General features: G+C 67.0%; 44 protein-coding genes, 1 tRNA gene and 1 pseudogene. 16 read left to right on the plus strand and 30 right to left on the minus strand.

Annotation, left to right across the window (positions count from 1 at the left end; genetic code table 11):
• Positions 1-170 precede the first annotated feature (170 nt).
• The 7 genes from ACT3S2_RS13690 to ACT3S2_RS13720 all read left to right on the plus strand — a co-directional run bounded on the left by ACT3S2_RS13690 (position 171) and on the right by ACT3S2_RS13720 (position 8,129).
• Positions 171-2,171: a M13 family metallopeptidase gene (locus tag ACT3S2_RS13690; protein WP_444555316.1), complete on the plus strand. Its 2,001-nt coding sequence runs from the start codon at positions 171-173 to the stop codon at positions 2,169-2,171.
• A gap of 173 nt (positions 2,172-2,344) precedes the next feature.
• On the plus strand, positions 2,345-3,829 hold the full coding sequence (gene lysS, locus ACT3S2_RS13695) for a lysine--tRNA ligase (protein ID WP_444555343.1): 1,485 nt from the start codon (positions 2,345-2,347) through the stop codon (positions 3,827-3,829).
• Positions 3,830-3,832: 3 nt separating this feature from the next.
• The gene (locus ACT3S2_RS13700; RefSeq protein WP_444555317.1) at positions 3,833-4,018 is read left to right on the plus strand and encodes a hypothetical protein; all 186 of its coding nucleotides are present in this window, start codon (positions 3,833-3,835) and stop codon (positions 4,016-4,018) included.
• Between the two features lie 134 nt (positions 4,019-4,152).
• On the plus strand, positions 4,153-4,455 hold the full coding sequence (locus ACT3S2_RS13705; protein ID WP_444555318.1) for a histone-like nucleoid-structuring protein Lsr2: 303 nt from the start codon (positions 4,153-4,155) through the stop codon (positions 4,453-4,455).
• Positions 4,456-4,613: 158 nt separating this feature from the next.
• Positions 4,614-7,139: an ATP-dependent Clp protease ATP-binding subunit gene (locus ACT3S2_RS13710; protein ID WP_444555319.1), complete on the plus strand. Its 2,526-nt coding sequence runs from the start codon at positions 4,614-4,616 to the stop codon at positions 7,137-7,139.
• Between the two features lie 101 nt (positions 7,140-7,240).
• On the plus strand, positions 7,241-7,744 hold the full coding sequence (locus ACT3S2_RS13715; RefSeq protein WP_444555320.1) for an amino-acid N-acetyltransferase: 504 nt from the start codon (positions 7,241-7,243) through the stop codon (positions 7,742-7,744).
• A 184-nt stretch (positions 7,745-7,928) separates the two neighbouring features.
• Complete coding sequence (locus ACT3S2_RS13720; protein WP_444555321.1) at positions 7,929-8,129, plus strand: Rv0909 family putative TA system antitoxin; 201 nt, start codon at positions 7,929-7,931, stop codon at positions 8,127-8,129.
• A 95-nt stretch (positions 8,130-8,224) separates the two neighbouring features.
• On the opposite strand, the gene ACT3S2_RS13725 is transcribed toward ACT3S2_RS13720, so the two are convergent.
• Complete coding sequence (locus ACT3S2_RS13725; protein ID WP_444555322.1) at positions 8,225-9,187, minus strand: A/G-specific adenine glycosylase; 963 nt, start codon at positions 9,185-9,187, stop codon at positions 8,225-8,227.
• Between the two features lie 86 nt (positions 9,188-9,273).
• On the opposite strand from ACT3S2_RS13725, the gene ACT3S2_RS13730 reads away from it, so the two are divergent.
• Entirely contained in the window at positions 9,274-9,981 is a 708-nt protein-coding gene (locus tag ACT3S2_RS13730; RefSeq protein WP_444555323.1) for a hypothetical protein, read from the plus strand.
• Between the two features lie 16 nt (positions 9,982-9,997).
• Here ACT3S2_RS13730 and disA read toward each other — a convergent pair whose 3' ends face one another.
• The 3 genes from disA to ACT3S2_RS13745 form a co-directional block, all read right to left on the minus strand.
• Positions 9,998-11,074 carry a DNA integrity scanning diadenylate cyclase DisA gene (gene disA / locus ACT3S2_RS13735; RefSeq protein ID WP_086997616.1) on the minus strand — a complete coding sequence of 359 codons (1,077 nt, stop codon included), beginning with the start codon at positions 11,072-11,074 and terminating at the stop codon, positions 9,998-10,000.
• Between the two features lie 86 nt (positions 11,075-11,160).
• Positions 11,161-12,537 carry a DNA repair protein RadA gene (gene radA / locus ACT3S2_RS13740; RefSeq protein ID WP_086997613.1) on the minus strand — a complete coding sequence of 459 codons (1,377 nt, stop codon included), beginning with the start codon at positions 12,535-12,537 and terminating at the stop codon, positions 11,161-11,163.
• A 42-nt stretch (positions 12,538-12,579) separates the two neighbouring features.
• Positions 12,580-13,707, minus strand: a complete 1,128-nt coding sequence (locus ACT3S2_RS13745; RefSeq protein ID WP_443411957.1) for an FUSC family protein — start codon at positions 13,705-13,707, stop codon at positions 12,580-12,582.
• A 240-nt stretch (positions 13,708-13,947) separates the two neighbouring features.
• Here ACT3S2_RS13745 and pstS point away from each other — a divergent pair, with 240 nt between their 5' ends.
• The 4 genes from pstS to pstB all read left to right on the plus strand — a co-directional run bounded on the left by pstS (position 13,948) and on the right by pstB (position 18,018).
• Positions 13,948-15,069, plus strand: a complete 1,122-nt coding sequence (pstS, locus tag ACT3S2_RS13750) for a phosphate ABC transporter substrate-binding protein PstS (protein WP_443411958.1) — start codon at positions 13,948-13,950, stop codon at positions 15,067-15,069.
• A gap of 85 nt (positions 15,070-15,154) precedes the next feature.
• Positions 15,155-16,087, plus strand: coding sequence for a phosphate ABC transporter permease subunit PstC (gene pstC, locus ACT3S2_RS13755; protein WP_086997605.1), 933 nt, complete (start codon positions 15,155-15,157; stop codon positions 16,085-16,087).
• Positions 16,087-17,211, plus strand: coding sequence for a phosphate ABC transporter permease PstA (pstA, locus tag ACT3S2_RS13760; RefSeq protein WP_441392249.1), 1,125 nt, complete (start codon positions 16,087-16,089; stop codon positions 17,209-17,211). Before pstC ends, pstA begins: the two co-directional genes overlap by 1 nt.
• Before the next feature lie 27 nt (positions 17,212-17,238).
• Positions 17,239-18,018: a phosphate ABC transporter ATP-binding protein PstB gene (gene pstB, locus ACT3S2_RS13765; RefSeq protein ID WP_086997601.1), complete on the plus strand. Its 780-nt coding sequence runs from the start codon at positions 17,239-17,241 to the stop codon at positions 18,016-18,018.
• A 170-nt stretch (positions 18,019-18,188) separates the two neighbouring features.
• Here pstB and ACT3S2_RS13770 read toward each other — a convergent pair whose 3' ends face one another.
• The 3 genes from ACT3S2_RS13770 to ACT3S2_RS13780 all read right to left on the minus strand — a co-directional run bounded on the left by ACT3S2_RS13770 (position 18,189) and on the right by ACT3S2_RS13780 (position 20,781).
• Positions 18,189-19,211 carry an inorganic phosphate transporter gene (locus tag ACT3S2_RS13770; protein ID WP_086997598.1) on the minus strand — a complete coding sequence of 341 codons (1,023 nt, stop codon included), beginning with the start codon at positions 19,209-19,211 and terminating at the stop codon, positions 18,189-18,191.
• 13 nt (positions 19,212-19,224) lie between these two features.
• The gene (locus ACT3S2_RS13775; protein WP_241895493.1) at positions 19,225-19,821 is read right to left on the minus strand and encodes a hypothetical protein; all 597 of its coding nucleotides are present in this window, start codon (positions 19,819-19,821) and stop codon (positions 19,225-19,227) included.
• Between the two features lie 300 nt (positions 19,822-20,121).
• Positions 20,122-20,781 carry a hypothetical protein gene (locus ACT3S2_RS13780; protein WP_444555330.1) on the minus strand — a complete coding sequence of 220 codons (660 nt, stop codon included), beginning with the start codon at positions 20,779-20,781 and terminating at the stop codon, positions 20,122-20,124.
• Between the two features lie 101 nt (positions 20,782-20,882).
• Here ACT3S2_RS13780 and ACT3S2_RS13785 point away from each other — a divergent pair.
• Positions 20,883-20,958 (plus strand) — tRNA-Lys (locus ACT3S2_RS13785).
• Between the two features lie 148 nt (positions 20,959-21,106).
• Positions 21,107-21,316 (plus strand): hypothetical protein, encoded by a 210-nt coding sequence (locus ACT3S2_RS13790; protein WP_444561806.1) that lies wholly within the window; start codon positions 21,107-21,109, stop codon positions 21,314-21,316.
• 192 nt (positions 21,317-21,508) lie between these two features.
• Here ACT3S2_RS13790 and ACT3S2_RS13795 read toward each other — a convergent pair.
• The 15 genes and pseudogenes from ACT3S2_RS13795 to ACT3S2_RS13865 form a co-directional block, all read right to left on the minus strand.
• A pseudogene (locus ACT3S2_RS13795) lies at positions 21,509-22,543 on the minus strand (recombinase family protein); the annotation flags it as partial.
• A gap of 229 nt (positions 22,544-22,772) precedes the next feature.
• Positions 22,773-23,015, minus strand: a complete 243-nt coding sequence (locus tag ACT3S2_RS13800) for a hypothetical protein (protein WP_101572327.1) — start codon at positions 23,013-23,015, stop codon at positions 22,773-22,775.
• Complete coding sequence (locus ACT3S2_RS13805) at positions 23,012-23,584, minus strand: hypothetical protein (RefSeq protein WP_444555331.1); 573 nt, start codon at positions 23,582-23,584, stop codon at positions 23,012-23,014. The genes ACT3S2_RS13800 and ACT3S2_RS13805 overlap by 4 nt, the downstream gene beginning before the upstream one ends.
• 18 nt (positions 23,585-23,602) lie before the next feature.
• The gene (locus tag ACT3S2_RS13810) at positions 23,603-24,049 is read right to left on the minus strand and encodes a single-stranded DNA-binding protein (protein WP_444555332.1); all 447 of its coding nucleotides are present in this window, start codon (positions 24,047-24,049) and stop codon (positions 23,603-23,605) included.
• Positions 24,050-24,137: 88 nt separating this feature from the next.
• Positions 24,138-25,922, minus strand: a complete 1,785-nt coding sequence (locus ACT3S2_RS13815) for a TraM recognition domain-containing protein (RefSeq protein ID WP_101569924.1) — start codon at positions 25,920-25,922, stop codon at positions 24,138-24,140.
• Positions 25,919-26,488 carry a hypothetical protein gene (locus ACT3S2_RS13820; protein ID WP_180958886.1) on the minus strand — a complete coding sequence of 190 codons (570 nt, stop codon included), beginning with the start codon at positions 26,486-26,488 and terminating at the stop codon, positions 25,919-25,921. Before ACT3S2_RS13820 ends, ACT3S2_RS13815 begins: the two co-directional genes overlap by 4 nt.
• Complete coding sequence (locus ACT3S2_RS13825) at positions 26,488-27,975, minus strand: ATP-binding protein (protein WP_101569926.1); 1,488 nt, start codon at positions 27,973-27,975, stop codon at positions 26,488-26,490. The genes ACT3S2_RS13820 and ACT3S2_RS13825 overlap by 1 nt, the downstream gene beginning before the upstream one ends.
• Positions 27,972-28,838 carry a hypothetical protein gene (locus ACT3S2_RS13830; protein ID WP_444555333.1) on the minus strand — a complete coding sequence of 289 codons (867 nt, stop codon included), beginning with the start codon at positions 28,836-28,838 and terminating at the stop codon, positions 27,972-27,974. Before ACT3S2_RS13830 ends, ACT3S2_RS13825 begins: the two co-directional genes overlap by 4 nt.
• A 171-nt stretch (positions 28,839-29,009) precedes the next feature.
• Positions 29,010-30,797 (minus strand): ABC transporter ATP-binding protein, encoded by a 1,788-nt coding sequence (locus tag ACT3S2_RS13835; RefSeq protein ID WP_101569928.1) that lies wholly within the window; start codon positions 30,795-30,797, stop codon positions 29,010-29,012.
• Positions 30,798-30,799: 2 nt separating this feature from the next.
• A complete protein-coding gene (locus ACT3S2_RS13840) occupies positions 30,800-31,735 on the minus strand; it encodes a Clp protease N-terminal domain-containing protein (RefSeq protein WP_444555334.1) in 936 nt (311 codons plus the stop codon).
• A complete protein-coding gene (locus tag ACT3S2_RS13845) occupies positions 31,732-31,980 on the minus strand; it encodes a hypothetical protein (RefSeq protein ID WP_101569930.1) in 249 nt (82 codons plus the stop codon). The genes ACT3S2_RS13840 and ACT3S2_RS13845 overlap by 4 nt, the downstream gene beginning before the upstream one ends.
• A 256-nt stretch (positions 31,981-32,236) precedes the next feature.
• Positions 32,237-33,700 carry an SCO6880 family protein gene (locus tag ACT3S2_RS13850; protein ID WP_444555335.1) on the minus strand — a complete coding sequence of 488 codons (1,464 nt, stop codon included), beginning with the start codon at positions 33,698-33,700 and terminating at the stop codon, positions 32,237-32,239.
• A gap of 7 nt (positions 33,701-33,707) precedes the next feature.
• Positions 33,708-35,159, minus strand: a complete 1,452-nt coding sequence (locus ACT3S2_RS13855; RefSeq protein ID WP_444555336.1) for a conjugal transfer protein TrbL — start codon at positions 35,157-35,159, stop codon at positions 33,708-33,710.
• Between the two features lie 38 nt (positions 35,160-35,197).
• Positions 35,198-35,509: a DUF6112 family protein gene (locus ACT3S2_RS13860; RefSeq protein WP_101569933.1), complete on the minus strand. Its 312-nt coding sequence runs from the start codon at positions 35,507-35,509 to the stop codon at positions 35,198-35,200.
• Between the two features lie 121 nt (positions 35,510-35,630).
• Positions 35,631-35,897: a DUF6112 family protein gene (locus ACT3S2_RS13865; protein ID WP_101569934.1), complete on the minus strand. Its 267-nt coding sequence runs from the start codon at positions 35,895-35,897 to the stop codon at positions 35,631-35,633.
• Between the two features lie 286 nt (positions 35,898-36,183).
• On the opposite strand from ACT3S2_RS13865, the gene ACT3S2_RS13870 reads away from it, so the two are divergent.
• Both ACT3S2_RS13870 and ACT3S2_RS13875 read left to right on the plus strand, forming a co-directional pair.
• The gene (locus ACT3S2_RS13870; RefSeq protein ID WP_180958887.1) at positions 36,184-36,549 is read left to right on the plus strand and encodes an ArsR/SmtB family transcription factor; all 366 of its coding nucleotides are present in this window, start codon (positions 36,184-36,186) and stop codon (positions 36,547-36,549) included.
• A complete protein-coding gene (locus tag ACT3S2_RS13875; protein ID WP_101569935.1) occupies positions 36,546-37,559 on the plus strand; it encodes a cation diffusion facilitator family transporter in 1,014 nt (337 codons plus the stop codon). The genes ACT3S2_RS13870 and ACT3S2_RS13875 overlap by 4 nt, the downstream gene beginning before the upstream one ends.
• A gap of 41 nt (positions 37,560-37,600) precedes the next feature.
• Here the strand turns inward: ACT3S2_RS13875 and ACT3S2_RS13880 are convergent, their stop codons facing one another.
• The 8 genes from ACT3S2_RS13880 to ACT3S2_RS13915 form a co-directional block, all read right to left on the minus strand.
• Positions 37,601-39,244, minus strand: a complete 1,644-nt coding sequence (locus tag ACT3S2_RS13880; RefSeq protein WP_444555337.1) for a M23 family metallopeptidase — start codon at positions 39,242-39,244, stop codon at positions 37,601-37,603.
• 20 nt (positions 39,245-39,264) lie between these two features.
• Positions 39,265-39,960: a hypothetical protein gene (locus tag ACT3S2_RS13885; protein ID WP_444555338.1), complete on the minus strand. Its 696-nt coding sequence runs from the start codon at positions 39,958-39,960 to the stop codon at positions 39,265-39,267.
• A 40-nt stretch (positions 39,961-40,000) separates the two neighbouring features.
• Positions 40,001-41,011, minus strand: a complete 1,011-nt coding sequence (locus ACT3S2_RS13890) for a ParB N-terminal domain-containing protein (protein WP_444555339.1) — start codon at positions 41,009-41,011, stop codon at positions 40,001-40,003.
• Positions 41,011-41,907, minus strand: coding sequence for a hypothetical protein (locus ACT3S2_RS13895; RefSeq protein WP_444555340.1), 897 nt, complete (start codon positions 41,905-41,907; stop codon positions 41,011-41,013). The genes ACT3S2_RS13890 and ACT3S2_RS13895 overlap by 1 nt, the downstream gene beginning before the upstream one ends.
• A 509-nt stretch (positions 41,908-42,416) precedes the next feature.
• Complete coding sequence (locus ACT3S2_RS13900; protein WP_444555341.1) at positions 42,417-43,223, minus strand: DUF2637 domain-containing protein; 807 nt, start codon at positions 43,221-43,223, stop codon at positions 42,417-42,419.
• A complete protein-coding gene (locus tag ACT3S2_RS13905) occupies positions 43,220-44,161 on the minus strand; it encodes a bifunctional DNA primase/polymerase (protein WP_180958889.1) in 942 nt (313 codons plus the stop codon). The genes ACT3S2_RS13900 and ACT3S2_RS13905 overlap by 4 nt, the downstream gene beginning before the upstream one ends.
• Positions 44,161-45,261 (minus strand): ArdC-like ssDNA-binding domain-containing protein, encoded by a 1,101-nt coding sequence (locus ACT3S2_RS13910; RefSeq protein WP_444555342.1) that lies wholly within the window; start codon positions 45,259-45,261, stop codon positions 44,161-44,163. The genes ACT3S2_RS13905 and ACT3S2_RS13910 overlap by 1 nt, the downstream gene beginning before the upstream one ends.
• A gap of 209 nt (positions 45,262-45,470) precedes the next feature.
• Entirely contained in the window at positions 45,471-46,400 is a 930-nt protein-coding gene (locus ACT3S2_RS13915; protein WP_101569943.1) for a helix-turn-helix transcriptional regulator, read from the minus strand.
• Positions 46,401-46,574 lie beyond the last annotated feature (174 nt).

Below are 46,574 nucleotides of genomic sequence, written 5' to 3' on the forward strand. Positions count from 1 at the left end.
TTACTGCATTTAAGGACCCCGTGCCGGCGTTCCGGCCGCCGGCTACCTGTTTTCGCGTTCAGGGGAACTTCGGCCGGCGCACAGCCAAAGCCCGAAGTCGATCAGTAGGGTGAGGGTCAGACCACCATCGACGCCACGGGAACTTCTGGCGTCCCGACCCCTGGGGAGCCATGACTGCAGATCCAGCTTCACGCACTATGCCCGAACCCGCGACCAGCGAGGACCACCGCGACCACGACGTGAGGATCCAGGACGACCTGTACCGACACGTCAACGGCCAATGGCTGGCCACCGCGCAGATCCCCGGGGACCAGGGCAGCTACGGGTCGTTCATGCAGTTGCGCGACGAGGCGGAAGCGGCCGTGCACGCCATCATCAAACAAGCACGGCACGATAGCGCCGAGCCGGCCGGGGTGGCCGACGCCCGCCAGGAACGGATCGCCGGGCTCTTCAGCAGTTTCATGGACGAGGACGCCATCGAAGCCCGCGGCATGGACCCCATCCGCGAGGATCTGGCATCCGTCTACGCCTGCACCAGCATCGAACAGTTGCTGACCCTCAGCGGGGCTCTTCAACGGCGAGGCGTCTCGGGGCTCTACCAGGCCGGAGCGAACTCCGACGCCGGCCAACCGGACCGCAACATCTTCTCCATCATCCAGTCCGGCCTCGGACTGCCGGACGAATCCTATTACCGGGACGAGAAGTTTGCTGAACTGTTGCAGGAATACCAGGAACACCTGGGCCGGTTGCTCGGCCTGGTGGAGGTACCCAACGCCGACCAGGCAGCTGCCGGAGTGGTCGAGTTGGAGAAGGCACTGGCCGCCCATCATTGGGATGCCGTCAAATGCCGCGACGCCCAGGCCCGCTACAACCTGATGTCAGCGGAGGGGCTCTTCTCCCTCCAGCCGACCTTCCGCCTCTGGCTGGAGGGCGCGGGCATCGACGAGAAGTACTACGACGAAGTCGATGTCTGGCAGCCCAGCTACCTCCAGGGGGTCGAGGGGCTGCTGCACTCCCAGCCGCTCCGGGCGTGGCGCGACTGGCTGGCCGTACAGGTCGTGCGCAGCAACGCCTCGTTCCTTTCCGCGGCCTTCGTGGAGGAGAACTTCTCGTTCTATTCGGCCAAACTGGCAGGGGTGACCGAAATGCGTCCGCGGTGGAAGCGCGGGGTGGCCTTCACCGAGGGGGCCGTTGGCGAGGACATCGGACAACTCTATGTCGACGGGCACTTCGGACAACGCAGCAAGGACCTCATGGAGGACCTGGTCGGCAACCTCATCGCCGCCTATCGGCTGTCCATCGACGCCTTGGGTTGGATGAGCGCGGAAACCCGGGTGAAGGCCCAGGAGAAGCTCTCCATGTTCCGCCCCAAGATCGGTTATCCCGTGAAGTGGATCGACTACAGCGACGTATCGGCGGACCCGGATGACCTGATCGGCAATGTCTCCAGCGCCAATGAATTCGAGTTCTCCCGTGAACTGGCCAAAATCGATGAGGGTGTGGACAGGGACCTGTGGTTCATGTATCCGCAGACGGTCAACGCCTACTATCATCCGCTGCTGAATGAAATCGGGTTCCCGGCTGCCATCCTGCGTAGCCCGTTCTTCGACCCCGACCGGGACCCGGCCTCGAACTACGGGGCCATAGGTGCGGTCATCGGCCATGAGATCGGCCACGGCTTCGACGACCAGGGCTCGCAGTTCGACGGGACGGGCCAACTACGCGACTGGTGGACCGCCGAGGATCGTGCGGCCTTCGAAGAACTCACGGCCCGGCTGGTGGCCCAATATGATGCCCTCGTCCCCGAGGAGGCGCCGGAGCACCACGTCAACGGCGAACTCACCCTGGGGGAGAACATCGGCGATCTGGGTGGCCTGGGCATCGCCTACCAGGCCTACCGCCTGGATCTGCAGGCCCGCGGGCTGTCGGTGGATGAAGAGATCGACGGTCTGAGCGGGGACCAGCGCTTCTTCCACAGTTGGGCCGAGTGCTGGAGGTCGCTGACCCGTCCCGAAACGATGGTCAACCGGATCACCACCGATCCCCATTCCCCCGGGGAGTTCCGCTGCAACCAGGTGGCGCGGAACATGGATGCCTTCCACCGGGCCTTCGACACGAAGCCCGGCGACGGGATGTGGCTGGATCCCCAGGAGCGCGTTGCCATCTGGTGACCGGTGCTCTACCGGCGTCCCCTCCTGGAGACGGCGGTGGAGCGCTTCCGTGCAGCAAACCGTGACCGTTGGCACACCCATGGAAGAGCGTGCCCGTGCCGCGGCCGAAGGACGTAGAATCGAGTACTGTGACTGCTGATCAGACCCCCACCGCCCCCACCCCTGCCGAGACCATCGACACGCATGACCTGCGCCAGGTGCGTCTGGCCAAACGCGCCGAGCTGCTCGAAGCCGGCCGCGAGGCGTATCCGGTCGGCGTCGAACGCAGCCACACCCTGTTGCAAATCCGTGAGAAGTACGGACACCTGGAAGCCGGCGAGGAGACCCAGGACATCGTCGGCGTGGCAGGGCGCATCGTGTTCGCCCGCAATACCGGAAAACTGTGCTTCGCCACGTTGCAGGAGTCGGGCCCGAAGGGCGAGGCCGTCCGCCTGCAGGCCATGCTCTCGCTGGCCAACATCGGCGAGGAGTCGCTGGCCGACTGGAAGCGACTCACCGACCTGGGGGACCACGTGTTCGTCAAGGGTGCCGTCATCAGTTCCCGCCGCGGCGAACTCTCCGTCATGGTCACCGAATGGCAGATGGCCTCCAAGGCATTGCGCCCCATGCCGGTGCTGCACGCCGACCTCAACGAGGAGACCCGGGTCCGCCAACGGTATGCCGACCTCATGGTCCGCGACGAGGCCCGCGAGATGATCTACAAGCGTGACGCCGTGACCCGTGCCGTACGGGACACCCTCTACGGCCACGGGTATGTGGAAGTCGAAACCCCGATGCTGCAACTGATCCATGGTGGGGCCTCGGCTCGGCCCTTCCACACGCATCTGAATGCCTTCGACCAGGACATGACCCTGAGGATCGCCACCGAGCTCTACCTCAAGCGCACCGTCGTCGGCGGCATTCCCCGCGTCTTCGAAGTAGGGCGCCTGTTCAGGAACGAAGGTGTGGACTCCACCCACTCCCCCGAGTTCACGACGCTGGAATGCTATGAGATCTACGCCGACCAGTTCGTGATGGCCGAACGGATCCAGGAGATCATCCTCAAGGCCGCCGACGCCGTCGGGGCCGGCCGCCGGATCGAGACCTCCCAGGGCACCATCAACCTCGACGGCGAATGGCGCTGGCTTAGCGTCTATCCCGCCCTCTCCGAAGCGGTGGGCACCGAAATCACCCCCGAAACCACGGCCGGGCTGCTTCAATCGATCGCCGAGAAGCACCGCGTGAAGGTCGACCCGAAATGGGGGGCCGAGAAGCTGGTCATCGAACTGTTCGGGGAGATCGTCGAACCGACCCTGATCGACCCGACCTTCGTCTACGACTACCCGCCGGCGGCCCAGCCGTTGGCCCGACCGCACCGCTCCCAACCCGGGGTCATCGAAGCCTGGGACCTGATCATCGGGGGCATGGAACGCGGCACGGCCTTCACCGAACTGATCGATCCGGTCATCCAGCGAGAACGCCTCACCGAACAATCCCGACTTGCCGCCGACGGTGACGACGAAGCCATGCAACTGGACGAGGACTTCCTGCGGGCGCTGGAGTACGGTGCCCCGCCCATGGGCGGCATCGGGTTGGGCATCGACCGGCTGGTCATGCTCTTCACCGACGCCGGCATCCGCGAGACCATCCTCTACCCGCTCCTGAAGCCCGAGGCCTAGACCATGGCCTACGTCGAGGTGCTGCTGCCCACGATCGTCGCGGCACTGGTCTTCTGGTTCGTGATGCGTGCCCTGTTCCGGGTGGATCGCAATGAGCGGCTGGCGGAATCCGCTGCCGATGCCCACCGGGAGGGGACGGCCCCTACCGAGGAACCCGACCCCGGGAGCGCCGACCGGCCCGGGGAGTAGGTTCCCGGACGCCGAGATCGGCCCATCCGCAGTACCATGGTCTCCGGAGGCACACCTCGACCCCCGGACCCCGAGGGCGAGATGCCCCGGGGCCCGCCTGGAAGCCCCGATACCTTCTAAGTGAGGAGCCGCCCGTGGCGCGCAAGGTCGAAATCACGCTCATCGACGACCTGGACGGGTCGACGGCGAACGAGACCGTGCACTTCGGTCTGGACGGCAGCCACTACGAGATCGACCTCGGCGAGGCCAATGCCGGGAAGCTGCGAGAGGCGCTGGCCCCCTTCGTCGCCGGGGCGAGGCGTTCCACCGCCTACTCCGCGTCCGAGGCCCCCGCCATCCGGGCGTGGGCTGCCGACCACGGCTTCAAGGTCAGCGAACGCGGCCGCCTGCACTCGGAGGTCATCGACGCCTACCGCGAAGTACATCCGGAGTCCTGAGCCCGCTTCGGCAACCCCCGGGACCTCCCGGGGACCGGCTCGGACACCCCGCCGGCGGGACGGTGGGGAAATCTGCTTTATCCCCACGGCGAACACGGGCCATCTGGCGCCATTTGATGCGTAGCATCGTGAGTACGCGTTAGCTAGGAGTGTGCCGCATGTTTGAGAGATTCACCGACCGTGCCCGTCGCGTTGTCGTGCTCGCCCAAGAAGAGGCGCGCATGCTCAACCACAACTACATCGGAACCGAGCACATCCTGCTCGGCCTGATCCACGAGGGGGAGGGTGTCGCCGCGAAGGCGCTGGAGTCACTGAACATCTCCCTCGGTGCCGTTCGGGAGCAGGTGCAGGAGATCATCGGCCAGGGCCAGCAGGCCCCGTCCGGACACATCCCCTTCACCCCCCGCGCCAAGAAGGTCCTGGAACTCTCCTTGCGTGAGGCACTCCAGCTCGGCCACAACTACATCGGTACGGAGCACATCCTGCTCGGTCTGATCCGTGAGGGCGAAGGAGTGGCCGCCCAGGTCCTGGTCAAGTTGGGCGCCGACCTGAACAGGGTCCGCCAGCAGGTCATCCAGCTGCTCTCGGGTTATCAGGGTGGCAAGGAAACCGCAGGCGCCGGAGTCGGCCAGGGCCAGGCCGAAGGACAGCCTGCCGGCTCGGTCGTGCTGGACCAGTTCGGGCGAAACCTCACCCAGGCGGCCCGCGACGGCAAACTCGACCCGGTCATCGGCCGCGAGTTCGAGAAGGAACGCGTGATGCAGGTGCTCTCGCGCCGGACCAAGAACAACCCGGTGCTGATCGGTGAGCCGGGCGTCGGCAAGACCGCAGTGGTCGAGGGCCTGGCCCTGTCCATCGTGCGCGGCGACGTCCCCGAGACCATCAAGGACAAGCAGCTCTACACCCTGGACCTGGGGTCCCTGGTGGCCGGCAGCCGCTACCGCGGCGACTTCGAGGAACGCCTGAAGAAGGTCCTCAAGGAAATCCGCACCCGCGGTGACATCATCCTGTTCATCGACGAGATCCACACCCTCGTCGGCGCCGGTGCCGCCGAAGGCGCCATCGATGCAGCGTCGATCCTCAAGCCCATGCTGGCTCGTGGCGAACTCCAGACGATCGGCGCGACCACGCTGGACGAGTACCGCAAGCACATCGAGAAGGATGCCGCCCTGGAGCGCCGCTTCCAGCCGATCCAGGTCAAGGAACCTTCCGTGGAACACACCACGGAGATCCTGCGTGGCCTGCGTGACCGCTACGAGGCGCACCACCGGGTGACCATCACCGATGGCGCATTGGCCGCTGCCGCTCAGCTGTCACACCGCTACGTCTCCGACCGCTTCCTGCCGGATAAGGCCATCGACCTCATCGACGAAGCCGGCGCCCGCCTGCGTATCCGTCGACTGACGGCCCCTCCGGCACTGAAGGAGATGGACGAGCAGATCGCCAAGGTCCGCCGGGAGAAGGAATCCGCGATCGATGCCCAGGACTTCGAAGGGGCCGCCTCGTTGCGCGACAACGAGCAGAAGCTCCAGGAGGAGCGTGCCGAGAAGGAGAAGTCCTGGAAGAACGGCGATATGGACGATATCGCCGAAGTCGACGAGGAACTGATCGCCGAAGTACTGGCGAACTCCACGGGCATCCCGGTCATCAAGCTGACCGAGGAGGAATCCGGCCGCCTGCTGAACATGGAGGCGGAGCTGCATAAGCGGGTCATCGGCCAGGACGAGGCGATCAAGTCGATCTCGCAGGCCATCCGCAGGACCCGTGCCGGGCTGAAGGACCCCAACCGCCCGGGCGGTTCGTTCATCTTCGCCGGCCCCACCGGCGTCGGCAAGACCGAACTGGCCAAGGCCCTGGCGGAGTTCCTCTTCGGCGAGGAAGACGCACTGATCACCCTGGACATGTCCGAGTACTCGGAGAAGCACACCGTGTCCCGGCTCTTCGGTGCCCCTCCGGGCTACGTCGGTTACGAGGAGGGCGGACAGCTGACCGAAAAGGTCCGTCGTCGCCCGTTCTCCGTCGTGCTGTTCGACGAAGTCGAAAAAGCCCACTCGGATCTGTTCAACTCGTTGCTGCAGATCCTGGAGGACGGCCGATTGACCGACTCCCAGGGCCGTGTGGTGGACTTCAAGAACACCGTGATCATCATGACGACCAACCTCGGCACCCGGGACATCTCCAAGGGCGTCATGACCGGCTTCCAGTCGACCAGCGACACGAAGACCAACTACGACCGGATGCAGGCCAAGGTCCAGGAGGAACTGCGCCAGCACTTCCGCCCGGAGTTCCTGAACCGTGTCGACGACACGCTTGTCTTCCCGCAGCTGTCGCAGGAGGAGATCGTGCAGATCGTCGATCTGTTCGTGGCCCGCCTGGAGTCCCGCATGGTCGAAAAGGGGATGCACGTCCTGCTGACCGACGAGGCGAAGTACTTGTTGGCCACGAAGGGCTACGACCCGGCGATGGGTGCCCGTCCACTGCGTCGGACCATCCAGCGCGAGGTCGAGGACCAGCTCTCCGAGAAGATCCTCTTCGGGGAGATCATGGCCGGCCAGACGGTCACCGTGGACGTCGAAGGCGAGGGCGAGGACGCCAAGTTCACCTTCACCGGCCGCGAGGAGACCCCGGAACTGGAAGGCAAGGACAGCCCCGCGGAGATCGAGGAAGGCCACCTGAGCACCTGAGCCTGATCCCCGCCTGCACCAGGGGCCCGGTCGTGGAGATCCACGACCGGGCCCCTGGTCATGTGCTGGGAGGGTGCCGCCGACGGGAATAGGATGGGTAGATGCCAGATTTCATACTTCGGCCTGCCCGCACATCGGATGTCGCAGGGATCCGCCAGCTCGTCAGGCCGCTGGCCGATGAGAGGGTCCTGCTGGAGAAGGAAGCCGTCGCCTATTTCGAGAGCCTGCAGGAATTCATCGTGGCCGAGGACCGGGGGGACCTGCTGGGATGCGGTGCCCTGCACGTGATGTGGGAGGACCTTGCCGAGGTGCGCACGCTGGCGACCGTGGACAGCCGCCGCGGCCAAGGAATCGGCAGGTCCCTGCTCATCGAGTTGATCGAGAACGCGCGCAGGATCGGGGTCAGCCGGTTGTTCTGCCTGACCTTCGAGGTCGATTTCTTCAGGACGATGGGCTTCGATGTCATGGAGAATCAGACCGCCGTGGACCCCGAGGTGTATTCGGAGTTGCTGCGTTCCACCGATGAAGGCGTCGCCGAGTTCCTGGACCTCGCGCGGGTCAAGCCGAACACGCTGGGCAACACCAGGATGATCATGAACCTCTGAGGCCCGGGATTTCGCGCTCGGATGAATCCCGGATTAATTGGTCCGTCATGGTGGACGAGCGGCCGTGCTCGTACCTACGCTGGCAGCACAGGTCCCTCGGGGGCCGACGAGCCGCACCCCGCAGCCAGTGGGGAGCCGTGGCACCGTAAGTACCAACTGGAAACCAACGAAAGTAGGTCAAGAAATGGGACTCGGAGATAGCTTGGGTGGACTCGGCGACAAGGCCAAGGACCTCAAGAACGAACACGGTGACAAGATCAACGAAGGCGTGGACGCCGCCCAGGACAAGTTCGGCGACCAGCTCGGCGACCACAAGGACGCCATCGACGGCGCCCAGGAGAAGTTCCTCGGTGGCGACGACGACAAGGACAAGAAGGACAAATAAGTCCGTTCATCCTTCATGAGGTAGGCGCCGCACGGCGCCACGGGGCCCCGCGGTATGCGGGGCCCCGTTGTCGTTGACGGGCCCCGTCCCCGCCGCTAGTGCGGCAGGGTGATTCCTGCCTCGGTTTCCACGGCCAACCCGTCCCGCAGCAGCCCCGCCAGGCATCGACGGCGCTGTTCAGCCCCCGCAGCCAGCGACCTCAGCCGTTGGAACGCAGAATCGGACTCGGCGTCGCCCCCCGACTCCGGCGGGGCGGTGTCCACCAGCAGGTCGGCGGGTTGGGGGTCGTCGCTGGCGCGCAGGACGGCCATCATGGCACCGCGGACCTGGCGATCGGTCCCCGCCCAGGGTTGGCCCTTGGGCGTGTAATGGGGTTCGGGCCTGCCCCGTGCGATCCAGGCGCAGGAGGCCGAAACCGGGCATTCGGCGCAACGCGGTGAGCGGGCCGTGCAGATCAGGGCCCCCAATTCCATCACCGCCGCATTCCAGGCGCAGGCCAGATCGCCCCCGTCGTCCCCGGTGGCCGGCATGAGATCGCCAGCCAATCGTGCTTCCGCAGCGGTCGGGCTGGGTTCGGCCAGGGCCTTGCCGCTGACCAGGCGGGCATGGACCCGCCTGATGTTGGTGTCCACGACGGTTTCGGGCTGCCCGAAGGCGAAGCAGGCAATGGCTGCTGCGGTGTAGCTGCCGACCCCGGGCAGGGCGAGCAGGTCAGCGGGGGAGGAGGGCACCTCTCCTTCGTGTTCCTCGACGATGCGTCGGGCGGCCTCGCTCAGGCGCAGGGCACGCCGCGGATAGCCGAGCCGGCCCCAGGCCCGCACTGCCTCTCCCGCGGGTTCGGCAGCCAGTGCCGCCGGTTCCGGCCAGCGGCGCATCCATTCTTCCCAGACAGGTAGGACGCGGGCCACGGGAGTCTGCTGGAGCATGAACTCGCTGACCATGATCCCCCAGGCGCCGCACTGCGGGCTCCGCCAGGGCAGGTTCCTGCCTTCGGTGGCGAACCATCCGGTGATGTCGTGATGGAGGGCATCGAGGTCCAGCGGCGGGGTGGGTGGCACGTGACTCCTTGGAAAGCGGGGCACCAATACCCTAGTGCACGGCGTGGGAACCGGGGGTGGCCGCGGCTGCTCCATACCCTAGGGGCATGGCACAACAGCAGTCCCGGTCTCCGGGCAGGGGCAAACCCAGTCCGGAAGTCTTCCGTCGTCGTCGAATCGTCGTTGGAGTGGCTCTGCTGGTCGTTCTCGCGTTGCTGGCCTGGGCCGTGATCGCCGTGGTGGGCTTCTTCACCAGGACCACCGACGGTGCCGGCCCGCCGCCGGCCGCCGCGTCCTCGAGCCCGGCGCCTTCCCCGTCGGCCAGTGCCGAGGCCACCCCATCGGCGAGCGGAAGTGCTGCCGCCACCGAAAGCGGCAGCGCCGAAGCATCGGCCTCCAGCACGGCCTCCTCCGCGGAGGCGGCGGGCGGAACCTGCGCCTCCGGAGACATCACGTTGGGCGCCGCTACGGATCAAGGCAGCTATGACCCTGCGGAGAAGCCGGTGTTGGAGATGAAGATCGAGAACACGGGCTCCGAGGACTGCACGGTGAATGTGGGGACCAGTCAGCAGGAATTCAGCATCGTGTCGGGATCGGACCGGATCTTCTCCACGACGGACTGCCGCAAGGATCCCTCCGATAGCGATATGACATTGAAGGCAGGGGCGACCGAAAGCGCCCGCTTCACCTGGGATCGTCAGCGCAGTGCCCCCGGCTGCAAGGACATCGAGTCCAAGCCCCGCCCGGGAACCTACACGTTCACCGCCAAGCTGGGCGACGTCGAAAGCGACAAGGTCAACTTCTCGCTGAAGTAGGCCGCCGCCGACGGGCCTACATGTACCGGTCGAGCAGACTGGACTCGGCAATGCGTGAGAGGCCCTCACGGACCGTGCGGGCCCTTTGCTCGCCGATGCCGTCCACGGCCATCAGGTCATCGATGTTGGCGGCCATCAGGTGCTGCAGGCCGCCGAAGCTGGCGACCAGCCGATCGGCGACCGCGCGGGGAACCGATTTGATATTGGCCAACAGGCGGAAACCCTGGGGGTGCACCACCGCCTCCAACGAATCGGTGCCCGGGGTGAAGCCGAGGATCGTGGAGATCCGGCTCAGGTCGATCATGTCGTTGGAGCTGAAGGAACGCAGCTGCGCCAATGAAGCGGCAACATGTTCCGTTTCGGTTCCGGCCTCGGAATAGTCTTTCAGCAGCAGGTCACTGCCCGGTCCCAGCCCAGCACTGAGCTCATCGAACTGCAGGGCCAGCAAGCGTCCGTCAACACCAAGTTCGAGCACATACTGGTCGATTTCCTCGGAGATGCGTCGAACCATTTCCTGACGTTGGAGCACCACGGCAACATCGCGGACGGTGACGGTTGCCTCGATCTCGAGGGCGGAGAGGGTGCTGGTGACCTGGTCCAACCGGTTGCGGTAACGCTCCAAGGTGGCCAAGGCCTGATTGGCCCGGGCCAGCACGGGTTCGGAACCCTCCAGGACATGGCGGATGCCCTGGACGTAGATCGCAATGATATGCATTGACTGCGACACCGAGATGACCGGGAAACCCGTCTGAATGGCCACGCGTTCGGCTGTACGGTGCCGGGTTCCTGATTCCTGGGTGTCAATGGAATGGTCGGGCACCAACTGCACTGCCGCCTTGAGGATGTTGGAGGCGTCGCGGTCGCAGAGGATGGCGCCGTCCATTTTCGCCAACTCGCGCAGGCGGGTGGGGGAGAAGTCGATATTGATGTCGAAGCCTCCCGACGAAATCGATTCAACGGTCCGGTCACTGCCCAGAACGATCAGGGCCCCGGTCCGACCACGCAGGATCCGCTCCAGACCATCACGCAACTGGGTCCCGGGGGCGACACGGGCCAGCGTGGTGCGCAACGCTTCTTCAGGCGATTTGGGCATGGGGTTCCTTCCGATGGATCACCCCATCCTAAGCAGGGCGCGGCCGCTGCGGCGAGGCAGGACGTCGGTGCGGTGCGCAGTCGACCCTAACCAAAGGCCGCGCTCAGCGCTTCCTGCAGGGTACTGACTTCGCGGACCTTGAAGCCATGGGGCACGACACCGGGCCCATTGGGAGAGGCCGGGACGACCGCATAGCGGAAACCCAGGCGCTCGGCTTCGGTGATGCGGCGACCGATATCCGGTACCGGCCGGACTTCCCCGGCCAGCCCGACCTCCCCGAAGGCAATGAACTGTGCCGGCAGGGGACGATCCAACTTGGCCCCGGAAATAGCCAGGGCCGTGGCCAGGTCGGTGGCGGGTTCCCCCAGCCGGACGCCGCCGACGGTGGCGACGTAGGAGTCCAGGTTGGACAGGTCCATCCCCGCCCTGCTCTGGAGTACCGCAAGGATCATGGCCGTGCGGGCCGCATCGAGCCCACTGGTGGCCCGGCGAGGTTGGGCGTTGCTCGTCTTGGCCAGCAGTGACTGCACTTCGGCGACCAAGGGCCGCCGCCCCTCCAAGGTCACGGTGACACAGGTGCCCGAGACCGGTTCCTTGGTGCGGGTGACGAAGAGACCACTGGGGTCCGCGAGGCCTTCGATCCCCGATTCGGTCAGGTCGAAGCAACCCACTTCATCCGTGGGCCCGTACCGGTTCTTTACGGCCCGCAGCAGGCGCAGACGGGAGTGGCGCTCGCCGTCGAACTGGCAGACGACGTCGACCAGGTGTTCGAGCAGCCGGGGTCCGGCAATGGAACCGTCCTTGGTCACATGGCCGACCAGAATGGTGGTCATGTTTCGCTTCTTCGCGGCGTTGATCAGCGAGGCAGCGACCTCTCGGACCTGGGTCACCCCGCCGGCGGCCCCCTCAACATCAGCGGACGATAAGGTCTGGACCGAATCGATGACCAGGAGGTCGGGGTCCAGCCTTTCGATCTGGCCTAGGGCGATGCCCAAATCCGTTTCGGCCGTCAGATAGAGGGTGTCGGAAAGGGCGTCGATGCGTTCTCCACGCATTTTCACCTGGGCTGCCGACTCCTCGCCGGTGATGTACAGGACCGTACGGTCGGTGCGCGAGGTGCGGGCGGCGACGTCGAGCAACAGCGTCGATTTGCCGACCCCCGGCTCCCCGGCCAGGAGGATCACCGCTCCGGGGACGAGCCCGCCGCCCAGAACCCGGTCCAGTTCGCCGATGAGGGTGGGCCGGTAGAGGGCCAATGAGGAGTCGACGTCGGCGATCTTCAACGCCGGGCTGGCCACGGTGGCGGCCGCCGTGGTGCGGGCGGTGACCTGACCGATCTCCTCGACGCTTCCCCAGGCTTGGCATTCACCACAGCGTCCGACCCACTTTACGGTCGTCCAACCGCATTCGGCGCAGCGATAGCTCGGGGCGTTACGGGTGCGGGTACTGCTCTTACTGGCCATGGTTCACGATGTTATCGCCTCTGACTGACAGCTGGGCGCGTTTCAGAGCCTGGCCAGGAAGGGGACCGCTTCGGAGTGCTCCAAGCCGGTGGCCTCCAACAGGTCCACGACCAGGGGGCGCAGCAACAGGACGAGCCCCTCGCCCTGTAGTCCGGTGGCGCCGAAGGAGGCGGGGGTGAGCCGGCCGGCGGCAGCGATGAGTTCCTCCCGTGCGGCTGTCTCTGCTCGGTCACGCTGTGATTGTTGGGGCTCCATGACGGAGCGGGCCAACGCGTCGGCGGCATCGGCCAACTCGTCGAGGTAGACCGAGAGCTCCAGGGCGGCTTCATCGCGTAGGGCCGCGTGGGTGATGACCGAAGCCATCCGCCGGGAAAAGACCCGGAGGTTACGCATGGCCAGATCTACTTGCCCGGCGACCCGCCGCAACCGTTGCAGTTCGCCGCGGTGGCGCCGAAAATGTGGTGAAAACGTGGCGATCTCATGGGCGCCGGTCAACGAAGCCGGAATCTTATCCATCAGCGGCTGGGACCCGCGTGCCCTGACCAGTGCATGCCAGGCGCGGGTCGAATCGGATTCGCGGACGGCGACGGAGCATTCGCGCAGGATGGCCGAGAGTTCACGTATGAGTTGGCGTAGTTCCCCGGCCGGTTCCCGACGCGGGTCCCGCGGCGCCAAGGCGGTGATCAGCAGGGCGCATAATCCTCCGATGATGGCATCGGCACTACGCGTGAAGGGACCGCCATCGGGGGCCGGGAGCAAAACCACGAGCAGGGCCTGAACTCCGAACTGGGTGGTGAAGATCGATCCGCTGTCCAGGAAACGGGCGAGAACCAGGGAAACAGAGACCACGGTGGCCGCCTGCCAGATTCCGGTACCCAGCGCGGTGAGCAAAAGGTCGCCGACGGCGATGCCCAGGGTGCAGCCGATGGCCACCTCGAGGACGCGGCGCATCCTCGTCATTCCACCGAACCCCAAGGCGATCACCGCCGATGTGGCAGCGAAGAGGGGCGCCTGGTGGCCCAGGATCTTCTCCGCGATCCAGTAGGCGCCGACCGCGCAGACGGTGATTTGAATGATCTGCACCAGTGATACACGGACCCGAGCCGTCCCCGAACGTGCTCTCCGGCGCAAAAATGAGGACACGTTGCCCAGCGGTGTCCTCTTGTCCATGCCTACAGTTTGGCATGAAAGCAGGTGAACACCCCAGCGCTGTGTGATGGACCGCTCACGAAGCGCACTCACGACCGAAAACCCTCGTCAACGCTGGAATTCCCGCGAACATGCGGAGAAGATCCGACCCGAGTTAACCTGTTGTTCACCCGGCCCGGGACCGTTCTTCACTTCCGCTGCCTAGCGTCGTAGATGCACCGCAAGACCAGCCATCGTCGCAGAAGAAGAAGGAATGACCACGTGAAGCTTTCCCGCACTGTTCAGATCGCCTCAGTACTTTCCGTCGCAGCCCTGGCTCTCACCGCCTGCGGTTCCGATAATCCCACCGGCAGCACCGAAAGTTCGGGCGGCTCTTCGGAGCAGAGTAGCAAGGCCGTCACCGGAACCCTGACCGGTATCGGCGCCTCCTCGCAGAAGGCGGCCATGGACGCGTGGAAGTCGGGATTCGAATCCACCGGCGAGGGGGCGAAGGTCCAGTACTCCCCGGATGGCTCAGGAGCCGGTCGCAAGGCCTTCTTGGCAGGTGGCGCACAATTTGCTGGTTCCGATGCCTACCTCTCCGACGAGGAGTACGAATCCTCCCAGAAGATCTGCGGCCCCGAGGGGGCGTTCGACATCCCGGCCTACGTCTCCCCGATCGCCGTGGCCTACAACCTCGAAGGCGTCGGTCAGCTCAAGCTTGATGCGAAGACGATCGCCGCCATCTTCAAGCTGGAGGTCACCAGCTGGAACGACCCGGCGATTGCCGAGCAGAACGAGGGCGTCGACCTGCCGGACACCAACATCACCGTGGTGCACCGCAACGACGAGTCGGGCACCACCGAGAACTTCACCCAGTACCTCTCGGCAGCCGCAGGTGACACCTGGACGTACGAGGAGTCGGGGGACTGGCCCTCGGACCTGCAGTCCGAGAACGCGAAGGGAACCGCCGGCGTCGTATCCACCACCACCTCGACCCCGGGGGCGATCACCTATGCCGACGCTTCGGCCGTCGGCGACTTGGGGACCGCCTCGGTCAAGGTGGGCGAGGACTACACCGAGCTTTCCGCAGAAGCAGCAGCCAAGGCAGTGGAAAGCGCCGAACCGGTCACCGGGCGCTCGGACGTGGACATGGCCCTGGAACTGAAGCGCGATACCACCGAATCGGGGGCCTACCCGATCAGCTTGGTCAGCTACCACATCTACTGCAGCACCTACCAGGACCAGGAGACCGTTGACCTGGTCAAGGCCTGGGGCAACTACGTCGTCGGCGCCGAAGGCCAGCAGGCCGCAGCCGACTCGGCGGGCAGCGCCCCGCTGTCCGAGCCGTTGATGGAACAGGCCCATGAGGCCATCGACTCCATCAAGGTAGCTTCCGAGTAGCCAAAGCGAATAACCAACCCAGCCCGGAGTCCAGGAATTCCCCTCCGCTATGGACTCCGGGCCACCACGGACCGAAAGGTCACATATGACAACCAATGCGCTGACTCCGGGACCCGGTTCGGGCAGGACCGGAGACCGGGTCTTCTCCGCGGCCGCCAAGTCCGCCGGGATCCTCATCCTCCTCACGCTCTTCGCCGTCGCCCTGTTCCTCTTCGTCCAGGCGATCCCCGCCTTCACCGCCGACCCGGAAGCCATCTCCGGGGGGCACGGGTTCTTCGCCTATATCTGGCCGATTGTCATCGGCACCGTGATCGCAGCGGCCATAGCCATTGTGCTGGCCACCCCGGTCGGGCTCGGCGTCGCCCTCTTCATCTCGCATTACGCCCCCCGGAAGCTGGCCGCACCGCTGGGCTATGTGATCGATCTGCTCGCCGCGATCCCCTCGGTGATCTACGGGATCTGGGGCTATTTGGTGCTCGCACCGGTCTTGGTTCCGGGTTATGAATGGCTCAACCAGAATTTCGGGTTCCTCCCCATCTTCGGCGGGCCGGTCTCCCAAACCGGGAAGACGATGCTCACCGCGGGCGTCGTGTTGGCGGTGATGGTCCTGCCGATCATCACCTCCTTATCGCGGGAGATCTTCCTCCAGGCCCCCGGACTTCATGAAGAAGCGGCGCTGGCGCTGGGGGCCACCCGTTGGGAAATGATCCGTATGTCGGTGTTGCCGTTCGCCCGTGCCGGGATCATCTCCGCGGTCATGCTCGGTTTGGGCCGGGCCCTCGGGGAGACCATGGCCGTGGCGCTGGTGCTATCGACCGGCACGCTGATCCCCTCGCTGGTCAAATCAGGCAACCAGACGATCGCCGCCGAAATCGCCCTGAACTTCCCCGAGGCCTTCGGCCTGCGGATGTCCGAACTCATTGCGGCAGGCCTGGTGCTGTTCGTGATCACCCTGGCCGTGAACATGATCGCCCGCTGGATCATCAGCCGCCACCAGCAATTCTCGGGAGCCAACTGATGACCAACACCACCCTGACCCCGCTTCCCGTCCCGGTCACGTCGCGCCGCAACCGGCTCTCCAAGGGGCGCCTGCCTCGGTGGGCGATCCCCGCCGTCGGACTCTCCGCCCTGATCCTCGGGGCCGCCGGATCCACCCTCGGTGGCTTCTCCATCGCCTCGATGATGATCTACACGGCCCTCCTCTTCGTTGCCGGGGCCACCACGGTGACCGTTCTCGTGGAGGGCCGCCGGCAGGGGACCAACTCGTTCTTCACCTACCTCATCTACGGCTGCTTCATCCTGGCGCTGATCCCGCTGATCTCGGTGCTGTATACGGTGCTCGAACGCGGCCTGCCGGGAATGACCTCGAACTTCCTGTTCACCTCGATGAACGGCATGACCGGGGCCGTGGACAACCAGTCGGTGGCCGACGGGACCCCGGTCCTCGGTGGCGCCTACCACGCAGTGATCGGCACCCTGTTGATCACGGCGTTCTCGACGATCATCTCGGTCCCGATCGGAATGCTCGCGGCGATCTACCTGGTCGAATACGGGCAGGGCAATTCGCTCAGCCGGGGGATCACGTTCTTCGTTGATGTGATGACCGGCATCCCCTCGATCGTGGCGGGCCTCTTCGCCGGCGCCCTGTTCGGTGTCATCTTCGGACCCTCCACCCGGATGGGCATTGTTGCCGCCGTCGCCCTGTCGGTGTTGATGATCCCCACGGTGGTCCGCTCCACCGAAGAGATGCTCAAGATCGTCCCCAACGAACTCCGTGAGGCCTCCTACGCGTTGGGTGTGCGCAAATGGCGCACCATTTCCCAGGTCGTCATCCCCACCGCGATCTCCGGGATCGCCTCGGGCGTCACCCTCGCCATTGCCCGCGTCATCGGCGAGACGGCACCGATCCTGGTCACCGCCGGGCTGGCCAACAACATCAACTTCAACGTCTTCAGCAACTGGATGGCCACGCTGCCGACGTTCATCTACTACCAGATCCTCAGCCCCACCTCGCCGACGAACATCGACCCCAGTGCCCAACGGGCCTGGGCGGCAGCCCTGCTGCTGATCATCATGGTCATGGTCTTGAACCTCGGCGCCCGGCTGATTGCCCGGGTCTTTTCCCCCAAGACCGGCCGCTAGGCCCGAAGAACACCGAAGGAACCCCTTATGTCCAAACGCATCGACGTCTCAGACCTCAACGTCTACTACGGCAACTTCCGCGCCGTGGAGGACGTGAACATCGAAATCGAAGCCAAGTCGGTCACCGCCTTCATTGGCCCCTCGGGCTGTGGCAAGTCCACCTTCCTGCGCACCCTGAACCGGATGCACGAAGTGATCCCCGGCGCCACCGTCGAGGGCCAGGTCCTGCTCGACGGAGACAACCTCTATGACCCAGGGGTCGACCCGGTCACCGTGCGCAGCCAGATCGGCATGGTCTTCCAGCGACCCAACCCGTTCCCCACGATGTCCATCCGCGACAACGTGTTGGCCGGGGTGAAGTTGAATGCCCGCAAGATCAGCAAATCCGACGCCGATGACCTGGTGGAGTCCTCGCTGCGCGCCTCCAACCTGTGGAACGAGGTCAAGGACCGGCTGGATAAGCCGGGATCCGGGCTCTCGGGTGGCCAGCAGCAACGCCTGTGTATTGCCCGCACCATTGCGGTCAAACCCGGGGTGATCCTCATGGACGAACCGTGCTCGGCCCTGGACCCGATCTCCACCCTGGCGATCGAAGACCTGATCAACGAGATGAAGAACGACTACACGGTAGTCATCGTCACGCACAACATGCAGCAGGCGGCCCGGGTATCCGATAAGACGGCCTTCTTCAACATCGCCGGGACCGGAAAACCAGGCAAGCTCATCGAATACGACGATACGGCCACGATCTTCTCCAACCCGTCCGTCAAGGCCACCGAAGACTACGTCTCTGGCCGGTTCGGATAAACAGACGGTTTCCGTCGCGGGTCAGCGCGTGGCGGGAACGGCCCCGGAGGGGGAATCTCCGGGGGATCCCCAGTGGATCGAGTGCGGATGCGGGGTGCCTGCCGGTGCCCCGCATCCGTGCGTTGAACTCCCCCCGGGCAGCATGCACCTCGAGGGCATGGGCCGTTGCTTCAGCCGGCCCAGCCCAGCAGTGGATTGATGGCCAGGAAAAGCACCCCTGCGGCGGCAATGCAGGTCACGGGAGTTGCCAGCCAATACAACACGACGGAGACCACGCGCCTCCAGGCCACCGATTCGTACCGCTGGTTGGCGCCCGAACCCACGATGGAGCTGGTCACCGCCTGGGTCGTCGACAGGGGCATGTTCAAGGCGATCGCGCCGATGAACAGCATGGAGGCGGACACCGCCTGGGCGCCCATGCCGCGCAGCGGATCGATAGCCACCAGCCGGTAGGCGATCGTATGGGTGATGCGCCACCCCCCGCACAGCACCCCGACGCCCAAACAGCCCGCAGCGAGGGCCTGCGCCCAGAAGGGGATTCCCGTGGGGGTGGCGGTCTGCCCGGCCACGAGGGCCAGGGTGAGCATCGCGGCGGTGCGTTGGCCGTCCTGTAGGCCGTGCCCCAGGGCCACGGCCCCGGTAGTGACCGACTGACCCAGCCGCCCGATGGTGTTCACATCAGAGGAGCTGGAATTGCGTAGCAGCCAGGTCAGCGGGATGACCACCAGGAAGGATAGGCCAAAAGCGATCACTGGGGTCAGCAGCAGCGGGATCAGCACGCCACCGACCAGCATCCGGGTGATCCCCTGGGCGCCGTCCCCGCCGAGCAGTGCCGAGGCCCCGCTGGCACCGGCGAACCCCGAGATCACCGCCTGGGTCGAGGACATCGGCATGGCCCGATACCAGCAAAACAATCCCCAGCCACCCGCGGCCAAGACGGCTGTCAGCAGGATCGCCAGACCCGCGGCCCCATCCGGGACGTTCAAATCGGCGGCGGAGACCAAGGAACTGCCGAACGTTGTGCTGAGCAGGGTTCCCACGACGGTGAAAAATGCGGCCAAGACCACCGCGATCGAGGGGGTCAGCGCCCGGGTACGGACGGCTGCCGCCACGGAGTTGGAGGCGTCGCGGAAGCCGTTGAGGAACGCGAAGGCACAGATCGCGGCGAAGACGCACCACAGCAGCACGGTCATGGTTCCGACCGGCTCAGGATTCCTTGACCAGGACGCGTCCCAGATGGTCGGCGACCGCCCGCAACGAGTTCACTGATGCCTGCAATTGTTCGGCGACCGCACGGTGGCGCAGGATCGAGGAGGCCTTGGACAAATCGGCGATCTCTCCCAGCCAGGCCCGGTGGGTCCGGCGGGAACGGCGACTGAGCCGAATCATCTGGATCCAGACGTCCTCGAGGTCGTCGGGGTGCTGGAGCCTGGCCAGCGCCTCATTGGTCATCTCCGATTGACGTCCGAGCATCTCCAGCTGTTCCGCAGCCCGACGGGAGACCCCGGACACCGAGGTGGACACCAACAGGTCGCCGGCCCCGCAGAGTTCGCCCACGGCGTCATGGAGCAGGCGGGAAAACGTGTAGAGATCCTCACGCGGTAGCGGGTTGACGTAGCTGGTGCGCAAATGTGTGAGCAGGCCATGATGCAGATCGGTGGCCCGCTGCTCGAACTGCTCGAGCTCTCGGATCAGTCCCGGCTGGTCCTCGGAGGGAGCCCCCAACAGTTCCGACAGGGTTTCCACGCAATGGCGGACCGTGGTGCCCAACTCCTGCAGCAACTCCAGTCCACGCGTCTCCACGGGAAATAATCTGAATTTCACGAAGCTCTACCGCCGGCGTCTGGTGGGTGGACGAATGATTGCGTCCCAGTCTACGCACGGGCCTTCAAAGACCTGACCGGTGGGGTGGTGCCGAACCGGGAGCACCTCTCGGCGGAAGGCCGCTCGAAGCGGCTAAATTTTGGAACCCGGGGCTACCGCGGTCCGACACCGCCTCCATTTTTCTCCGTCACCCCCGGCCGTGTCAACATGGGATCTCGCTAGGTGGGATGCCGGATACTCGCGATGGCGGAACAGATCAGGCGGGGCACTGGTGCCGGTTCAGGTTAATTCGCCGCGCCGCCACGACCGGGCCGCCGCTTCGAGATCCTCCGCCGTCTTCACCAGCAGGTCGGCGTTGCGGGTCAATCGGGTGGCCCGGTCGGCGCTGGAGGTCTCGGAGGCGTCGGCGTGCTCGGCCTGGCCCAAGGAGATGATCCGGCAGAACGCGGCAGTACGTTCCAGAGCCACGTCGAAATCACCGTCGAAGGCTCCGGTCAGGATCGAATCGGTCATCGCCGAGACTTCGTCCGCTCCCGGAGGTTCGGCCACCCCGGCGACGACCCGTGAAACGTCGGCGGTCTGTTGCCCGGCGGCGAAATACGCGGCGTAGCGTTCGGGGTCGCGCCGGGTGGCCGTTCCGAGGGCGTAGAGCCGCCACAGGGCGCCGGGGAGCGAACGGGCGGGGCTCTTGGCCCACAGTTCGGCCAGCACCTCCAGACCCTCCTGATCGGCCAGCTTGATGAGCCGGGCGGTCACTGCGGGATCGGAGTTGGCCCGCCCGTGGTGGACCAACGCCTCGGCCGCCAATTGGCCGGCCTCCGAAATGCGGGCAGGGTCGATACCACTGGCGAAGGGCTCGAAATCTGCCGGGGCAAAAGGTGTCGGGCGGTGGTGTCGGCGTCCACCCGAGCCCGCTGCGGATGTCTGGGCGTCACTCATGTACTCGACGATACTCCGGACCCAAACACCCCGGCCACGACCTCGCTGCAACGGAGAGCGCGGATTGCGTTAGGATATATACCGGCCATCATGGTCGCCGGGGGCCTTTAGCTCAGGTGGTAGAGCATCGGACTTTTAATCCGCTGGTCACGGGTTCGATCCCCGTAGGGCCCACCAGAAGGTCGTTGTTCAAACCAGCGACATCACCGGTTTGAGTTCCGGATTCCGTCGTCCGTCCTTGTTGGCGGACGGCGAGGGTCTGGACGTCGCGGCTGAGAAACACGTTGAACGGGACGCCGGGCTCCCCGTGGATGGTGTCGTCGTCTTGGACGATGAGCTTGTCGAAGAAGGCTTGGTTGGCGATCCGTCGCAGTGGGTCGTCGATGCTCATGTAGATGGCGTGCATGTCGCCGGCCAGCGCCAGGCAGTCGTCCAAGTGGGCCTTGGCCTGTTCGTACTCGATGTCGCCGGCGTTAATCTGCGCTTGGAGGAACGCAAGCCGACGGGCGATGCGGTCCTGCTCGGTCCCCAGTAGGTCCAGGGGGACGGCTCCGGCGTAGTGGGCTTGCAAGAGTTTCTGGCGTTCATTCCGGAGCGCGTCGCGTTCGCCCTTGTATGCCTGGGTCTCCTGCTTGGCGGCGGTGTGGAGCCGATCGAATTCACCGGTGACTAGCTCGCGGAGCGCGGTGAGGACTTGCTCGGGTATCTGGACGTGGCGGTAGTAGTCCTCGACGGCGGCTTCGATGTCGGGCACGAACATGGACTTGCGTTCGCAGGTGGTGCGCTTGGCGTGCCGGCCGGAGCACATGAAGTAGGGGTAGATGACGCCGCGGCGGCTCTTCGCCCGGGTCAGGGTCAGTCGGGACCCGCACTCCCCGCAGTACAGGCTTCCCTTGAGGTAGTGGTCGTGGGATTGAGTCTTCTCTCCGGACGTCTGATGCGCGGTCAGGACGGCCTGAACTCGGTACCAGACCTCGGGCGCGACTAGGGGTTCGTGGATGCCGTCGTAGCTGGCGCCGCGGAACCGGACGCTGCCCTTGTAGTAGGGGTTGGTGAGCATCTTGTGGATCGTAGACAGCACCGGCGGCTTCGAGGGCCGCTTCGGGGTCGGGACCGTGGTCAGGCCACGGTCGATGAGTTCTTCACGCAGGCTGATGGTGGAGTGGTTCCCGGTGGCGTAGGCCTCGAACGCCCATCGCACCAGCGGGGCACGGTCGGGGTCGACCTCGACGGTGCGGACGTCGCGGCCGAGTTCGTCGCGGCGGGTGACGTTGAGGTAGCCCATGGGTGCTTTGCCGTTGGTGCCGCCACTGAGCGCTTTCTGGTTCATGCCCTTGGAGACTTCGCCAGCGAGGTTGCGGGAGTAGAACTCCGCGATGGTGGACATGATGCCGTGCAGCAGCATCCCCGACGGGGTCTCGTCGATGTTCTCGGTCGCGGACACGAGCATGACCCCGGCCTCTTTGAGGGCGAGGTGGATGGTCACGTCGTCGGCGCGGTTGCGGGCGAGCCGGTCGACCTTGTGGACGATGCAGTAGGCGACGTGGTGGGCCTTGACGTACTCGATCATCCGCATCAGCTCGGGCCGGTCGGCCTTGCGGGCGGACTCGCCGGCGTCGATGAACTCTTCGGTGATGACCGCGTTGAGGTCTCGGGCCTTGCGCAGGTTCGCCTCCCGCTGGGCGGGGATCGAGAAGCCCTCGGCACGGCCGCCGCGTTCGGCTTGTTCCTTGGTGGACACGCGCAGGTAGGAGACTGCCATGGTGGTGGTCTCGCCGATGCGGTCCAGGGCGGTAGTGGCTGGTGGTTGTGTAATGGTCACGGGTCGTGTTTCCCTTCCCCGGATTGATCGGGCCCAGCACGAACGGTGGCTACCGCTGGTGCGGTGCGACTCGTAAAAGGGAAACAGGACCCAGCCGACTCGATATCGGAGCCTGCTGGGTAAGCCACGAAGGCCAAACAGGACCGCGCACCACGACCGAACCGGAGGTTTAGTCGTTGGCTTCTTGCTGATCTGATTCTACCTCGTGCCCCCGACATGCGTCGGGACCCGGCGACACGGTGTCCGGTGCGGGACGGGCGTGGTCTTGTTCGGCGCGGGAACGGGCCATGCCGATGAACAGTTGTGCGAGCTTGTGCAGGTCGGGTGTCTCACGCGGCTCGGCCTCAATCCGGTAGTCCCGCATCCGATCCGGCAGCCGCTCGTCCCGGCCGGGCGTTTCTCGGTGCGTCATGAGATTTCTCCGGTGCGTTCATCGAGGGCGCGGAAGAACGCCTCCTCGGCTTCGCGGCGGGCCTCGACCTGCTCGAACACGAACTCCACGAAGTCCTCGCCGCGGTCGGCGATGATGACGTCCTCGACGGGCGGGGCGGGGTCTTCACCGGGCCAGACGGTCTGCCGGGTGTGCCGGTCGCGGTCCAGGCGGGTGCCGGAGGCGGCGACCCATTCGCGGAGCCTGTTGCGGGCGTCGGCGAAGTCGCGGTGCCAGCCGACGGGCGCCGAACCGTTCTGTTCGGGGTCGTAGGCGCACAGCCAGTGGAGGTGCAGCGCGGACAGCTCCCACATCAGTTCCAGGTGCCGGTGCCAGAACGGCGGGATCACCGCAGCGGGGAGCCCGTAAGTGCGGCGCAGCCATGCCACCCAGTCGTTCAGCGCCAGCCACTCCTGTTCGAGGTCGTGGGCGGTCAGCAGGTTCCAGTTCACCGGGTGCGGCGGCTCCGCCACATCATCCGATGCGTCTTCGGTGCCGGGGTCGTCGTCCAGATCGTCGGGCTCGTCTGGTCCGGGGGTGTATTCGTCCATCGTCAGCATCCCCTTCGGTCACATGCTCACGGACGCAGGCGGCTGCGTGACGGGGCGGTGCTCGGGGGCGGTAAACGCGGCCGCGTCCCGCTCAGGCGCGGCCCGGCGGGGTGTGCGGTCGACGTCGTATCGCGTGCGGGCCATGTCGTGCCCGAGCCGGCGGGCGACGAACTCCTCACCCTCGACCGCTTGACCGTCGCGTTGGTGGGTGTATTCGCGGACGTAGCCCTCGGCGATGAACTTGTCGCCCTTCGCGAGTCGTTCGTGGCCCTGCTCTGCGGCGGCCTTGAAGGCGACCAGGTTGTGGAAGGTGGTCTCCAACTGGGTGAACGACCGGTCGTCCTCCTGCCGGTAGTGTTCCTTGCCGACCTTCATGTACAGCCTGGCATCGCCGTTCTCGGTGCGGGTGAGTTGCGGGTCGGACGCGACGAAGCCCGAGAACGATTGCTGAGTCTGGATAGCCATCGGAATCTCCTCCTGAAACGCGGCGTCCCCGGATCGGGGTCGCTGGTGTCAGGCAGGTGCACATCCCACCCCCGGCAGGCGCGCCGGGTCAGGAACCAGGGCGACGCAGCAGCGCCTCGATCTCGGCCCGGTCGGCCTTCAGCTGGCCTGCGTCCGAACGTGACGGCCAGGAGCGTAGGTCGGTGACGATCGGCGGCGCGGCTCGCAGCAGGGTGACACCGGTGCCGAACGGGAGTGTCCTGATGCGGTCTGGTGGGAGGATCGCGACGCGGCGGATGGAGCGTTGGTTGGAGCGGGTGCCGTGGTCGCCGCGGGTGACGGAGTCGGTGTACTCGTCGCGTTCGCCGATGAGCGTGCTCAGGTCTTGGAGGTCGCGGGAGTTGGAGGCGCCGCCGAGGATGATCTTGACGATACTGGCGTCCCAGATTGCTCCGGCGGCGTTGTCGCTCCACTTATCCCGTGCTTGGGCCAGGGACTGGAGGACGGGCAGGGTGGTGATACCGGTACCGCCGCCCTCAGCCATCAACGTGGGCAGGCTGGGAAGTGGTGCGAGGTTGCCGATCTCGTCGAGCGCGAGCAGCAGGGGCGGGTCGAGGCGTGCGCCTGGTGAGCGGGCAGCGATACGGCGGGCAGTTTCGATGAGGTCTTCGACGAACGCCGCCACCAGCGCGGAGGATGCACCGGCCCCGGCGCCGGTGGCGAGGAGATAGAGCGTGCCGCGGTCACGGATGAAGGTTTCGGGGTCGAAGCCCTCACCGGGCCCGGGCGAGACCGCGTCGAGGACGCGGGGGTCGGCCAGGGCGCTGAGGGCCAGGGCGACGCCCTGCCAGATCGAATCCCGCGTTTTGGGGTCGGCGTCGATCATTGCTCCGAGGGAGTCCGCCCACCCGGTGGCCGCCTGCGTGGTGTTGGTGAGGATCGCGACGGCTTCAGCGGCGGCGGTGGGGTCGAGGGTCCACCGGAACAGCTCTGCTGGTGGTCGGTGGTCGAGAGCCGCGGCGTGCAGGAGGGCTTGGAGGGCGGTGCGGGTTTTGCCTTCCCAGAAGCCGCCGGATTCGACCCCGCCAGCGGACAGGCCGGTCGCTGCGGAGAGGCCGGTGGCGCGGATCATCGCCGTGAGCGGGTCCTCACATCCGCGGATGGGTGACCAGCGCATTCCGGCGGGGATGCCTTCGGCGAGGCGCTGGGGGTCGAACACCGCCACCGGCCGTCCGCCACGCTGCCTCGCGCGGAGGGTGGCGGTGAGGTTGTCCGGCCGGGTGCTGGTGGTGACGACGGCGCCGGGCGCGTCGAGGATGGCCGGGATGACGATGTGCAGGCCCTTGCCGGAGCGGGGCGGGCCGATGAGCAGGATCGAGTCTTCTACCGACGCCCACACTTCGCGCCCCTTGGACGTGCCGATCCGATAGCCGACATCCGACGGTGCGGGATCGGTCAGGGATGCGCGGAGTGCCTCGGCCCGGCGGAGCAGCGCCTTCGCCGAGGCCGTCTGGGTGACTTCATGGGCCGTGGCGGTGCCGGCGAGGCGGCGTGGGTCGGTCTCGACTCGGCGGGAATGGCGGCGCAGCCGCACCCACCCCCATACTCCGGCGGTCACGAGCCCGGCCAGCATCGCCACGGTGATGATCCAGTACATGGTCGGGTTGAGCCCGTCGGCGTCGAGCGCAGCCGCGGGGTCGCCGGGGTTGAATAACACTCCGAGCCCAGCGGCGGGGCCGGCCTCGGGCTGGGGTGTGCCGGTGAGGAACGCCGCCACGGACCCCGAGGCGCGGAGGATGAGCGCGATCCCGAACATCCCGACCAGAGCGATAAGGGCGGCGTTGGTCAGCTCGTCACCGAACGACCCACCCTGCCGCCCCGGTGGGGCGCTCACGGCAGCCGCCGCACGTGAATAGTCCCCGAGACGCGTCCGAACAGCACGACCTCGCTGGCAACATCGGATGGCAGCGACCGGAGTTGACCCCGGTCCAGGAGGGCGCGGGCATGACCGGTGCTGATGGCATCGGCGTGGGCGATGATGACCGCGACGGCGACGTCTTCGCCGGGTACGAACCCGTCGCCGGTCACTTCGACGGGTTCCGGCCGCCGCTTGCTGCTGCCTTTGACCTGCCTGCCTCGTTCGGCCTCGGTCTCCGCCTCGGTTTCTGGTGGCTTGGGCGCGGTGCGGCGGCGGGTGCGGATGACGTCGGTGAACACGGTGCCGTCGCTCTCGTGCACCTCGATGCGCACCGTGCTGGTCCGGTCCCGGGTGAGGGCGTCCATGAGGGGCCCGAAGGTGCTGCGCGTCCACGCATCGCCGTCTGGTGGTGGGACGTCGGTGCCGTCGACGGTGACGTCCAGGACGCCGGTCTCGGTGACGGTGATGACCGCGTGCGGCAGCACAACCGGCGTCTCTTCCGGTACCGGTCCGGTGGTGTGGCGTGGGGGTTTACGGGTCATCACTTCACCCCCGAGGTGAGCCGCGAGCTGGTGTCGAACAGCTCCAGCTCGGCGGGATGGAGCTGGTGCTGGGTGACGAAAGCCCGGTCCTTGATCCGCCACAGCCCCTGCCCGACGCCCAACGATGGGAGCAGTTTCTGTTCGGTGCCGGTCAGCCCGAGCGCCTGGGCAGTGGGGCCGAGCTGGTCGGATTCCTGCCGGTAGACGATCCGGGTCTCGGCATTGGCCAGCAGACTGTTCGCCAGGGAGCGCATGGCCGAGCCCGCGTCGCCGACGTTGTCCAGGTCGGAGAGTTTGTGGAAGATCAGCATGTTCGCGATCCCGTAATGCCGCGCAAGGCGCCAGTGCGCGTCCATCCGCTTCAACAACGCTGGGTGGGACATCAGGCGCCACGCTTCGTCGTAGATCACCCACCGCTGCCCACCGTTGGGGTCCAGCAGTGCGGACTCCATCCACGCCGACGAGCACGTCATCAACACCGAAATGAGTGTGGAGTTCTCGGTGACCCGGGATAGGTCGAGACTGATCATCGGCAGCGACGGGTCGAACCGGACCGTGCTGGGACCGTCGAACAGGCCGGCGAGGTCACCGGCGACCAGGCGGCGCAGGGCATGGCCGACGAGCCGCCCGTCCTCGGCCAACCTGCCGTCGGCGGCCTCGTCCGGGGTGAGGATGCGGTCGACGACCATCGGCAGGATCGGCACAGTGTTCTCCGCGACGACTGCGGTCAGGGCAAGGTCGATCGCGGTGTGCTCCAACGGCGTTAACCCGCGGGCCAGGACAGTCTCAGCAAGAGCGCCGATGAGATCGCGGCGGCGGGAGGCGACCGTGATGGCCCACTCGTGATCCGACAGCCCGGAGGGCCGGAGTCCTTCATCAAGGGGGTTCAGTCTCGTGCTGAGTCCGTGGCCCAGGACGATTGCCTTCCCGCCGACCGCGTTCGCGACGGCGGTGTGCTCGCCCTTCGGATCACCCGGGACATAGACGCGCCGCCCGAACGGCAGCGACCGCGTGTAGAGCGACTTCGCTAGCGAGGACTTGCCCGATCCCACGATGCCGGCGAGGACGACGTTGGGGGCGGTGATGATCCCGCGGGCGTAGAGCACCCAGGGGTCGTAGACGAACGAGCCGCCGGAGTAGAGGTCTTGGCCGACGAACACCCCCTCGGAGCCGAGACCGCCTTCAGCGACGAACGGATAGGCACCCGCCAGCGTCGCGGAAGTGTCCTGGTGGCGCGGGAGGCGGAACCCGCCCGGGGTGCGCAGAGCTGTAGGACCGGACTCACCGGCGGCGGGTAGGTAAGTGGTGGCTCTACGGTCGGCCCGTTCGGCCTCGGCTTTCGCCCTGGCCGCGGCCTGCTCGGCGCGGCGCTGCTCGACTTGGAGGCGTGCGGCGGCCTGTTTGCGTTGCTTGCGGAGCCGGCGACGGTCGGCGGTCGGGGCGACCAGGACCGAGGTGTGCAGGCGTTCGGGCTCGCGCGCGCTCACAGCGACAACCCCCGCCCCGTCGACTCTGAGGAGCGGGTCGGCTCCGCGAACCAGTCCGGCTCCGCTCCCACCGACCCGTGCTGCGTCCGCGCGGATGCGGGCGTCACTTCGGTCTGGGGCGTGCTCGGATCGAGTGGCCCGACGCCGCTGATGGCCTCACGCGATGTCACCACGTCGGTCCCGTCGATGGTCGGGTCGGGTGTGGCGGCGGGGTGTGCCCGGAGGAGATTGACGTGCCCCATGAACGGGTTGTACGTGAGGGTGTAGTCACCGTCCGTGGCGACCCGGTCGAGTTGTCCGGTGGGTGGTTCCTCGTAGACGTACCCGTTCTCCAGTGCCGCGTCGGTTGTCTCCTCCCCGTAGTCCCAGTTCCTCAGGTGCGTGATCGCCGCGTCGGGGCCGTCCCGGTTGATGAGGTCGAGCACCTCGTCAGCTTCTGAGCCTTGGAGGAAGACGACGCTGAGCCACCGCCGCGGTGCTTCCGTGGACACTGCCTCCCGGTCGAGTTCCTGGGCGGGGGCGTGCCAGGCGATGCGTCCCGAATGGGTCATCGCGGCATTGACGCGCTCCTCGACACTATCGAGGAGCGTTCCGGCGTGGTGCAGGTCGTCTGCCGCGGCGAGGGCTTCGGAGGCACCGATCGCTTGGTCACCGTCATCGTCGTGAGCGCGGCCGCGATGAACGAGATGCGCGGAGCCGAGCTGATCGAGCACCTGGCGCAGCGATCGGACGCCCGAGAGGAGGTCACCGAGCACGCTGTAGGTGTCGGCGGGGTTGTCGAAGACGCGGCTGGCGTGCGCGAGCCCGCGCAGCGCGTCAGATGCCTCGGCGGCATCGGCGAGTGGGTTGTGGAATGTGGGCATCGTGTGGCCTCCCTGAGACGTGGTGTGTCAGGCAGGTGCACTCGCAAGCCCTGCGCGCCTCACGTCGGAGGGAGGCGACCAGACGTGGTGGGTATCCGTGTCACAGTTCAACGCCGGCCGTGCGTGTGTCCGAAGTCCTCGCACACGTGGCCAGTGCGGGACTCTCGACTCTCATGCGAGCAGTTGGTGGTGGGCGAGTTCGCGGTAGAGGGCCGAGGTCTCCAATAGCTCGGCGTGCGTGCCAGTGGCAGTGAGCCGGCCACGGTCCAAGACCACGATCTGGTCGGCGGCCGCGACGGTGGCCAGGCGGTGAGCGACGATGAGCACCGTGCGGCCGGTCGATGCCGAGCGGATCGCTTGGTGCAGGGCCTGCTCGTTGCGGGAGTCGAGGCTCGCGGTGGGCTCATCGAGCAGGAGCAGCGGGGCGTCTACGAGCAAGGCGCGGGCGATGGCCAGGCGCTGGCGTTCTCCGCCGGACAGGCCGGCACCGTCGTCGCCCACAGTGGCATCCAGCCCATCGGGATGGGCGGCGATGCGCTCCAGGAGGTTGACGGCGGCGAGCACGGTGCGGCATTGGTCGTCGTCGGCGGTGGGGTTGGCGAGAACAAGGTTCTCGCGGATCGTGCCGGCCAGCACCGGCGCGTCTTGCTCGACGTAACCGATCTGGGCGCGCAGCACCGCCCTCGGCATGACCCGGATATCGGTGCCATCCAGGCGGATTGCGCCGCGGTCGGGGTCGTAGAACCGCTCGACCAGGGCAAGCAGGGTCGACTTGCCCGCCCCGGACGGACCCACGATCGCGGTGGTGGACCCGCGAGGTGCCGTGAGGGTGACATCGGTCAAGACGCGGTGGCCGGGCCGGAAGGCGAAAGTGACGTGGTCGAAGACGACTTCGGCGCCCTCCGCGGGTGGTGGGGGTTCTTCCGAGGAGGTCCCGGCGCGCCCTGGCACACCCGCGATGACAGGCGGGTCGCCGTCATCCTCCCGCGGTAGGTCGAGGACCTCGTGGATACGGGCCAAGGCACCAAGAGCGGAACGCACGGTGGTGATCGCGGAAAAGAACTGTCCGAGCGGCATGATCATCATGAACAGGAAGAGGATGAAGGTCACCAGGTCGGCCACGGTGAGGGCACCGGCCGCTACCCGGTAGCCCCCGACCCCGAGCACGGCGAGGAATGATCCCTGGACTGCGAGGCCGCTGATGGGCCAGAGCACGGCTTCAACGCCGGCCACACGCACGCCGTAGCCGTAGGCGGCGGACGCCTCATCGTTGAGTCGGGCGATCTCGCGGTCGGTGGCGCCGCTGGCCCGGATGGTGCGGATCGCCGAGACCGCCCGTTCCACGCCCGCGCCGAGCCGCCCCAGTGCCTCCTGGGCCGATTGGGTGAGGGTCTGAATCTGGGCCGAGGCCAGCACGACGCTGACCATGGCCACTGCGACGACGGCCAGGGTGATCCCGAGCAGGACCGCATCGAGCAGCAGCATGGCAATGAGCGAGCCGGCGAAGACCAGGGCGCCACCGAGAGCGTCGACCAGCCCCCCGGTCAGGGCGGCGCGCACCATGGTGGTGTCCGACCCGACCCGGGAGACGAGGTCACCGGCGCGGCGAGTGTCATAGACCCGCACCGGGAGGTGGAGCAGGGCGGCGATCAGCCGGCGCCGCGCGGTCAGCACGACGCCTTCGGCGGTGCGCTCCAGCAAGAACTGCTGCACCGCACCGACCACCCCGGCACCGACCACCAGGACGATGAGCACCCAGATCAGCTGGGCCAGCGGTCGGCCGGTCCCCACCGAGTCGATGAGCCGATTGACCAGCAACGGTTGGGCCAGGTTCAGCCCCGCGCCCAGGATCGACAAAGCGACCACGATGACGAGTGCGCCACGGTGCTCGCGCAGGTAGCCCAGTAGGGCGCGCGACGGTGCCGGGGCGAGCGTCGGGGCGCCTGCCCGTCCCTCCATCACTACTTGTGATCCATCGCGTCGGCGCAGGCGAGCGCGAGGTTTTGTGCACGGACGAGCAGGCCAAGTCCGTTCGACAGACGGATCAGCGGAATCAGTGCGGCGCCGAGCAAGCCGAGGGGACGAACAGCGCGGGTCAGCGTAAGTATTGTGCCACCGTCGACGGCGACAAATCGCAGCTCGTACCAGCCCAACGGCTGGTCGTCCCAGCGAACGTGTCCGTCCTCGTCGGCTGTGGGGGTGAGCCGGAGAGTACGGGTGCGACCGCGCTTCGTCACGTCCACGACTAGCGTGCCGTCGTTTTGCCGCGTCGTGTCGGGAACCATCAACCATTGCGGGGCCACCGTGCTGTCGGTGGCGACTGAACGCACGAGTCCCCGCTCGGCGGGAATGAAGTGCGTCAGCTGCACGGCTGCCATGCGTGTTTCTGCCTGCGATTCGACGGTCTGAGCACGCTGCGGGGCGACCGGTGACCAATCTGCGTGGCCACCAACCACCTCGCTGGTCATGGTTTCCAGATCAGCGCCACCGCGTTCGATGAGGTCGCGGATCGTTCCGGATGGCTCTGCGAGCAAGGCATGCAGCAGATCGCGTTCTGTCGCGCGGACACCGAGGCGGTCAATGAGTCGATCAGCCCTTTCGTTCATCGGCACTTCCCCAACATCCCCGCGGTTCAGCTCGTTCAATGGTCGCGGTGCCGGTGCGGGGAGTGCGCGGACGTCCACGCCGAGAAGAGCGACCGCATCAGCATGGACCGCACCGGCGGCGGAGCGCGCAGAGATCAGATCGATGCCGTGGCGGGTGAGTAACTGGGCCGCCTGCCCGCCAGCAGCGATCAGGCCGATCAGAAGGTGATCGAGGTCGATGTAAGGCTCCCGCGCACGGGCGGCCTCGCGCCAGGCGGCGGTCAGGTAGATCGGCATCGTGCGTGCGCTCATCGAGCTCCTCCGTGCTTGGGCGCCAGACCGGGCCGGACCCGGTTGCGGTACTTCTTGTGAACGGCCTGACGGGACACGCCCAGACAATCGGCGATATCGGTCCAGCCCAGACCGGCGGCCAAAGCGGCTTCGACCTGGCGTAGCTCCAGCGTGTCCACCAAGCGACGCAATGCTGCGATCGCTCGCAGTCCCACGCGAGGGTCGGACACGTCAGCCGCCCGAACTGTGAGGTCCATGATCTCCATACAAAGCAACCTACGTTGACATGGCCTCCAAGTCAACATAAGTTGCGTTGCCCGTCGGGACAACGCGTCTAGCCGGGCGCCCACGATGCCGAGGAACGGTGAAGTCAGAGAAGAGCGACTCGATCCCGCACGGGTACGGGCCGAGCACACGAAGCGGAGACGGCGGGCGATCAAAGAGTCTGTGTGCACCAACCCGAATGCCCACGTCACGTACGCAGCCGGCTTCGGGATTGGTACTGGCTCTCCGTTTGACGGGTCAGACTCGGCGACACAGCGGCAGCGCAGCGGCGGTGAACGCGGCGGCCTGCTGTCCCACGAGTAGCCGGGTCTCGCAGGAGGCTTGGATCGCGGCCTGCTCAATCGCGGCCACACCGGCCTCCAGCTCTTCGACGGTGGGTGCGGAGACGCTGATGAGGCCGGTGAACCGCAGCACGCCGTGGCCGGCGGTCAGGTCGGCTTCCTGCTGGAGGACGTCGTGGTACTCGGCGGTCTGGGTGGCGTCTTCGATCTGCCCGATCTTCGCCCGCTGGGCGGCGTCGGAGATGTGCTCGACCTTCTTCTTGCGGATGTCGCGGGCGGCCTGGTCCGAACGCATCGGAGTGCACAGCAGCGAGAAGCTGCGTTGGATGCCGGTGGACAGCAGCACCGGAGACAGGAAGCCCGGGTAGACCATCGAGCGCGGCCACTCCGAGACCCACAGCACTGCGTGGTGTGCGGAGTCGGTGCGCAACCGGGTCCAGGACTCGTTGACGGCCACGGGGCCAGCGGTGGCGAGGTGCTGGCCGAGTTCGCCGTGGCGTTCCAGGGTCGCGGCGATCGCCGGGTCATATGCGCTGCGCAGGATCACCGCGATCTGTCCCGGGCTCAGCCACCCGGAGGGCTTCAGGTCCGCTGAGCGCAGCGCCGCGACCAGGGTCGACATCTCCTGGCGCAGGACGGCCGCGGCCCCGCGGATGCCTCCGCCGGCGGTCCTGATCTGCCGGGCCGCGGTCTTCATATCCAGCGAGAGGGACAAAGTGGTCGCGTGCCGTTCCCCGGCCGGCCCGGCACGCTCGATCAGTTCCGCGTACGTGGTCGCGGCCCAGGTGTCGTCGGCGGTGCCGTGGGAGGCCCACCATTCAGCCAATCCGGTGCCGGAGTCCGGCAAAGTGCGTTCGACGACTTGGAGGGTGGCGATCCGTCCGGAGCGGCACACCGTGGCCAAGACGCGACCCCAGGAGGTAACGCGGCGTTCCTGCTCGCCCGGGTCCAGGAGCACGAACGCTGGATGGGTCACCTCGCAGACCACGGTGAGGGTCGCGGCGTGGGGGTCATGGATCATCCCGGCCCCGGTGTCGGGGTCGGTGTACTCGCGCATGCGTGCCATGTCCCCGGGCAGCGCGAGCGTCCCGACCGGCCGCGGTGCCACGATGCGGCGCCGATAGAGGAGTTGGCCTGCGGTGGTGCGCCAGAGCCACCAGGATGCGACCGGCAGCCACTCCACGGCTGGGCGTCCGGCGACGGGTATCCACGTCAGCGCCGCGGCGAGCACCCACACCGGAGCCGTGTAAGCCAGCAGGATGCCACCGCCGGCATACAGGCCGCCGACGACGGCAAGGACGCCGGTGGCGAGGGTGATGAGCTGGGCCAGGGACAGGCCAAGGAGGATACCGCGGCGGGTGAGGCGGGAGAACTTGACCGGCACCAGCTCCGTGGAGGACTCCTTCTGCTTCGTCGTCATGGCCGTCTCAGTCCTTCCCGGTCGGCTTCGGTGCCGGCGGCGGCGGGGCCGGCTTCGGCGCAGGCGGCGTCGGTTGCGAGGGACCCGCCGACGGTGTCTTCGGCTCGGCAGGAGGCGGAGCCTTCGTGGTCGGTGTAGACGACGTCGAGGACGCCGCAGGAGAGGGTGTGGCGCCGGTCTGCCCGGCACTGTCGGCGGCGGCCTCGCCCTGGTTGCCAAGAGCCGTGCCGGCCTTCGGACCGGCAGTCGCAGCACCCTTGGCGACCTTCGCCGCGATCACCGCAGCCGCGGCCGGACCAGCCGCCGCAGCACCCGCACCCACCGCACCTGCCCCGGCACCACCACTTGCTCCTGCTCCTGCGCCGGCGGACCCACCCGCGGTGCCAGCGCCTCCAGCAGCACTCGCCCCACCCCCGGATGCCTGGGGCGCGGAGGTCTTGGCCGGAGGCGGCGTCTTCCCACCGCTCCCACCGCTGTCGCCGCTGTTGCCTCCGTCGAGGACCTTCTTGGGGCCGTCGCCGGCTGGTTTCGTCGGGGTGGGGACAGGGCGGTTGAGGGCCTGTTTGGCGTCTTGTTCAGAGCCGATCGCGTGGTACATGTCGAATCCGATGAAGCTGATGAACTTGTAGGTCAGGTAGGGGGCGAATGCGGCCATCGCCATCAGCACGATTCCGGCCAGCGGGTCGCTGATCGAGGACAGGTCCGCATCGATCGGTGCCGATACCTGGGTGATGGCGACCAGGAACATCACGACCAGGACGAGCTTGGAGCAGATCAGCGCGATGACGAACATCGCCCACTTGCCGATCCATCCTCTGCTGGCGTCCCAGGAGGCGCCGGAGAACGCCAGGGGTGCGAACACGATCGCCACCAGCAACAGCGCCTTCCGCACGAGCAGCGACAGCCACACGGTCGCGGCGGCGGCGATCGCCAGGCCGGCGAGGAAGATCGTGATGATCGCCCCCACCCCGGGGGCGGCGATGTTGATCCCCACCAGCCCCGCCGCGAGGAGGGTGATCTTGTCGCCCATCGACTCGGTGGTCTCACCGGCGGCCTGGATGATCCCGACACAGAGCTGGTCGACGATCTCCAGCAGCAACGCCGTCAGCGTGATCACCACGAACGAGCCGAGCACAGACTTCGCCAACCCGAGGGCTGCCCGAGCCAGGGCAGTGGGATCGCGGCGGATCAGACCGGTGAGCAGCTGGAGACAGAAGAAGATCAGCATCACGAACACTGCGATGCCGAACAGCAGGTTATAGACCGCCACATATTCGGGTCGGGTGACATCGACGAGCGTGGTGGTGTCGAACACGGACCACACGGCCTCGAACAACCAGCCAGCGGCGGCACCCATCGCTTGGGCGAGCCAGTCGAACGGTGCCGCCACCAGACTGGCGGCGGCTTCGCCGGCGGTGTCGCACACGGCCGAGATGACGGGGATATCGCATACACCCACCGCAATCACTCCTTTAAGGATCGAGTCAGCGGTTGGTGTCAGACCTGCTGGCCGACGTCCCAGAAGAAGTTGATCAACGTCACGCTGGCGCCACAGATCACCGCGGCCCCGCAGCTCACGAGGACGCCCATCTTTCCCCGGCCCGCGAGGTGTGGATTAGAGGAGTTCGCGCCGAAACCCCACACGATCGCCGAGATGATCAGCGCGAGCACCGACAAGATGAGGCCGACGGTCATCACCGCGCCGACGATGGTGCGCAGCTGGGCGATGCCGGGCAGACCGGAATCGTTGGGGGTGATGTCGACATCCATTGGCATAAGCGCAGGCAGAGCGGTGATGAGATCGAACACGGTGAGTCTCCTGACGAACGGAACCCGCCCTTTCGGGGCGGGTACACGGATGGGTTCGCAGATCAGGTGCGCGACAATCCCCAAGGCCGTCCGAGGCGGCAGTTTCGAGCCTGGGCAGGGATCAGAGTTGCTGGCCGAGGTCGATGAGCCAGTTCATCCACGCCACTCCGGCACCAGCCAGGACCGCGGTGCCGAGGGCGACGAGGACACCGGTGCGGCCCTTCCCAGCCGCGCTGTAGTTGCCGTTCGCAGCTGCGATGGCCCAGATGACGGCCGAAACGATCAGCATCAGGACGCTAGTGATGAGCACGAACGTCAGCAGCGCGCCGATCACCGCGCGCAGGTCACCGATCCCACCGATCCCGTCGAAGTCTGGAAACACATCCATGCCGCTCATGCCTTCGGGCGGCGGCGTCGCATATTCGACGTGCCGGAATAGATGGTGCGAGAGCGGGATTGCCATGCCGTGAAGGTGCGCTGAGGCCGCCCGGCTGCCCGCTGTCGATCAATGCGACGTGGTTCACCCGGCATTGGGAAGACCCGAGGCCGGGCTTGTCAACGCTCTCGGACCTTCGTGCGTGTGGTGTCTAGTCGTGTGCTCCGTTGTCGGCACCTTCGCATCACTGTTCTTGGACGTGCTTCTCACGCGCAGCCCGATCTGCAATAATCTGCGTATGGATGCAGATAAGCAGGTGTGTGGGGTGGACCCGGACAGTCAGTTCGTGGAGCTCGCGGTCGAGGTGTTCGGGCTGCTCGCGGACGCGACGCGGGTGCGGATCATTCTGGCGCTGCGCCGCAGCGAGGAGCTGTCGGTGAATCACCTCGCCGACATTGTGTACAAGTCCCCGGCGGCGGTGTCGCAGCATCTGGCGAAGCTTCGCATGGCACGGATCGTCGCTGCCCGGCAGGAGGGTCAGCGGGTGTTTTACCGGCTGGAGAACGAGCACGCCTCGCAACTCGTGACCGATGCGATCTTCCAGGCCGAACACTCCCTCGATGACCGTCCGCGTCACCACCACTCCGAAAGAGCGGAAGCATGACCGATCACAGCCACTCGCATTCGCACGCCGCCGATCACGAGCACGAGCACTCGCACCCGACCGGGTTCAAAGGATTCCTTTACGGAATCTTCGTGCCGCACTCCCACGACGCGGCGGACTCGATCGACGACGCGATGGAGGCGAACTCTGCGGGCATCCGGGCGCTGAAGATCAGCCTCGTTCTCATGCTCGCCACGACCGTGGCTCAGGCGGTGGTCGTCGCGTTCTCCGGCTCGGTCGCACTCCTCGCCGACACGATCCACAACTTTTCCGACGCGCTCACCGCGGTACCGCTGTGGATCGCGTTCGTTCTCTCCCGCCGCGCAGCGACCCGCCGCTACACCTACGGCTTCAATCGGGCCGAAGACCTCGCCGGGCTGTTCATCGTGCTCATGATCGCGCTGTCCGCGGTCATCGCCGCGTGGGAGGCGATCGACCGGATGATCAACCCGCGCTCGATGGAGAACGTTGGCTGGGTGATCGCCGCCGGCATCATCGGCTTCCTCGGCAACGAGGCCGTCGCCGTCTACCGCATCCGCGTCGGCCGGAAGATCGGCTCCGCCGCGCTCGTCGCCGACGGCGTGCACGCCCGCACCGACGGCTTCACGTCCCTGGCCGTCGTTGCCGGCGCCATCGGCGTCCTCCTCGGCTTCCCGCTCGCCGACCCCATCGTCGGCCTACTCATCTCCGTCATGATCGCGGTGCTGCTCATCGGAACGATTCGATCGGTAGGGCGTCGCCTCATGGATGGCATCGAGCCCGAGCTCGTTGACCGGGTCAAGCACGCTCTCGAACACGCCGCGGAGGTCGAGTCTGTTCAGCGGGTGCGGCTGCGCTGGGTCGGCCATCGCCTCCGCGGCGACGCCGTCGTCCGAACCGCCCAGATGGATCTGGCCCACGCCGATCTGGTTGCCGAGGAGGCCGAAGCAGCCGCGAAGCGGCACGTGCCAAAAGTGGACGAGATCACGATCCGCGTCACGGCATCCGCACCCCATCTTGAGCGGCGATGAACGCTCAAGGTACGAATCTACGGTAGATGTAATCTCGGACCTTAGGCGACGACCGTTACGTGCAGGTGGTCGATGTGTTTGGTCGTGACGTCGGTTCCCCTGGTGTAGGTCCGCCAGCCCTCGGCGTCGCGGGCCAGCGACCAGATCTTGTCCTGCCAGATCAGGTATTCCACTCCGAGAGCCTCGGCGTGGTCCTTCATCCAGTTGGTCAGTTCCCAGCCCGCTTCGAGCTGCGCGGGAGTCGGGACCGATCCGATCGCGTTGCCGAAGGTGATGTCGCATGCCCGCCCGAGGGGATGTTCCGAGACGGTGCCCGGTCGAGGTGACCAGCACGCCCAGGACGTGTCGGGGAAGGCGGCGGTGGCCTGCTGATACAGGTGCAGGGTGCGGGCGGTCATCTGCCCGTCGGAGGTGGGGTCGTCCACCATCTGGTTCGGGTCGCCCTCGAACGGCTCCGGTGCCTGGCCGGGCGTCCCGGCCCCTGGGTCGCAGCCGCCGTTGGGGGCGCCGGTCTCGGGTTCGGGCAGGTCGCCCGCATCATGGGTGTTGAGCCAGGCGGCGGGGTCGATCGCTTCGCCGTTGGTGCCGCCGGGGCGGACCTCGAAATGCAGGTGCGGACCTGTGGAGTTGCCTGAGCTGCCGACGTCGCCGATGTGCTGCCCGGCGGTCACGGTGTCGCCGGGGTTGACGTGGATGCCTTGCTCCCACATGTGTCCGTACGCGGTCGCGACGGCGACGCCGTCGAGGGTGTGCTCGATCACGATGAGCCCGCCATACCCGCCGGAGAACTCGGCGACGGTCACGGTTCCGTCGGCGGCGGCGAGGATCGGGGTCCCGTCCGGGGCGGCGAAGTCGGTGCCGGTGTGGACGGAGTTCTCCCCGGTGATCGGGTGCACCCGGGGTCCGAACTCGCTGGTGAGCACCCAGGTGCCCTCCGGCAGGGGGAACACCACCCGGGAGGACTCCGCCGCGACCGTCTGCACCGCTGGAACTGTCATGCCGCTGCTCGACCCATCCGTGTCGGCAGCATTGGTTTTCGTGGTGCCGGTGAGGGTGGTCAGGATGGTCTTGGCGACGGGCTCGTAGTTGCGGTAGCGGTCCGGGTAGGCGGAGACCTCGACGGCCTGGGCGGCCTCGCCCTTGTCCATTTGCTCCCAGCCGGGGATGTCCAGCAGTCCGCGCGGGGAGGGGGAGTTCGGTCCTTCGGGTCCGCCGAAGAACGCCCGAGCCTGGTACACGGGGTCCATCAGTTCGGCCACCGACCCCCAGCCGGACTGGGGTCGCATCTGGAACAGGCCGAGGGAGTCGTTGTCGGAGCCGTTGCCGTCGTTGGGGTAGTTCGCGGATTCGGGGTAGGCGGAGGTGTTGGCGAGCATCCGCAACGTGGACTCGGTGAGCGCCGCCATCAGCGCGATGTGTATGCCGTTGCGGGTCACCCCGTCGATGCTGGAGCCGGTCTCGATGATCGTCGCCGCATGCGTGAGCTGCTGGCGGTTGAGGGTGAAGGTCTCACCGTTGGCGGTGGTCACCTCCAGCTCGTCCGGGACGTCCCCGACGGTGACGCCGGTTCCGGTGACACAGGCGTTGGCGGTGGCGGCCGGGTTCATCAGCACCCCGACCGACAACAGCAGCAACGCCGGACCAAAGAACACTAGGGCGATGGCGGCGGCGAGTTTCTTCAACACGAGCAATCACTCCTCAGCAGCTATCGGAGGGGGTTGTCGAGCTGGGACAGCCGCAGCAGGTGGCAGGTGTCGTAGGTCGGCTCGCAGACGAGGAACACGGTGAACGCCACCGCATGCTTCGAGGTGACGGGTTCGTCGTTCCAGGTGCCGGTGCGGTGGCGGGTGCCCTCGATCGTGTAGGCGATGGTGCCTTCGGCGAGCTGGCCGGGCTGGGCCTGCTCCACTGCCTCACCCCATGCCTGAGGGACGAACACGTCGTCGATGCTCAGGTGCTGGGCGGTGGCGTACTGCCGCAGCTCGATCCACGCCTCCCGGTTCGGGAGGTAGGTGGCGATGTCGGCGGCGAGCCCGGCCTGTTCCGCACCGGACGGATCACCAACCTCTAACACGACGGAGGTGTAGTCCAGGGGCATGAATCCGCTGGCGGTATCCCAGCTGAAAAGCGCCGTGACGACGTTGCCGACGAACGTCGCCGGGTCCGCCGAAGGCCGCACGACGGGCAGGCGGGGTGTCGTGGTGGGTACCGGATCGCTGGGCACGGTGACGACTGGCCCCGGCCCGGGGCCCTCATCGCTGCCGGGCTCGTTGCTGGTGGGTGGTCCGGTGATCAGGCCGTAGACCCCGATCCCGGTGAGCACGAGGACCGCCACGAGTGCGGTGAGCACCGCGATCATTCGGTGGTGGGAGCGAGCATCGGAAAGGTCGGGAGTCTTCATGCCCCGTAGGTGCACCGCCACACCCGAGCCAGCGAGGTGGCTACAAGGCGCGCAGGTGGCCGCGCACCGGCCCGGTGTCGGCGCTGCTCCCGCGCTCGCGCGCGGCACGCAGCTGCTCGCCGAATCGGCTGGTGCCCTCAGCAGTGGCGAGGAAGGAATTGATCTGCTCGTCGGTCAGCTCGGCGGCGAGCTGGTCGAGGTCATAGTGGGTCCACCAGTCGGCCAGCTCGCTCCAGGTGAGCACGAACGCGCGCACCGGATACCGCACCGGCTCACCCTCACCCTGACCCGCTGCGGGGGTGGGCCGTGGGGTGCGTCTCTTTGGTGTCGTGGTCTTGATGCGGACGAGGGCGTCAGCGGCGAGCTGGTGCAGGTCCGCGTCGCGGTCACCGCGTGTCGTGTCGGCCTGTTCCCGGACCTGCCGGTAGAGGGGGTCGACGGGGTTGCCGGCCTCGATGCGTTCCAGCGCGGTCGCTGCCTGCTGGCGAAGCTCCTCGGGTTGGGCGGGGTCCTCGGCGATGTGGTGGAGGAAGCTGATCTTGTCCAGGGTCTTGTAGGACGCGCTGCCGGGGATCATCCGGGCAGCCTGCTCACTGGTCCGGCCGTGGTCGGACGGTGCGGGAAATTTTCCCGCACCGTCGTCTCCGGGTTGCTGCTGCGCGCTGAACTGGGTCGCGGCCTGCCGCCGGGCCGCGTCCTCGGCCATCACCTGTTTCAGCTCCCGATACAGGGCGGCGGCTTCGAGCTGGGTCAGGGGCTTGTGCAGGACGTTGTCGTCTTGCTCGGCCAGCAGGTGTCCGAGGCGGTCGGAGATGCCCGAGCGGACCCAGACGTTCACGGTCTTCCAACCAAGTTGCCGGATCGCCGCCAACCGTCTGGCCCCACAGACGAGCACCCCGTCCGGGGTGATGGTGATCGGTTGGAGGAGGCCGTCGCGGTCGATGGAGGCGGCGAGTGCGTCGATGTCGCCCAGCTCGGTGCGATGCCGCCTGCCCACCTGGATCGAGGCGACCGTGCGCTCCAGCTCGATGAACCCCGCCGGCGCGCTCATCACGCACCACCTTGGGCATCGTCGTGGTTCCGAGGGCGGCGTGGGGCGGCGAGGGAAACCGAAAGGACGAGGTCGTCGTCGCGCAGCAACACGGGCAGGCTTTCGCCGATCAACAGGCGCAGCAGCACACCCCTCCCGAGGCCGGTAGCGGTGTAGGCCGGGTGGGGGGTGCCCAGCAGCGCCTTCAACAGTGCTGTCCAGGAGTGGCTGGGGATGTCGAGCAGGGCGCGGGCATGCTTGTCCCGTCGCAGCCCTTCGTAGGCGGCTTGGCGGGTACCGGCCTGGGTGAGCGCTCCGCAGGCGTGCTCGATCGCGGCTCGGGCCGTGTCGGCGGGCCAGTCCAGGAGCGTGAACAGCGCGATCGCGTCTTCGACTGCCGAGCCTGCTGAGGTGCTGGCTCGCTCCGATGCCGGGGTCTCGTCGTTGCCGTCTGGTGCGTCGGCGGCGGGGATGTGGAAGGCGGGGTGGTAGTCGGTCAGTGGGGTCTCGCGGTCGGAGAACCGTTCAGGGTCGTGGAAGGCAGAGATGTGGGGGCGGCGGGCTTGGTGGACCGAGCAGAGCAGTCCCTGGGCGCGTTCTTCGAAGATGCAGGTGATCCGCACCGCGTGCGTGATGACCGCCCACGGATCGTACGCCTCGCGTGCTGCCCTGGTGCGCATCACATCGAACGCCGCCGAGGCGGCCTCCCACGGGTCCAGCCCGTGCTTGCGCGCCAACGGCGCGTACTTCTTCGCGGTGAACTGCATCAGCTCCGCCGCTTGCGCATCGTACGCCCAGGCGCGCCGCCCGCCGTGGTGGAGCCGGTGCAGCAGTGCGCGCAGACCCTCACCGGTCGTGAAGTCCGCGCGGTCAGATCCTGTGGTCGGGTCGCTGGTGGGGTGTGTGTTCTCGGTCATGGTCAGGGCACCTCCTGACAAGCAGGTGCGCACGCCATCCCCAACATCGCTGTCGGTCCTCGTTGACGCACGCATCGCTTGTCACCGCCCTACTCAGCTCAACCCGACGCCGGGCCGGGACGGAGCGGCCTGCCCCGTGCTGCCACGGCCGAATGCTGCCAGTGGTGGCAACCGGCGGGTCCGCTCACCCAGGTCACGAACACCCGTGGCGAGCGGCGCGCGGGTACGGCGGGCCAGCTCGACCTCGAAATCGACACCCCGGCCAGCGAGGGCCGCGCCCTGGCGAGCGATGAGATCCGTGGGCCGCACCCACTCCACACCCCGCGCACGGCTCACCTCCGCCGCTGGTGTCTGCCGCTCGGTTCCGCGTCGGCGGGAGGCCCGTGCTGCCCGGACCGCGTCCGGTGCCTCGAGTTTTTCAACCGCCTCCGACGCCGGGCGAACGGTCCCTACATCGGGTGCCCGATCGTCAGCGTCGGGTCGTCGCAGGTCGTGGTCGTGTTCGGGACTCATGGGGTTGCCTCCTCGTCATCGGTGCTGTCGGTAAGGTGCGCGCCGGTGAACCACCGGCCCACCGTGGAGGGGTGCACGCCCAAATCACGGGCGATCTTCTTGTTCGACCACCCCTGCCCGCGCAGCTGCGCTGCCCGAGCACGCCGATCGGTGCGCGCCACCCCCGAGTCGGTCGTCGGCTCACTGTCCCGATCTGCCGATGCCTGCGCTGTGCCGGGTGCTATAGCCTGTTCGCTCTCCTCTGCTGGCGCCGGCAACGCCGCGATCTCCTCGACCTCGGCCGACGACACCGTCCCCGGCCCAGGTGCCGAAGCCCACTCTTCGATGGGCGCGGATATGTCAGGGGACACGGCGTCGTCGCTGGACATCAGCGTGTCGGGGGCTGGTTGCGGTCGGGTGAGGATGACGGTCAGGTGAGTGATCGCCAGCAGCACCACGGGAGGTACCGCGGCAACGGCCGCGGCCAGCACTCCGGGGACATCAGCATCCGCGGCGACGACAGCGTGGAGGGCGTTGGCGATCACCGACACGGCGGACCCACCGATCAGCAGCGCCCACGGATACCACGCCGACCGCTGACCGGCTAGGGCAACGGCGGCGACGGTGGCGACAACGATGATGCCGTCCACGATCAGCGGCCACACCCACGCCTGCGAACCGCCGACCCCGGACCGAGCAGCCAGATCGGCCAGCGCGGTGAACGAGAGCCAGAACGCTCCGGCGGCGATGAACACGGTCCCCGCCACCGCGGTGACCACCGCCCAACGCCGGTTCCTCTGCCCGGTGCTGGCATGGATGGTCATGACAGCCCCCGCACCTGAGGGGACGACCGCGCGGCCGCGTCCCGGCTGAACCAACTGCCAGTTGCCGACGAGCCGTCCTGTAGCCGCGAGGAGGTCTGGGGTCGGGGTTGAACGGTGCGATAGGCGGAGCGGACAGTCGCGGTAATCTCTCGCTCACCCAGCCCCGCCTCCGAGGCCGCGGCCGCAAGCACCTCCAGCGCCTCCGGCGCCGGAAGGTCGTTCTCTGCGAGGCGGCAGGCCGCCCAGAACAGGCCACGGTTTCGCTCGCCCTCGCCACGGTTGGCGACCCATTCCGCCAACTGCGACACATCCGCCTGCTGCCCCACGCTCGGGCTCGCCGGCCAGCGCGGCGCGGGCCGGGGGTCGAGGATGTCCCGCAACGCATCCGAATCCACCGTGGTGCTGGGGCCGGTGCTTATCTGCCGAACCCGATACTCGGCGCCCGTGCCATTGCTGACCACCCTGGAGGGCGGGACGATGATGTAGCCGCCGTCGCCACGGAAGTCGATCCCGGCGCGAGCGGCCTGCCACGACCGCTGCACCACGCCCGGCGTCGCCGGGTAGTAGGCGTGCATCCCATCGGACGGCGTGGTCACGAGGAACTGCCATCCACCGACGAGCCCGGCACGGTGGGCGCGGTTGAACGCCGCGAACCCGTTGACGGGGCCGTGGACGTCGACATCGACCACGACGACACCGGAGGCCGTGCCGGTCGGCACGCCAATATTCGCGGTCGGGTGCTTTCTCCACCACGCCTCCGTCTGGTCGGGGTCTCTGGTGGCGTCGTGGAACCCGTGCTCGGTCAGCGGGCGCTTACCGCCCGGTTGACATGGGAACACAGGTACTCCCGCACCGGCGAGTTCCCGCGCGACGGCCGAGGCCGGCCACCGGAAGGTCATGCGCGTTAGTACGCCGGCGAGGCCGTCGGGGGAAGTCATCACAGGCCCCGTTCCTGCGGCACGATGGCGGGGCTGGCCCGGGCGCCAGGTGCGGTCAGCGGCACACTCTGTCGCCGGCGCGCTGGCTGGTCATGTGCCGGCTGGGCACGCTGTGGCGCCTCGCGGTCGAGGCCGGGCGGGGTCCCGTCGCCGAGCTGGGCGGTGTCGAGCTGATCCAGGATCGACAGGGCAGTTTTGCGGACCCGTTCGCCTGTGGCCTTGACGATGTCGGCCGGTTCCTTGCCATCCACGCGGGCGGCCCAAGTGGCGACGTACGGAATCGTGTAATCCGAGGTGTCCATTCCGTGGGCGGCACCTACCATCAGCGCGACCGATTCGGCCTCGACCTCACCGATCCCGCGATGCTGTCGCGCGTCCTCCTGGTCAGGCCCGTGCATGAGCACATGCCCCAGTTCGTGAGCGAGAGTCTTCACCTGGGCGGCGGGGTCCATGTTCTCCCGCACCGTCACCGTCCGGACTTCGAAGTCCGTGACCCCATTGGCGCCGTGGATTATCCCCTCGTGCGGCACCCGCGATACCTCGAACCCGGCCGCGCGGACCTGGAAGGCAAGCCCGTCCCACAGTCCGCCGGGTGCCTCGCCTTTCAGCAGGGTCGGGGTCGGATGCTCCGGGATCGGATCGCCAGCCGTCTGGGAGGCATCCCAGACATATGCCGGCCGCACCCCGACCATGCGGGTCCGGGCCACTTCGCCGGGCGTGGGCTTCTCGCCCCGGTTCAGACGTCTCCACAACTCCGGATCGGCCGGGTTCGCCGAGGCGAACCGGCCCGTGATCGGAGCGAGAATCTGGTAGCCGGCCTGGCCTTTCTCAACCTGGCGGCCCAGCTGCTGCCACTGCTTGTAGCCGGCCACATACGACGGCACCGGGTCAGGCACGCGACCTGCCTCGAACGCTTCCCCGTGCTGCGCCCAGATCAGCAGAACGTTGTTGAAGCTGCGGGACCGGAACCGGGCCGCGAACGACAGGGCCTTCGCCCAGTCCTCACCGGAGACCAGCTGCTCAACCGCGCTCGTCAGTTTCCCATGCAGCTCGTCGAGCTTCGCCTCCCGCGCCCGGCGGGCTTCCTCCCTCGTCGCCATCGTCCGGCCTCCTCCCGGTAGGGCCGGCCACCGGGCTGGTGGTCGGTCCTACACCTGCGAGGTGCGCCAGGAGCATCCGGCGAGTCGAGACGGTCAGCGAACAAGCAAATCGGTAGGTTGGCCGCCAGGAAGCTCGCGTACTCCTGACGTAGACAACGGCATATCAGCCAACACGCCACCGTGGGGCTCAGCACCGCGCAAGGTGTCGTTTAGGTGGGCAGGAATGTCCGATCAATGGGCACATCGCCGCCGATGAACCGCATCGTTCGATAGCGACTCGGTGTGATCCCCACGCACTCTCGGAAGGCCCCCGATGCCCGGTTCCGGGACTGCCAGCCAACCTGGCGACCGGCCTCCGTGACGGACAAGTCGGTTTCCCGCAGGAGCCTGGCCATCTCCTCCACACGGAGCATCGTCAGGTAGGTCATCGGGGTCTTCCCAAAGGCGTCCGCGAACACTCGGGTGAGTTGCTTCGACGACAGATGGACCATGTTGGCCAACTCTGGCAACGTCCATGCCCTGGCCACATCAGCATGTAAAGCGACGTGAACCTCCCGGGCCTCGACACGCAGCGGCGCGAAGCGGCGATCGCGCGGGATTGTCGGCCGAATATGGGCCCGTTGCAGCGGTGAAGTGCGGAGCGGCGAGATGCGGATGAACGGAGCAACCACGTCGATGACCGCGTGCAACAGTGCCTGCATCCGATGGAAGCGCTGCCGGTAGGCCTGACCGATGCTCAAGGCGACCAATTCATCCAACCACGGCATCAACATGCCGGTCCGATCTTCACCGAGGCGGAGCAATTGGGCGGGCTCGGTAAAGGTCGTGTCCGCGAAGCCTTGCGCGTCCAGCCGGTCGTGCAGGAGCTCGACATGCTGCCAGAACAGTTGATCGAGGACGTAGTCAGTGTCGAGGTAGATCGTCGTGACCGTGATGTGCCCCTCCGGCTCCGATCCGCAGAGGACGTTCGCGCCGAGCAGGATCACGTCGCCGACATTGACGGGCTGTTCACCGAACTCGCTGAAGAGGATGGCGCCACCGTCGCGGACCACGATCAGCTTGACGCAGTCGTACGCGACGGGGCCACTGGGATTGTGGATGGTGCGTGTCCGGGCGAGCAGGGGGTCGTACGGTGCCATGTCCGCCCCCCAGCTCTCTCGTTGTTACGCCCGTGTGGAGATGGAGAACGGGCTATCGACAGCTTCTGTCGGTTGACGTGCGTGCGGTGATGACCCATCGAAGTGCATTGCAGCAACGGCTGATCGAGACGCTGACGTCGCCCGAGTCGAGAGCCGATTTCAATGTGTGGGCGA

The sequence above is a fragment of the Arthrobacter sp. AOP36-A1-22 genome (assembly GCF_052377615.1).
Classification (GTDB): Bacteria; Actinomycetota; Actinomycetes; order Actinomycetales; family Micrococcaceae; genus Arthrobacter_H.

Bases quoted from the DNA above. Each gene is read 5' to 3' on its own strand.
- ACT3S2_RS13690 (WP_444555316.1), top strand. From the start codon at position 171: ATGACTGCAGATCCAGCTTCACGCACTATGCCCGAACCCGCGACCAGC.
- ACT3S2_RS13700 (WP_444555317.1), top strand. From the start codon at position 3,833: ATGGCCTACGTCGAGGTGCTGCTGCCCACGATCGTCGCGGCACTGGTC.
- ACT3S2_RS13710 (WP_444555319.1), top strand. From the start codon at position 4,614: ATGTTTGAGAGATTCACCGACCGTGCCCGTCGCGTTGTCGTGCTCGCC.
- ACT3S2_RS13715 (WP_444555320.1), top strand. From the start codon at position 7,241: ATGCCAGATTTCATACTTCGGCCTGCCCGCACATCGGATGTCGCAGGG.
- ACT3S2_RS13720 (WP_444555321.1), top strand. From the start codon at position 7,929: ATGGGACTCGGAGATAGCTTGGGTGGACTCGGCGACAAGGCCAAGGAC.
- ACT3S2_RS13730 (WP_444555323.1), top strand. From the start codon at position 9,274: ATGGCACAACAGCAGTCCCGGTCTCCGGGCAGGGGCAAACCCAGTCCG.
- disA (WP_086997616.1), bottom strand. From the start codon at position 11,074: ATGCCCAAATCGCCTGAAGAAGCGTTGCGCACCACGCTGGCCCGTGTC.
- radA (WP_086997613.1), bottom strand. From the start codon at position 12,537: ATGGCCAGTAAGAGCAGTACCCGCACCCGTAACGCCCCGAGCTATCGC.
- ACT3S2_RS13745 (WP_443411957.1), bottom strand. From the start codon at position 13,707: ATGGACAAGAGGACACCGCTGGGCAACGTGTCCTCATTTTTGCGCCGG.
- pstC (WP_086997605.1), top strand. From the start codon at position 15,155: ATGACAACCAATGCGCTGACTCCGGGACCCGGTTCGGGCAGGACCGGA.
- pstA (WP_441392249.1), top strand. From the start codon at position 16,087: ATGACCAACACCACCCTGACCCCGCTTCCCGTCCCGGTCACGTCGCGC.
- pstB (WP_086997601.1), top strand. From the start codon at position 17,239: ATGTCCAAACGCATCGACGTCTCAGACCTCAACGTCTACTACGGCAAC.
- ACT3S2_RS13770 (WP_086997598.1), bottom strand. From the start codon at position 19,211: ATGACCGTGCTGCTGTGGTGCGTCTTCGCCGCGATCTGTGCCTTCGCG.
- ACT3S2_RS13780 (WP_444555330.1), bottom strand. From the start codon at position 20,781: ATGAGTGACGCCCAGACATCCGCAGCGGGCTCGGGTGGACGCCGACAC.
- ACT3S2_RS13800 (WP_101572327.1), bottom strand. From the start codon at position 23,015: ATGACGCACCGAGAAACGCCCGGCCGGGACGAGCGGCTGCCGGATCGG.
- ACT3S2_RS13805 (WP_444555331.1), bottom strand. From the start codon at position 23,584: ATGGACGAATACACCCCCGGACCAGACGAGCCCGACGATCTGGACGAC.
- ACT3S2_RS13810 (WP_444555332.1), bottom strand. From the start codon at position 24,049: ATGGCTATCCAGACTCAGCAATCGTTCTCGGGCTTCGTCGCGTCCGAC.
- ACT3S2_RS13820 (WP_180958886.1), bottom strand. From the start codon at position 26,488: ATGACCCGTAAACCCCCACGCCACACCACCGGACCGGTACCGGAAGAG.
- ACT3S2_RS13830 (WP_444555333.1), bottom strand. From the start codon at position 28,838: ATGCCCACATTCCACAACCCACTCGCCGATGCCGCCGAGGCATCTGAC.
- ACT3S2_RS13835 (WP_101569928.1), bottom strand. From the start codon at position 30,797: ATGGAGGGACGGGCAGGCGCCCCGACGCTCGCCCCGGCACCGTCGCGC.
- ACT3S2_RS13840 (WP_444555334.1), bottom strand. From the start codon at position 31,735: ATGAGCGCACGCACGATGCCGATCTACCTGACCGCCGCCTGGCGCGAG.
- ACT3S2_RS13845 (WP_101569930.1), bottom strand. From the start codon at position 31,980: ATGGAGATCATGGACCTCACAGTTCGGGCGGCTGACGTGTCCGACCCT.
- ACT3S2_RS13850 (WP_444555335.1), bottom strand. From the start codon at position 33,700: ATGACGACGAAGCAGAAGGAGTCCTCCACGGAGCTGGTGCCGGTCAAG.
- ACT3S2_RS13865 (WP_101569934.1), bottom strand. From the start codon at position 35,897: ATGGATGTGTTTCCAGACTTCGACGGGATCGGTGGGATCGGTGACCTG.
- ACT3S2_RS13870 (WP_180958887.1), top strand. From the start codon at position 36,184: ATGGATGCAGATAAGCAGGTGTGTGGGGTGGACCCGGACAGTCAGTTC.
- ACT3S2_RS13875 (WP_101569935.1), top strand. From the start codon at position 36,546: ATGACCGATCACAGCCACTCGCATTCGCACGCCGCCGATCACGAGCAC.
- ACT3S2_RS13885 (WP_444555338.1), bottom strand. From the start codon at position 39,960: ATGAAGACTCCCGACCTTTCCGATGCTCGCTCCCACCACCGAATGATC.
- ACT3S2_RS13890 (WP_444555339.1), bottom strand. From the start codon at position 41,011: ATGAGCGCGCCGGCGGGGTTCATCGAGCTGGAGCGCACGGTCGCCTCG.
- ACT3S2_RS13895 (WP_444555340.1), bottom strand. From the start codon at position 41,907: ATGACCGAGAACACACACCCCACCAGCGACCCGACCACAGGATCTGAC.
- ACT3S2_RS13900 (WP_444555341.1), bottom strand. From the start codon at position 43,223: ATGACCATCCATGCCAGCACCGGGCAGAGGAACCGGCGTTGGGCGGTG.
- ACT3S2_RS13905 (WP_180958889.1), bottom strand. From the start codon at position 44,161: ATGACTTCCCCCGACGGCCTCGCCGGCGTACTAACGCGCATGACCTTC.
- ACT3S2_RS13910 (WP_444555342.1), bottom strand. From the start codon at position 45,261: ATGGCGACGAGGGAGGAAGCCCGCCGGGCGCGGGAGGCGAAGCTCGAC.
- ACT3S2_RS13915 (WP_101569943.1), bottom strand. From the start codon at position 46,400: ATGGCACCGTACGACCCCCTGCTCGCCCGGACACGCACCATCCACAAT.